This is a genomic window from Caballeronia sp. LZ043 (assembly GCF_031451075.1).
In the GTDB taxonomy this organism is placed as follows: Bacteria; Pseudomonadota; Gammaproteobacteria; order Burkholderiales; family Burkholderiaceae; genus Caballeronia.
This window is the reverse complement of the sequence record NZ_JARUXT010000002.1, coordinates 1,227,586-1,283,484: the sequence shown is the minus strand read 5'-3', so window position 1 is coordinate 1,283,484 and position 55,899 is coordinate 1,227,586. Positions and strand designations below refer to the sequence as shown.

Genomic DNA, 55,899 nt, shown 5'->3' with positions numbered 1-55,899 from the left:
ATCTTCGTCTTCCTGCTGGGCCCGATCCTCATCATCGTGCCGATGTCGATGACGAGCGGCGAGATCCTCATGTTTCCGCCGGACGGATGGTCCGGGCATGCGTTCACGGATCTGCTGCGCGATTCGCAATGGGTCGCTTCGGCACTGACCTCGTTCAAGGTGGCGCTGCTCGCCACCGTGATCGCCGTGACGGCCGGCACCGGCGGGGCGCTGGCATTGCATCGCAACGATGTGCCCGCAAGAAGCTTCTTCTCCACGCTGATCATGCTGCCCTTGCTCGTGCCGGTGGTCGTGCTCGCGCTCGCGGATTATCTGTTCTCTTCGACGCTGAATCTCGGTTCGAACTGGGTGTCGATTGCGTTCGCGCACAGTGTGGTTGTCACGCCGTATGTGTTCGTCTCGGTGCAGACCTCGCTGGCGGGACTCGACCCCGCGCTGCATCGGGCGGCGCGCAGTCTCGGCGGCACGACAACCGCGCTGCTGGTGGATGTCTACTGGCCCGTCATTCGCACGGGCATGGTCGGCGGTGCGATCTTCGCCTTCATCGGCTCCTTTGACGAAGTGGTCATTGCGCTGTTCCTGTCCGGGCCGAATGCCGTGACCCTGCCGGTGCAGATGTTCACCGCGCTGCAATTCGATCTGACGCCGAAGATCGCGGCCGTGTCCACCGTCTTGCTGGCCATCAGTTTCGTCGCGTTGATCGTCAACGGCTACCAGAGCCTCGCTCGGCCGAAGACAGTGCCGCGCTAACGCCCGATCTCTTCACTCTCGTTTCCGGATTCAGTCATGTCTCGATCAGAAATGCCACAGGTCAAACGCGTCACCCTGGAAAATGTCTCGAAGGCGTACGGCAGTTTCAAGGCGGTGAAGGATGTGTCGCTCGCCATCGAACCGGGTGAGTTCGTCACGTTGCTCGGGCCGAGCGGCTCGGGCAAGACATCGACGTTGATGATGGTCGCCGGTTTCGAGTCGCCCAGTTCGGGCGCAATCAAGGTGGACGGCGTCGATGTCGTGCGACGGGCGCCGAAGGATCGCAACTTCGGCATCGTGTTCCAGGGCTATGCGCTGTTTCCGCATCTCAGTGCGCGGCAGAATGTCGAATTCCCGCTGCGCATGCGGGGCGTCGAGAAGTCGCGGCGGCGCTCGATGGCGCTCGAAATGCTGGAGAAGGTCGGTCTTGCGGGCCTCGAAGAAAGGCGTCCGCGCGAGCTGTCCGGCGGACAGCAACAGCGGGTGGCGCTGGCGCGCGCGCTGGTGTTCCAGCCGGATGCCTTGCTGCTCGACGAGCCGCTCGGCGCACTCGACAAGTCGATGCGCGAGCGCATGCAATACGAGATCAAGAGCCTGCAGCGCAAGCTCGGCATATCGGTCCTGTTCGTGACGCACGACCAGGAAGAAGCGATGACCATGTCCGACCGCATCGCGGTGATGAACCATGGCCAGATCGTGCAGATAGGAACGCCGCGCGAGCTCTATGCGTCGCCGCGCACGCCGTTCGTCGCGAGTTTCTTCGGCGAGACGAACCTGCTGTCGTGCGTCGCGGACACGGCCGGAAGCGGCGCCGTGAAAGTGACGCTCGCGTCGGGGTTCAGTTTCCCGGCGGCGTCCGATGTCGAGCGGGCGCAGCTGAGCCGCCACCCGGAAACCTTCGTTTCGATTCGCCCTGAAAAGATCAGCGTGCTCGCCGCTGATGAACGCGCCGAGATCATGGTGGATGCCGTCGTGCGCGAAGTCGCGTTCCTCGGCAAGTTCGTGCGTGTCTGCACGGTGGCATCAGGTGTCGAGATCACGTCGATCATCGGCAACGCGCCCGAGCGCATCAGCAGGCTTGCGGAGGGCGCGGCGATCCGGCTTGGCTGGTCGAGGGAAGACGCGAAAGTGCTCGGCGTGGATGTCGAACCGGGCGACATGCAAGTGGCGGGAAGCGGTCGCGAGACGCACGACATGAGCGTGCAGTTGCGCGAAGCGGTCTAGAACACAATCGGGGCGAGGAAATCATGAGAGGGCGTCGATCGAACATGGTGTTGAGCGGGTTTCTCGCGCCGGGCGGCTACGACGCGCGGGCCTGGCGCTTGCCGACGAGCCGGTCGGGAGAGATTGGTACGGTGGGCATCGTGAAGGCCATTGCGCAGCGCTACGAAGCGGCGAAGCTCGATTCCGTGTTCGTCGCGGATATTCCGGGCGCCGACTTCCTGCTGGACGGCGATCTCGCGCTGGGCAGCCCGTATGAATCCATCTCGACGATGGGCGCGCTCGCCGCGGTGACGGAGCGGATCGGGATCATCGGCACGCTTTCGACGACCTTCAATCAGCCGTTCACGATCGCGCGCCAGCTCGCCGCGCTCGACCTGCTGAGCGGAGGACGGGTGGGCTGGAACATCGTGACTTCCACGTTCGGCGCGGACGCGCATGGCATCGCGCTGCCGGCGAAGTCGGACCGCTACCGGCGCGCGGCCGAGTTCGTCGGCCTCGTGCGCGAGCTCTGGTCTGCCTGGAGCGATGACGCCGTCATCAACGACAAGCAGCGCGGGCATTGGCTGCAGCGGGACAAGGTGAAGCCGCTCGACTACGCGGGTGAGTTCTTCAGGGCAAAAGGCGCGCTGAACATACCGCGCTCACCGCAAGGCCATCCGGTACTGGTCCAGGCGGGTCAATCCGCCGAAGGTCTGAACTTCGGCGCCGAATTCGCCGACATCATCTATACGACTCAGCCGGACAAGGACCAGGCCATCCAGTACTACCGCGAGCAAAAGGAACGCGTGGTGCGGTTCGGCCGGGACCCGGATCACGTGAAGGTCCTGCCGGGTCTCATTCCCTACGTTGGCCGCACGGATGCCGAAGCACGCGATCTGTTCGAATCGATCATTGCGTTCATGGATTTCCAGGACTTGCGCGAGCGTTTCCGCGCGATGTTCTCGGTGTCTCTCGATGGCCTCGCGCTCGATCAGCCGGTGCCCGCGGAACGCTTCGACGTGTGGCGGACGCATCCGTCGGGGCCGCGCATTCTCGCCTACAGGACGGTTGCCAGCCAGCCCGGCAGTACGCTGCGCGATCTGCTGATCAACTTCAGCAGCGCCATGGGGCATCTGCTGATCTGCGGGTCGGCGGAAGCGGTCGCGGAGCAGATGATCGCGTGGTTCGAGGCCCGCGCTTGCGATGGCTTCAGCCTCAATGCGCCGACCTTCCCGGATTCCGTCGATGCCATCTGCGCGCACCTTGTCCCCGCGCTGCAGGAGAAGGGCTATGCGAGGCGCGCTTATGAAGCGGACACCTTGCGAGGCCATCTGCATCTGCCCCGCCCCAAGGCATGGGACGGGGACGCCTGAGCCGGCTGGCGAAACCTACTTCGCCAGCACCCACTTGCCGTTCTGCACCGTCAGCATGGACGGTGCGTCGGGGCCATAGCCGTTATGGTCGGATGCCGACATCGTGACGAGACCGTTGGTCGTCGCCACGTTTCGAAGGCCTTCCAGCGCGTCGCGCAATGCGCTCCGGAATTCCGGCGTACCCGGCCGCGCAGTCTTGCCCGCGAGCGGAATCGCGGCGTTGAGTTCGAGATACGCGTCCCAGGCATAACCAGCGAATGCGTTCACCTTGTCCGTACCGAACTTGCCTTTCCACAGGGCGGTCAGCGCCATGGCCGGCTGCTTGGCCGGATGCGAGTCCGGCAGATCGGCCGCCACCGTCACCGGCGCGCCGGCGACCAGCGTGCCGTTGACGGCCTTGCCGCCCACGCGGATGAAATCCTCGTTGAGCACGCCGGTGGTCTGATAGACCGGGCCCTTGTAGCCCTTGTCGCGAAGCTCGATCTGCGGTGTCGCGGAGGGCGTGCCGGATGCGGCGATCAGGACCGCATCGGGCTTCGCTGCAATCACCTTGAGCACCTGTGCGACCACCGATGGATCGCGCGAAGAAAAGCGCTCCTGCGCCACGAGCGTGATGCCGGCCGGGCCCGTCGCGGCCTTCAGTTCCTTCAGCCAGCTTTCGCCATAACCGTCGTCGGCGCCAATGAAGGCAACCGTCCTGATGTGCTTGCGCTGCATGTCACGCACGGTGGCGTTCGCGGTCGTCTTGTCGTTGTACGGGGTCTTGAAGACCCAGCGCCGGTTGGGGTCCATCGGCTCGATGATGCTGGAGCCGGCGCCCAGGCTGATCATCGGCGTCTTCGATGCGCCGGCAACTTCGATGTTGGCGAGCGTCGCGGGCGTGGTCGACGAGCCGATGATCACATCGACGTGATCCTGCGTGGTGAAGCGCAGGACGTTCCTGCGAGCCGTGGTCGCGTCCGAGGCGTCATCGAGCACGATGTATTCGACGTCGTAAGCGCCGATCTTCGCCGGCATCAGCAAGAGAGTCTGCTTTTCCGGAATGCCCAGAGAGGCCGCGGGGCCGGTGGAGCTCACCGTGACGCCGACCTTGACCTGAGCCAGGCAAGCCTGCGTGACAATCAGGAAGGACGCGCTTACGCAGGTCTTGAGGTTCATCGTGTGCCTCTTGGAGTCAGGGAAGCCTCGACGCGTTGCAGCGTGTCCAGGGTCTGGTGACAGGCGTGTGCGGCTTCACGTCCCTTGACCTTGAAGTGTTCGAGGAAGAAGGCATGGTGCACATCGCTTTCATGAAAGCGCTGCGGCGTGAGCACGGCGGAAATGACCGGCGTGCCGGTCTGCAACTGAAGCTGCATGAGGCTGTCGATCACGGCGGTCGACACGAATTCATGCCGGTAGATTCCACCATCGACGATCAACCCCGCCGCGACGACGGCATCGAATTCCTCGCTCGCTATGAGTCGCTTGAGACAGAGCGGTATCTCGAACACGCCGGGGACTTCGAAGCAGTGCAGGTCATCGGCCTGATAGCCCAGTTCCAGCATGGTCGAGAGGAAGGCGGCCTTGCTGTTGTCGACGATGTCGCGATGCCAGCAAGCCTGAACGAAAGCGATACGGCGCCGTCGTGAAGTGATCGATGAGATGTGCGTCATGCCTGTCAGACCGTGTGATTGAGACTTGAGTGGGAACGGGAAACGCTTTTCCGTCAGATGAGCTGCCACTGCTTGAATGCCGCCGCGACCTGGGGCAGGTTATCCACCCACCATTTCGTGTCCTTGAAATGCACCTTGGCGCGGACCATCGGGTCGTCGAGCAGGACTGCCTTGACGTCGGCTGCGTTCGGCGGCAACAGCGACGCAAGGCCTTTGATCGGCACCGGATAAGACGTAATGGCCGTGAATTCGGCCGCGCGCTCCGGATGCGTCGCGATGTAATTGAGCAGCGCGAAGGCTTCGGGCTTGTTGCGTGCATTGCGGATCACGCCGAGATAGTCCATGCCGACATTCGATTGCGTCAATGAAAACCCGATCTGCGCGCCGGCGCGGTTGGCCATGATGGCCCGCCCGACGTACATGCCCGCCAGCGCGCATTCGCCGGAGGTCAGCCGTTGAACCGGCTCCTGATTGCCGGTGGCCCACACGATATTCTCGCGTCCGAGTTTGTCGAAACTGCGAAAGGCGCGCTGCACGTCGAGCGGATAGAGCTTCGATTCCGCTACGCCGTCCGCCAGCAGCGCAGCCTCCATGGACGCGCCGTCGTTGTTCACGGCCAGCAGGGAGCGCTTGCCGGGGTAGCGCTTCGTGTCCCAGAACTCCATCCATGACCTGGGCGCGCTTGCGTCCGGGATCTTGCGACGGTCCCACGCCATGCCCCAGATATAGAGCGCATAGCAGAATCCGTGGCTGGCGACATAGTCCGGCAGCATCCTGCTCGTGTCGACGAGTTTCGGATCGAGCGGAGCAAGGACGTTCTGCGCCTGTGCAATGCTGTATTCGGTTGCCGTGAGATCGACGATGTCCCATTCCGCGCCGTTCGGATTCATGGTCTGCAACTTCGCGAGCGACAGACTTGCGTTGACGCCGAGATTGACCTTGACGCCGGTCTCGCGCTCGAACGGATCGAGCCATGCCTTTCTCAGCGCATCGTTGTAGCTGCCGCCGTAGGACGCGATATTGAGCGTCTTCTGTTGTGCCGACGCAAGCGGCGCCAGACTCGACAAACCGGACAGCAGCGTGCCGGCGCTGGTGGCTTTCAAAATCTTGCGCCGCATCGACGACGCCGCTTCAGACAGTGGAACCCGTCTGGACCTTGCGTTCATGAGACATCCTCCTGTGCGACGAAAGCGCGGTCCGGTTCGTATCCGCCGCCTCGCCGGTTGTTGACAGTGTTTTTGTCCGTGTTAATCTTGTTATACGTTCAACAAAAAAATTACGCAAGCGATGGAGTGCGTGTCGATCACCGAGGCTAACCCGGAGGCGAATTGATGAAGACAGAGATGAAGATAGGCGTGTTGATCCAGCCCTACGGCAATCATCCGGCGGCGTGGCTGGTGGCCGATGCTCCGGATGGAGCCGAGAACGATATCGGTCATTACATCGACGTGGCCCGGACGGCGGAATCCGGTGCGCTGGACTTCGTTTTCTTCGCGGACGTGCCGGCGATCCGCAATGGCAACCTCCATGCGATCAGCAAGTGGCCGCTGTACGCCAACCAGTTCGAGCCGGTCACGTTGCTGGCCGCGCTCTCGGCGGCCACGAGCCGCATTGGTCTGGCGGCCACGGTGTCGACCAGCTTTTACGAGCCCTACAATCTGGCGCGCCAGTTCGCCTCGATCGATCATCTGAGCCGCGGCCGCGCGGCATGGAATGTCGTGACGACCTCGCAGGCGGCCGCGGCGCTGAACTTCGGCGCCGACGCGCGCGCCGGTCACGCGGCACGCTATGAACGGGCGAAGGAGTTCATCGAAGTGGTGAAGGGTCTGTGGGATAGCTGGGATGACGATGCGTTCGTCCACGACCGCGCGACCTCGACGTTCTTCGATCCGGCCAGGCTGCGTCGCCTCGATCACACCGGCAAGCATTTCTCGGTACGCGGTCCGCTGAACATCGCGAGGCCGCCGCAAGGTTATCCGGTCATCGTCCAGGCGGGTGGGTCGGAGGCCGGCAAGGCGCTGGCCGCCGAGACGGCCGAACTGGTCTTCTCGTCCGAAGCCGAGCTCGAACGCGCGCAACGCTTCTATGCCGACCTGAAAGGGCGCCTCGAGGCCTTCGGGCGTTCGCGTGACGACCTGAAGATCGTGAGCGCGCTGAATCCCATCGTAGGCCGCACGCGAAGCGAGGCGGAGGACAAGCTCGCGCGCTTGCAGGAAAAGCTGCATCCCGATGTCGGACGGGAGATTCTTGCGATCGACCTGGACAACATCGATCTGTCGGACCTGTCCGTCGATGCCCCTTTGCCGCTCGACCGCATTCCTGCATCGACGGAAGGCGGCAAGAGTTATCTCGAGTACATTCGCGCGATGTCCGAAGAGGGCACGCTCACGCTGCGCACACTCTACGAAAAATATGCGGTGGCGCGCGGCGGCAAGTTCATCGTGGGCACGGCGGAGGAGATTGCCGACGAGATGCAGGAATGGTTCGGGCAGGGCGCGTGCGACGGCTTCATGCTGGGCATGTCGTCGCTGCCGGATGGTCTTCAGGACTTCGTCACGCTGGTCATTCCGGAGTTGCGCCGGCGCGGTCTTTTCAGGGCCGGCTACAGCGGCTCGACGCTGCGCGAACATCTGGGTCTGCCACGTCCGCGCGTCCAGCAGCGGCGCGGTGCGGCCTGAGGCATCTGCTAATATCTGACGCTGCCTGGAACATGGGCCGCGCAGCCTGTGCGCCGCCCAGTAGTGGGAGAAATCGAATGAGTGTCAAACCCGCGGAAGGTACGCGCTCGCGCGACCCCGAGGCGCGCAAGCGCAAGTTGATTGACGCGGCCATCGTGTCGATCGGCGAGATCGGCTACAACGACGTCACCGTCGATACCATCAGCGAGACTGCGGGCATCTCGCGTGGCTTGATTGGCCACTACTTCAAGGGCAAGGATCAGTTGCTCCTGGAAGCGGTGAAGACGGTCGCCGCGGAGATTGGCGCGAGTACTCGCAAGGCGGTATCGGCGGCGGGTGAAGACGCCGTCGCGCGCCTGTATGCCACGGCGCGTGCGAGCTTCGGCAAGCCGGCCTTTACCGAGGCCCATGCCTGCGTGTGGGCTGCACTGGCCGGCAACGCGGGCTGGTCGCCCGAACTGACACAGCTCTATCACGAGCTATGGACGGGGTATCGCGAGGCGCTCGCACGCTTGTTCGAGCGCGCCGCGCAGACACGCGGCATCGAACTCGACGCGAGGCTGGCCGCACTCACGTTCACGCATTTGATCGAAGGTCTATGGGTGGGCTGGGTTGCCGATTCCACTGAAATCAGCCGGCAGCGCGCCGAGTCGGCCTGCCTGACTTACCTCGACGCCATCTTCAAGCAGCCGTAACGCCGGACGGGGTGAAGCCGCCTGCCGCCGGTCTTCAGGCCAGCGCGCGGCGTTTGCGCGGGGCCGGTGCTGCGCTTGCGGGCGATTGCGTCTTCGCATCGAGGATCAGATCGACGTAGTGATGACAGCAATGCTCGGCATCGTTCGCGTTGATGCTGCTGCGATTGGCGGCCAGTCCGATCCACAGTCCTTCCACCAGCTGCGAAAAGGCGAGCGCGACATGCGACGCATTGATGGCGACGCCGCGCGCCTCCGCTGCGCGCGCGAAAAGACGGCCCACGCCGGAGCGGTAGTCCACCCAGATTTCCCGATAGATCTTCGCCAGTTGCTCGGACCAGCGTGCCGAACTCGCGAGCGACACCCAGACGGCGATCTTTTCGTCCGTGAGGCCAGGCGGTGTGAAGCTGGCGTGGATCAGCGCATGCAGCATCTGGGCGGGGTCCGGCTTGGCGGCGTTGGCAGCGTCGCGGATGGCGCTTCCCAGCTCGGTGGCGACGGTCTTGACAGCCTCGAGCAGCAACTCTTCCTTGTTGGTGAAGTAATGGCCGATCAGGCCTCGCGAGAAGCCGGCCTCCGCGCAGATCGACGCCACGGTGACGGTGGCGTAGCCATTTCGCGCAATGTCGCGTATCGCCGCTTCGATCAGGTCGCGCCGCCGTTCGATAGCGATCCGCGAAGGTCCGCGCTTCTTGCGGGCAGACGAAAGAGGTGTCGCCATGGGTGCTGGTCTCCCGTTCAGATCATTTCACGACTCGACGATCACGTATTGTAAGTCAGCCTCGAACGGCTCACGACACGCGATGCCGCGCCGGCTCCGCGAGACCCAGCTGGTCGCGTAGCGTCGGACCGGAATACTCGGTGCGGAACAGCTTGCGCTCCTGCAGCACGGGCAACACATGACGGGCGAAGTCCTCCAGGCCTCCAGGCAGATGTGAAACGCGGACCATGAAGCCGTCCGCCGCGCCCTCGTTGAACCATTGCTCCATGCGGTTGGCAACGGTTTCGCCCGAGCCGGCTATCGCATTCATGCCGCCTCGCGAGGCGGCGCAGGCCAGATACAGCTGCCTCACGGTCAGCCCCTGTTCGCGGATGGCCCAGACCATGTTGTCGAAGTAGGACTTGGTGGCATTGCTCGAAGGCGGCAGCACCGATTCGGGAATGGGTTCGTCGAGCGGCAGATCGCGCAGGTCGATGCCGCCCAGATCCACGGACAGAATCTCGCGGCCGACGGCCGGATGAATCATCGACTGAAGCAAGTCCAGCTTTTCCTGGCCTTCGGCGTCGCTGGCCCCGACGAAAGGATTGAGCGCGCAGAGAATCTTCAGCTCTTCCGGACGGCGGCCGTACTTGCCCATGCGGCCCTTGAGATCGGCATAGAACGCCTTCGCCTTGTCGATATTGCGGTCCACGCTGAAGACGACGTCGGCGGTGCGGGCGGCCATTTCCATGCCGGCCTCCGAGCCGCCGGCATTGATCACGATGGGCCGGCCCTGCGGACTGCGCGGTACGTCGAGCGGGCCGCGCACCTGATAGAACTCGCCCTTGTGATCCAGCACGCGACGCTTCGACGGATCGAAGAAGCGGCCATTTGCCCGGTCGCGGATGAATGCGTCCTGGTCCCAGCTATCCCACAGGCCCAGGACCACATCGACGAATTCGTTCGCGCGCGCATACCGGCGCGCGTGGTCTTCATGATCCTTGCGACTGAAGTTGAGCGCGGCAAGCGGCGCCGACGACGTGACCACGTTCCAGCCCGCGCGTCCGCCGCTCAGATGATCGAGCGTGGCAAACAGGCGGGCGACGTTATAGGGCTCGTAGAAGCTCGTCGAGGCCGTGCTGGCAAGGCCGATGTGCTTCGTGACCGCCGCGAGCGCGGACATCAGCGTGACGGGTTCGAGATCCGCGATATGGCCCGGATAGCGCGTGATGGCTTCGATGTCGCCGTCGCGGCTGGCGGGTGAATCGGCGCGAAAGATGAAGTCGAGCCTGGCCTGTTCGGCGATCCGGGCGAGATTGATCCAGAACGAAAGGTCCACTTCGCCACCGAGCGGCGTGCCTGGATGCAGCCACGCAGCCGGATGAATGCCGACGTGGGACAGCAAGGCGCCAATATGCATGACTCGGGGCTTCATTTCGACTCCGGGAAAAGGGTTGGACCGCGGGGTTGACCGCGCCACGGCGACGCGGCGATGAGGAAGAAAGGTAGCCCAATAAATGTTGGATGTCCAACAAAATTTTCAGGCGAAAAAGGGGGCGCGGAATGCGGCCTTGATCGGGATCCGATGCTTACGGATATTGCAGGATGTTGATGATGGTGCCGTCGGGATCGCGGATCATCGTCGCGCGCAAGCCATCTTCGGACAGGTCTTGCAACTTCCATTCGAAGATCGCGCCTTCCCTCTCGAGGTGCGATGTCACGGCTTCGAGGTCGGACGTGCGGAATACGACCGCCTTTGCACCGGTCTTGTCGATATGCGGGCCAGGGACAATAGCGGCATCGGGGTTGCGAACGGTCGTTGCGCGCGAAAGCAGTTCGATCCGCATGTCGCTCCGTTCGAGTATCTGGAAGTGCGCATGCAAGGATTCGATGTAGGTCGAGTACCCGCGACGGAATCCGAACAGGCGGCCATACCACTCCGCGGAACGATCGATGTCAGTCACGGAAATGGCGACGTTGTCGAATTCGACGAGTCGTTGTGCCTGGGCATCCGCTCCGATGTCATCCACCATGCGACCTTGCTCCTTTTGTGTCGGATCCTGGCTCAGTGCTCGACTATGCCGACGCGTTGCGAGCGCGTGGGGTCTTCGTCGCCTTCGCCTTGCTGCCTGAGGTCCTGCCTGAGGTCTTGCCTGAGGTCCCACCGGTGTCCATCGTTTCCGCGCCATTGCGTACCAGTTCGCGGATGCCGGCGGCCGCAAAGCGCACGAGATCGGAGTAATGAGCCGTCGACTTCTTCGCGCGGTCCCGCGCACCCAGGCGCTTCGCGCGGCCATTGAGCGCGTGCGCCTGTTGCCGTGCCCCGACCGAGAACAGATAGGCCCATACTGCCTGTTCGCGTGCAATGCCGGGCAACACCGTATGCAGTGCATCGATGAACCGTTCCGCGATCGGGTCGTAATAAGTCTCGCGAATGCGTCGTGAACGCTCATCGCTGCCGAGGCTGACGGAAGCGACCAGTTGCACATAGAGCGCAAGGTTCGCAGCTTCTTCACCGTCGAAAATGTCCGACAGCGGCGTGAAGGCGATAGTCAGTACGTCTTCGACCGTCACGGTCTGCTCGCTCGCGAACAGCGCGTCGAGGAGCTTGCCGCGATGCAGATTGATGGCCGACGAGCGGCGCTCGAAGACGGCCTCGTAGAGCTTGTCCTTGCTCGCGTAGTGATAATGCACGAGCGCCTGGGCGACTCCGGCTTCATCGGCGATGTTGCGCATGCTCGCACCGGCATAGCCGTGCTCGCCGAACACCCGCTCGGCCGCATTCAGGATCGCCGACAGGCGCGAGCCCGATCCGCGGTCGGACTCCTGAGCCGGACTGGCGGCTTTCGCAGACTTGTCTCGTTGTGCACTCATTCCGGGGCGACCTCTCCAGGCTATTTGATCGATCAGTCAGTATACCGTGAAGCTTGGGTGGCCCGACAGGGCAGAGTCGGGCCACCGTGTGACATCAGCCGAGAAACTCCGGCTCCCGCAGTCCCTTCACACCGGGCCGCACCGCCAGCACATTGCCCGCGAGCGGCTGCTGCGCCAGTTCCTTCTCGCTCATCCGGCGACGCGCCGTGGTGATGAACAAGGTATCCAGATCCGGTCCGCCGAAGCACAGGCTGCTCACGCGCCGCACCGGCAGATTGACGACCGTGTCGATCCGTCCGCGCGGGTCGTAGCGCGTCACGCACCAGCCGTCCATGTTCGCGCTCCAGAAGCAGCCATCGGCATCGACGGTCGAGCCGTCGCAGATGCCGCGCCCGAGCGGCACGTCTGCGAATTTCCGGCGGTTGTAGATGGCGCCGTCGACTGAATCGTAGTCAAACACATCGATCTGGCAACTGAAGGAGTCGGTCATGTACATCAGCCGGTTGTCCGGGCTGAAGCTGATGCCGTTGATGCAGGTGATGCCCTCCATGATCAGCTTCGGCTGCAGGTCCGGGTCGAGCCGGAACAGGCGGCCGCGCGGCGTATAGGCGGCGGCCTCCACCGTTCCGGACCAGTAGCGGCCGTGCCTATCGCACTTGCCGTCGTTGAAGCGGTTCTTCGGCCGTTCGGCGTCGGGGCGCGCGATCTCGGTCAGCTCGCCGGTTTCGGGCGAGAAGAAATAGAACCCGGACCGCATGCCCACCAGCAGGCCGCCTTTGGCGCGCAGCCCGATGCTGCCGATCTCTTCCTGCATCGGCCAGCTTTTCTTGACGCCGCTGGAAATGTCGAGGCGATGGATGGCCTGGCCGATGCCGTCGACCCACCAGAGCAATTGCGTTTTCTCGTCCCAGATGATCGATTCGCCGAGAACGTCGGGCGTGGAATCGACTACGTCGATAACCGAGCCCACCATGTCGATGGGCCTCGTGATACTGCTGACAGTCATGTTGCCTCCTTGATATGCGGTGTGAATGGCGATGCAGTTGCGTAGCGCCGCCTCAGGCAGCTGGTTCCTTCATGCGGGCGAGGCCTTCGAGCGCGAGTCCGTAGCCCAGTACGTCATGCAGGCGCGCCTTCAGTTCCTGGTTCAGGCAGGTGCGCGTATAGCGTCTCACGAGACGCGGCTGTTTGAGCATCAGCTGCGCGAGTTCGCGGGCGCGCGGGAGCAGGTCTGCGGCCGGCATGACCTCGTTCACGAGACCCATCTCCCGCGCCTCGCTGGCGCTGATGTTCTGACCCGTGAGCAGGAAGTAATGACCGCGCGCGCGGCCCATCAGCAGCGGCATGATCAGGTGCATGCCGTCGCCGGGCACCATGCCGCCCTGGAAGTGCGCGGTGTCCTGGATGGTCGCGGTATCGGATGCCAGCACGATATCGCCCAGCAACGGGATCTCCGCATGCCGTACGGCCGGCCCGTTCAGGATGCTGATCACCGGCGCTTCGATATTGAGCAAATTGATGAGCAGATGCTTCGCTTCCCAGTAGATCGGGTCGTAGATCGTCGGCGTCATCGAATTGCGGTTCTGATGCATGCCAGGGGCGATCGGGGGGCCGCTGAAGGCGTCGCCGGTGCCGGTCATGATCACCACGTCGTTTTCACGATCGCGGCCCACGTCGAGGAACGCCTGCTCGAACTCGCGATGCGCGGTCAGGTTCCACACAAGCGGGCCGCCGTGCGTGTTGAAGTGCATCTCCAGCACGCCGTCGGTGCGCGTCATGCGGATGGTCTCGAACTTGTCTGCGTAATCGTTGAATTGGGTCACGGCTGGGTCCTCTGAACGTTGGGATGTGGCGTCGGTGCGTGCCGGCGTTGTCGCCGGCGCTATCCGAACAGGCTCTTCAGACGCCGATCCTATTACTGACTGATCGATCAGTCAACAAGGGAAATGCCGGGCGAGATCGTCGTTGACCGGGCGTTGACTCGTCCGCTACTGTGCTGACTGTTCGATCGATCAGTTTTTCGGATTTCGATCAGGACGATCCGGCGCCTTCGGGCGCGCCCCGACAAGAGCACACGCCGCCGACATCGAGCGCCGGCAGGACCAGGAGACAGTTGATGAATCGCTATCCGTCGTTTGCATCCCGTTTGGTCCATCTTTACTGAGAGGGCCATCATGTCGAGAAAAGCCGCTTTACATGCAGACATGCCTGCAGAAACGAGGGTCCCGGGCGACGCGGATCACGCGCTCTATCTCAAGGTGGCGTTACGGCTCGTGCCGCTGCTGATCGTGTGTTACGTGGTTGCCTATCTCGACCGGATCAATGTCGGCTTTGCCAAACTGCAGATGCAGGATGCGCTGGGCTTCAGTGATGCGGTGTACGGACTGGGCGCCGGGATCTTCTTCATCGGCTACTTCCTGTTCGAGGTGCCGAGCAACCTCCTGCTGCAACGCATTGGCGCGCGCAAGACCATCACGCGCATCATGGTCCTGTGGGGCATCACCGGCTGCGCGATGGCGACCGTCTCGAGTCCGACCGCGTTCTATCTTCTGCGCTTCCTGCTCGGCGTGTTCGAGGCGGGTTTCTTTCCGGGCGTGGTCTACTACCTGAGCCAGTGGTTTCCGCGTCACCGTCGCGGGCAGATTCTCGGGCTCTTCATGACAGGCTTTCCGATTGCCGGAATGATCGGCGGGCCGGTGTCGGGTTGGGCGATGTCGCATCTCGGCGGCGTCGCGGGGCTCGCGGGCTGGCAGTGGCTGTACATTGTCGAAGCGGCGCCGGCCGTGCTGCTCGGCGCCGTTACATGGTTCACGCTCTCGGATGACATCGGGCGCGCCAGATGGCTGACCGAACCCGAGCGCGACACCTTGCGCCGCGCGTTGCGCGTCGACGGCCAGGAAACGGGCGCTGAACATGCCGGGAAGTTGCGGCAGGTGATCGGCGACCCCAAGGTGTATCTCATGAGCTTCGCCTACTTCACCTTCATTTGCGGCACCTATGCGTTGAGCTTCTGGCTGCCGACAGTGCTGAAGAGCGCAGGCGTGACGAGCGTGGAGCGCATTGGCTGGCTATCGGCGATTCCGTATGGCATCGCAGCCGTCGGCATGGTGCTGATCTGCCGTCATTCGGACCGGAAACTGGAGCGTCGCTGGCATGGTGCGCTCGCGGCGTTCGCCGGTGCAATCGCGCTTTCGCTGCTGCCGCTTCTGGCGCATGATCTGACTACGACCATCGTGTTGCTGACGATTGCATCGACGACCGTGTTCGTGACCATTCCCTTGCTCTGGTCGCTGGCGTCGGATTACTTTGCGGGATCGGCCGCTGCTGCGGCGGCGATCGCGTTCGTCAACAGTCTCGGCCTGCTCGGCGGATTTGCGAGCCCCTTCGCAATGGGCTGGCTCAAGACGCTGAGTGGCTCGTTGAACAGCGGCCTCTATTTGATGACGACCTTGCTTGCGCTCGGAGCATGCGGGATGCTTGCGATGCGCGGTACGCGCCGCATCCACGAATGACAGATCAATCTGCGGCAGGGCATGTGACAGACATGGAACATCACTTCAAGGATGCATCGCCGGGAAGCTTGCTCGGGGAAAGCGTGGCGCGTCTCGACGGCATGCGTTTCGTATCGGGACGCGTGGACTACAGCGCCGATCTCATTCCGGCAGGGGCGCTGCATCTCGCCATACTGCGCAGCGCTCATGCGTGCGCCACGATCGTTTCCATCGACCTGTCCGAAGCCCTCGCCATGCCAGGCGTCGTGGCAGGATTGACCGGCGAGGAGGCGGCCCGCATGAGCGATGCGATGCCACCCGCGATGGACCTCCCCGCGAAAGGCGCGCGCGGTCCCTTGCAGAGTCGCTGTCTTGCGCTTGGCCATGCGACTTATTTTGGCCAGCCGGTGGCGGCGCTCGTCGCGACCACGGTGCATGATGCACAGGCGGCGCTCGCGAAGATCCGCATCGAGTATGAAGTGCGCGTGCCGACCACGAACGCGCTCGATGCGTTGCGTGATGATGCGCCGATTGTCCAGCCCGGCTGGGACACCAATCTGCTGGTGCGCGATCGCATCCGCTCCGGTGACGCCGATGCCGCGTTTGCGCGGGCAGCGCATATAGCGCGTGGCGAAATGACGATCGGATCATCGACCAGCGCGCCGATGGAAACCTTGTGCTACATCGCCCAATGGGATGCCCGCGCCGAGCGCTATGCGTTGACGGGCACGTTCCAGAATCCCCATACGAGCCGATGGCTGCTGGCCAGCGCGTTGCGCGTGAAGGAGTCTCAGGTACGCGTGATTGCGCCGCGCATCGGCGGCACGTTCGGCCTGAAGATGGCGGGGCATCCCGAAGAAGTACTGGTCGCGCTGTTCAGCCGTCTTACGCGGCGGCCGGTAGCGTGGGTCGAGGAGCGGCGTGAAACGCTGCTTGCCGGCTCGCGTTCGCAGCATCACAGCTTCGAGATTGCCGCCGATGAAGAGGGCAGGCTGACAGGCTGGCGCGACCGGATTCTGGTGGACGTGGGGATCATGGGCGCCGGTCATAGCTGGGCGATGGCGCTCGTGACGCCGGCTGTGTTTCCGACGGTCTATACGATCGAGCATTGCGACATCGAGTGCTCGCTCGCGATCACCAATCAGCCGCCCTGGCAAGCCATTCGCGGTTACGGCAAGGAGATCGGCAATCTCGTGCTGGAGCGGGCCATTGATCTGCTGGCGCGTCAGACCGGCATCGATCCGCTCGAGTTGCGGCGACGCAATCTGGTTGCGCGCGAAGCCTTGCCGCGTCTGCTGCCGTCCGGGCTGAACGTGGACAGCGGCGATTATCCAGGCGGTCTCGCGCAGTTGCAGACGATGTTCGATTTCCCCGGATGGAGACAGCGCGCGGAGGCTGCGCGTGCTTCGGAATGGCGTATTGGCGTCGGCATTGCGTTTGAGCTCACGCCGGAAGGCGGCGCCCGTCCCGGCAACTTCCCCAACGGTTACGAGACCTCGACGGTGCGCATCATGCCCTCGGGCGATGTCCAGGTATTGACGGGCGTGACTTCGCCCGGAAGCGGCAGTGACACGGGCATCGCGCAGATGGTCGCGGGCGAACTGGGGTTGCGAGCCGAACAGGTGAGCGTCATCGAGGGCGACACCGACGTCACGCCGCTGGGCACCGGCAACGCAAGCAGCCGTGCGCTCATGTACGGCGGCACGGCAGCCTATCTCGCTGCGCAGGAACTGCGCGGCCGGCTTGCGCAATGCGCGGCCAACATGCTGGGCGGAGCGGCGCAGGAGATCGTGCTGCGCGACGGCCATGCGTGGCGCGAGGCGGAGGGCAAGAGGATCTCTGTCGCCGAACTGGCGCTGGGCGCTCATCTGCGACCGTTCACGGTGGCGGCCGGTGTGACACTGCCACTCGAAGTGACGTGCAGTTTCGCGCCGAAGAACGTGCGTGTGGAACCCGATGCACAGGGCCGTATCGCTACTTATCCGACCTTCTCGTACTCGGTCCATGCCGTGGCGCTGGAACTCGACATGGCGACCGGCAACAGCAAGCTGCTGGATTACGCCGTGGTGCACGATTGCGGTGCAATGATCAATCCGGCGCTGGTCGAGGGGCAGTTGAGAGGGGCGATCGTGATGGGCATCGGGGTTGCGTTGTGGGAACAGATCAAGTTCGACAGCCAGCATCGCATGATCACGGATCGGTTCAAAAGCTATCTGTTGCCGCGAGCGAACGATCTGCCGCCGATTCGCGTCGGACATCGGGTCACGCTGAATCCTTTTCATCCGCTGGGCATGAAGGGCGCGGGCGAATCGGGGCTGGGCGGCGCGCTTGCGGCCGTCAGCAATGCCGTCGCGGATGCCTTGGGCGATGACGCGTGCTTGCAGCACGTGCCGGCGACGCCCGCCCGCGTGACGGCGGCATTGCGGGAGTCGCGGGCGTGATTGGTCATCGGTTCGAATTTCACCGGCCTCGCGATCTCGACGAAGCCGCAGCTTTGATGAACGCGTATCGTGAGCAAGCGGCTGTGCTCGGTGGTGGCACGATGCTGGTGCCGTCGATGTCGGCGAATCTCGTGCGACCCGCGCATCTGATCAGTCTGGCTTCGCTTGGCCTGGATGAAGTGGTGCTGGATGATGGTTATCTGCGTATTGGCGCCATGGCGACCTATGCACGGTTGCTTGCTTCGCCGTTGATCAGTCGGCATGCGCCGCTTCTTGCCGCGATGGCCGCGCAGATAACCGGCGGCGCTTCAATCCTCAATCAGGGCACATTAGGTGGAGCGGCAAGCTTTGCCAATCCTTCGTCTGACGCGCCGGGCTGTCTTGCTGCGATGGAGGCACTGTTTGAATTGCGGTCTTCGACAGGCATGCGTCGCGTTAGCGCACGGGACTTTTTTGTCGACGCCTTTCGCACCGGGCGACGTGAAGACGAATTTCTGATGAACATTCTCCTGCCGCGAGATACGACGAGGGTGGCGTGCCGCTACCAGAAGTACAAGGCAAGTGCGAGTTCCTGGCCTATCGTCACGGTCGCTTGCTCGCTGCATCGCGGTGAAGAAGTCAGCGTGCGGCTCGCGGTCGGTGGTGCGGGTTGTCGGCCGGCTTTTGTGAGCTTCGTGATCGATTTGGAGGCGTTTGTGCCTGAGGTGTTTATCGAACAGGCGGCAGCGAGCGTGTTGAATCTTATTGGCGAAGGCTGGAGCGATGAACTCGCTGATGCGGAGTATCGCCGCACTATCGTGCCGGGCGTCGTTAAACGGCATCTGCGCGATCTGCTCACGGAAACGAAGATATGGAAAAGATGATCGAGGTACGGTTGACGCTCAATGGCGAGCCGCGCTCGGTGTGCGCGGATTCACGAATGCTGCTTGTTGAACTGATACGTGACGTCTTGGATGCGAAGGGCACGCGTGTCGGATGCCTTACGGGTGATTGCGGCGCATGCACCGTTTTGCTCGATGGCGAAGTGAGGAAGTCCTGTCTTGTCCTTGCGGCGGCGATATCGGATCACGATGTACGGACGATTGAAGGTCTGGACCGAATCGAACGGCTGCAGGAGGCTTTTATTGCAGAGAATGGGTTTCAGTGTGGGTTCTGTACGAGCGGCATGCTCGTCGCGGCGGCGGAGTTGCTTAGGCGGAATCCTTTGCCTAGCCACGAGGAAATACGACGTGGGATTAGTGGGAATTTGTGTCGGTGTACGGGGTATGAAAGTATTGTCGATGCGGTTTATAGGGCGGCGTGGGGGAAGGGTTCGCGGGGGGGATTGGCGGGGGCTGGGTGAGAAATGCCGGCTAGGTTCTGCCGCTTGTCTGAGCCATGCGGTTATTGTTCGGACGACCAGACTTCTTCATATGTCGCCGATATTCAATGGGTGCTTGTCGGCCTTTGGCGACCTTCCCGTTCATCCTTCGTGCGGCTGCAGTTCGCCACGTAGCTGTCGTTCGCGATGCGGCGCAATCAAACGTCGGCTTCCGGGAACGGCGAACGAGGCTTGACGGCCTGGAGCGGAAGTTCTAGCTGTGAAATTCGCGCACCGAAAGCACATTCAACTGTCGATGTGACGCGCATCAGCGAAGACAAGCCCGCATGAGGATGATCATGCGGTAAGGCGGCTAAACGGCCGCTTGTCGGAAAGTTGCAGGAGATGACCACGCGAACGCCGCCGGCCCGAACTTACTGCGCATAGAAGCCCGACCCCACCAAGCCTGGAACTCCGTCAATCTTGACTGCCTTCACGTAGGTCCATTTATGCGATGACTCAGTCTGCCCCGGTCTCAGGAACATATAGTCGACCCAGCCCGATCCCGTTGTTTCAGCCGTCTGGATCATCGCGTCATGAAAGAGCTTGCCGTTGGTATCTGTTTGGCCGCGAACGTTGGTCCCTTCCCGTGCAGGGAAAGCCGGATTCAGCAGTACATTTGCGTTCAAATCGTAAGCAAACAGATAGGTGTCGCCATGGAACCACTCACTGCCTTTGATCCTGAACTCGGAAAACGCGGCCTTGCCTCTGCTGTCTATCAACGCGGCGGCCTTCTCGACCAGCGCTTTGGTTTGAGCTGCTGTGTCGGACGTCGGAGGAGACGACTGAGAAAATGCAGGTGACACGGGGCAGAAGGATCCAGCCAGTAACAAGATGCCGGTGAAGATGGATTTGCCGTTCATTGCACGATCTCCAACCATTGATTTCAGCGCTGCACCAAAGGAGCGTGTGGAACAGAAGCACCTGCTCGCATGCAAAAGACTAGTCCATGAAGCGTAGCTCGCCCAGGATAGTTTTGCCGCATGGTATAGGCGACTCGATAACGGACGTTCGCGAATGTCGGTAGCCGGCCGTTTATTCGCGTTCCGACTCGCCATCGAAATTCTGACACGGGCAGCCCAAACGACAGCTCTGTAGAAGGTTCATCGAGCTTACGCTCTCGGCCAGGGAAGGGACGGTCGGAGGCGTGGCACCGAACGACCGCTTTCGATGAAGTCCTCAGTAAGCCACCTTTGCGACATCAATGAGACTCCGGCGGCCGGCCAACGCCAGATTGAATCCATATGCCGACCGCGTCGATGCCTGACGATGAGTACGTTTAGTGACCGTGCCGCTCGCCAACCGGTGCGTATGTTTGCTGTGCTCGCCGACGCAGCATCAACGTCACGATGGCAGATACCGCCAACGTCGCAGCCACAACATGCAGCCCGTCCGACTAACCTCCGGTCACTTTCTTCAGCCAACCGATCACAAAGGGCCGACGAAGCCGCCGAGATTGCCAACCGAGTTGATCATTGCAATGCCCGCAGCCGCTCCGGCATCCGAAACAAACACACCCGAAACGTGGCGATACTTCCTTTTCAGCGGAACCTGCCGGGCGACCCGGTGCGTTCGGCGCCACTGTTGCGCCGGCGGATCGGCAGACGTCGTCGCGGACCGTCGCCTTAAACCGTTGATGCTGTGACTATCGAAAACTTTGACCGTACACGCTGCCCGCGTAGTCGACCCTCGCCCGGATGTTCAATGTCGCCGGGAGCTCGTTGCCGTCGCATGTCCGATCAGCTCGGACTGCGACGACAACGGATTGAGCTTAAGGGCCTGCATTTGGAAATTCAATGCACCGCCGCACTACCAGGCGTGACTGGCGACTTCTGCGAGCGAGCTAGCAGCAGCGTCATCACAGCGGACAACACGAGGAGACCGGCAACGAAATAGAGCCCGCCGGCATAGCTACCCGTTTGGTCCTTGACCCACCCAATTATCACAGGGCCGGCAAATCCGCCGAGATTGCCGATTGAATTGATCGTGGCGATACCCGTGGCGGCCGCAGCACCGGACAGAAACATGGTCGGCATGGTCCACAAAGGAGGCTTGGCGCAACTGATTCCGATATTGACCAACGTCAGGGAGGCAATCAGACCGACAACACTGCTGGAAACCGCCGCAACCGAAAGCCCGATTGCCGCCGCCACACATGCAATCACCACGTGCCAAGTGCGTTCGTTGGTACGGTCAGAATGGCGCGACCATAAGACCATTGCTACCACGGATACAGTGGGAGGAATCGCATTGAGCAAACCGACCGTCATCGACGAAACCCCCAGTTGCTTGATGATCTGTGGCGCCCAGATCCCAAGCGTGTACAAGCCCGCGGAGGTACCGAAGTAGATCAGGGACAATGCGAGTACACGAGGATTGGCCAGGCCACTGATAATTCCGTGCTTTGCGCCGCTTGAGCTTCTCCTTGCATTTTCGTCGTTCATTACACCGACCAGCCAGGCGCGCTCATCGTCCTTAAGCCATTTCGCCTTTTCGGGCCTGTCCGTCATGTAGAAGAAGACGAAGATACCCAAAATCACCGCCGGTATTGCTTCCAGAATGAACATCCACTGCCAGCCGTGCAAACCCATGACACCGTGCATTTCGAGCAATGCGGCAGAGAGTGGTGACCCGAGGGCGGTAGAGATCGGAGCCGCGGCCATGAAAAAAGCGACCACCCCTGCGCGATGACGTGCCGGGAACCAATAGCTGAGGTACAGGATGATGCCCGGAAAGAAGCCTGCCTCGGCTGCGCCCAAAAGGAAACGAACAATGTAAAAGCTTGTGGGCCCTTTCACGAAGGCCATGCACGCGGAAATGATGCCCCACGTGAGCATGACCCGAGCAATCCACAAACGGGCGCCCACTTTGTGCAGAGCAATGTTCGAAGGCACTTCAAACAAGAAGTAGCCCCAGAAAAAGATCCCAGCACCCAAACCGAGGATCGAGGCAGTGAACCCCAAATCCGTCCTCATCGTTAGGGACGCAAAGCCGATGTTGACCCGGTCGATATAGGCGATAAAGTACAACAGCATAATGAAAGGCACGATACGCCAAGTGACTTTGCGCAAGGTACGCTTTTCGAGATCCTGATCCATGATATGTCTCCGACTTCAGATATCTGATTGATAAACAGCCGTCTTATGCGGCCTCAAGTTTGGATTCGCTCTGCAACCTGGTCTTTTAGACCGCTCTTGCGTGGTACGCCTTTCGAACTGACGCAAGCGCCTGAGACCCGGAATAAAAAGCCTCAGCACCGACTTCCGCCTCGATCAATAACAAACGGTTGTACTTCGCCACGCGGTCGGAGCGACAGAGCGAGCCGGTCTTAATCTGGGTTGCAGCGGTGCAGATGCTGAGGTCGGCGATCGTCGTGTCCTCGGTCTCACCCGAGCGGTGTGAGATCACCGACGAGTAACCCGCGCGATCCGCCATCGCGATGGCAGCGAGCGTCTCGGTCAGCGTGCCGATCTGATTGGGCTTGATCAGGATCGAGTTCGCCACCTTCCTTTCGATCCCCTCTTTCAGGATCTCCGTGTTGGTCACGAACAAATCGTCGCCGACGAGTTGCACGCGGCCGCCGAGACGATCGGTCAGGAGCTTCCAGCCTTCCCAGTCGCCTTCCGACATGCCGTCCTCGATCGACACGATCGGGTAGCCATCGGCGATCTTCGCGAGGTAGTCCACGAAGGCTTGCGAATCGAAGCTGCGGTTCTCCGACGTCAGCACGTACTTGCCGTCATGGAAGAACTCTGAACTCGCGGTATCCAGTCCGAGGCCAATGTCCTTGCCGGGAGCGAACCCGGCGGTCTCGATCGCGAGCATGATCGTGTCGAGCGCGGCCTCATTCGACGACAGATCGGGCGCGAACCCGCCTTCGTCGCCGACCGATGTGGAGAGCTCCCGGCCTTTCAGCACGCCCTTCAATGCATGAAACACCTCGACGCCCCAGCGCAACGCTTCCGAGAAGCTCGGCGCGCCGAGCGGCAGGATCATGAATTCCTGCAGGTCGACGTTGTTGTCTGCGTGCGCGCCGCCGTTGATGATGTTCATCATCGGCAAGGGCAGGCGGGCGCTCGGCATCGTCGCGACGTGGCGGTACAGCGGCAGGCCCGCCGATGCCGCAGCCGCCTTCGCCGATGCCAGCGAGACCGCGAGGATCGCGTTGGCGCCGAGACGAGCCTTTGTCGGCGTTCCGTCGAGATCGATCATGCGGCGGTCGATGCCCGGCTGATCGGCGGCATCCAGCCCGAGCAACGCTTGGCGCAGCTCGCCATCGACGTGGCTTACCGCACGCCGCACACCCTTGCCGCCGTATCGCGACTTGTCGCCATCGCGTAGTTCCAGCGCTTCGCGCGCGCCGGTCGATGCGCCGGACGGCGCCACCGCAAACCCTTTCGATCCATCGTCGAGTGTCACCCGCGCCGCGACGGTCGGATTGCCTCGGGAATCGAGCAGCTCGAAGCCCTTGACGTCTTGAATGCGTGTCATATCGTCCTCACTGGATTTGCGCGATACGCAGAAGATTGGTTGTGCCGGGTGTCCCAAAAGGCACTCCCGCAGAAATCACGACGGTCTGTCCTGTTTCTCCAAACCCTTCTTCGCGGACGGTGTCGCACGCTAGGTCGCTGACTTCGAGTACGTCGATGACTTCGTCACAAAGGACGGGGTGGACACCCCACCCAAGAGCCAGGCGACGGGCCGTAGCTTGTCGTGGGGTCATGCCGATAATTGGCCTACACGGTCGTTCACGCGCCATCCTCAGCGCCGAATATCCGGAACTCGTGTAGGCGACCGTCGCGACCGCGTGAAGCAGACCTGTGACATGGCGCATCGCATACCCGATTGCATCCGCGGTATTTGCATGAGGTGCCGCATGCGAGGCCGCGATCACCTCGCGGTAGTACGGATCGGCTTCTGTCTGGGCGATGATGAGATCCATCATCCGTACGGCTTCGACGGGATATTTGCCGCTGGCCGATTCGGCAGATAGCATCACTGCGTCGGCGCCGTCGTAGATGGCCGTCGCGACGTCAGAGGCCTCCGCTCGCGTAGGAACAGGGGCTGTAACCATCGACTCGAGCATCTGCGTCGCCACGATGACTGGCTTGCCGGCTTTGCGACAGGCACGCACGATGCGCTTCTGGATTGCCGGCACCTGCTCGGCCGGCATTTCTACACCCAGGTCGCCGCGGGCGACCATCACGGCGTCTGTTTCCGCGACGATCGCATCAAGGCTTCCGATCGCCGCAGGCTTTTCCAGCTTCGCGACGATGCCTATGCGGTCACCGACAATTTTTCGGACCTCGATGATGTCTTCGACGCGTTGAACAAAGGAAAGCGCCAACCAGTCGATGCCCAGCGTGAGGCCGAACTCCAGATCGCGACGGTCCTTGTCCGTCATCGCGGAGAGCGGAAGCACCACGTCAGGAACATTGACACCTTTGCGCTCGGAGAGCGCGCCCCCGACGACAACCGAGGTTTCGGCGAAGTCCGGACCGCAACGCTCGACCCGGAGTTGCACGCGTCCGTCGTCAAGTAAAAGATTCGTTTGCGCCTTGAGCGCCGCGAAGATTTCCGGATGCGGTAAGGCGACGCGATTGATGTCACCGGGAGTCTTTGCGTCGAGATCAAGTCGAAACGTTGCGCCTTTCTCAAGCTTGATGGGGCCGTCGACGAACGTGCCGATCCGCAGCTTCGGACCTTGAAGGTCAAGAAGCGCGCCGATGGGCCGACCTGCGTCTTGCTCGACAGACCGGATGACTTCGAGACGACGTTGATGATCCTCGTGAGTTCCGTGGCTGAAGTTCAGCCGGAAGACATCCGCTCCCGCTTTGAACAACGCTTCAATGGTTTCGCGGCTAGTGCTGGCCGGACCCAGTGTGGCAACAATTTTTGCATTTCGATTGCGGCGCATCTTATCTACTCCCTGAAAGATCACCGTGCTGAGCGGCAATGAAAATGGCACGAAAATCGTTGACGTTGGTCAGCGTCGGCCCGGTGATGACCGAGTCGCCAAGCGCCTGAAAAAAGCCGTGAGCGTCGTTGTCTTCGAGCCGCTCGGTTGGCCGGATGCCGCGATCCCGGGCGCGCGCCAGGGTGTCGGGCCTGAGCAATGCACCAGCGATTTCCTCCTGGCCGTCAACGCCGTCCGTATCACCCGCAATAGCAAAAACACCAGGTTCACCATTCAGCGCGACCGCAAGCGAGAGCAGGAATTCAACGTTGCGACCGCCGCGGCCGGTGCCGCGGATGGTGACCGTGGTTTCACCGCCGGACAGCAGGATGCAGGGCGTTACGAAGGGCTGGCCGCGTCGGCTAACCTGCTTCGCGATGCCGGCCATCACAGCTCCTACGTCACGGGCTTCGCCCTCGATTGCGTCACCGAGGATGTACGCTTGAATTCCTGCCGCGCGTGACCGCGTTGCTGCCGCTTCGAGAGCGAGTTGAGGCGTAGCAATCAAATGAGTTTCGACGGTGAGCAAGCGCGGGTCATCCGGCTTCAGTGTTTCTGTGCGATTGCTTTCCAGTAGATCGATGACGGCGGGCGACGCACAAATTTCGTAGCGTCGCAGCACTGCTAACGCATCCGCGCAAGTCGTCGTATCCGGCACGGTGGGCCCCGATGCGATATCGCTTGCGGTGTCGGCGGGCACGTCGGAGATGATCAGGTTGACGACGCGGGCCGGGTAGCAGGCCGCAGCAAGCCGACCACCCTTGATTGCCGAGAGGTGTCTGCGGACGCAGTTCATTTCGGAGATGGTCGCGCCGCTGGATAGCAAGGCCTGATTGATTTCCTGCTTATCCTGCAGCGTCAGGCCTTCAGCCGGTAGCGGCAACAGCGAAGATCCACCTCCTGAGATGAGACAGAGAACGAGGTCGTCGGCTGTCAGTCCCGAGACAAGCTGCAACATTCGCCCCGCAGCTTTCAGCCCATTCTCATCGGGAACCGGATGAGCCGCTTCGACAATTTCGATTCGCTCGCACGCAACGGCATATCCGTAACGTGTGACGACAAGGCCCTCGATTTGACCTGTCCAGTGATCTTCGACAGCTTTTGCCATGGCTGCGGACGCTTTGCCTGCGCCAATGACAATGGTTCGCCCGCGAGGCGGTGTCGGAAGGAAGTCGGGCACGCGTAGTGCCGGTTGTGCAGTGGAGATAGCGGCCCCGAACATGTCTTGCAGCAGACGATCGATATCCAGTTCGTTGCGCGTGTCGATGTCCGCCGACGACTTTAAGTGGGCGGCCGTTTTCATGTCTGTTCTCGTCTCGTCGCACAAGCCAGAACAGAGATGAATGGTGCGAGATTGAGGGGGGTGAACATCTTGTCTCCTGCGTTGTATTTGTCGCGTAAGGACGAGTTCAGCCGACCGCGCAGCGCTGCGGCGATGTCTTTATGTCAGGTGTTTAGTCCCCGCTTTTCGACCGAGCCCACCGGCGGGTGGGCTCGCGGCGCGGGGTTCGCCAGTACGCGGATGTGTTCGTGCTTACGCGGCGTTGGCGCCAGGGACGGCAGCTTTCTCGATCAGCGAACAAACAGCGGCCGTCACTTGCGCCGTCGTGGCTGTGCCGCCGAGATCACGCGTATGCAAGGACGTGTCGGCGGTGACCGCCTCGACTGCCTGCATCACGCGCTTGGCAGCGTCGCCTTCGCCAAGGTGCTCGAGCAACATGACGACGGACCAGAAGGTGCCGACCGGATTTGCCAGCCCCTTACCCATGATGTCAAACGCCGAGCCATGGATCGGCTCAAACATGGACGGATAGCGTCGCTCCGGATCGATATTGCCAGTCGGCGCGATGCCGAGGCTGCCGGCGAGTGCAGCGGCGAGGTCACTGAGAATGTCGGCATGCAGGTTGGTAGCGACGATCGTGTCGAGTGTCGCGGGGCGGTTGATCATGCGGGCCGTCGATGCGTCCACCAGTTCCTTGTCCCATGTGACGTCCGGAAATTCCTTCGAGATTTCGAGTGCGATCTCGTCCCACATCACCATTGCGTGCCGTTGCGCGTTGCTCTTCGTGATGACGGTCAACAGTTTTCGTGGTCGCGATTGCGCGAGACGGAATGCGAAACGCATGATGCGCTCGACGCCAGCGCGGGTCAGGATCGACACATCGGTTGCCGCTTCAATTGGATGTCCCTGATGGACGCGGCCGCCTACGCCGGAATATTCGCCTTCCGAATTTTCGCGGACGATGACCCAGTTCAGGTCTTCCGGTTTGCAGCGCTTGAGCGGCCCGTCGATGCCCGGCAGGATGCGGGTCGGACGGACGTTGGCATATTGATCGAGGCCCTGGCAGATCTTGAGACGCAGACCCCACAACGTAATGTGGTCCGGAATGTCCGGGTCACCGGCCGAGCCGAACAGGATCGCGTCCTTGTCGCGGATCGAGTCGAGGCCGTCGTCGGGCATCATGACGCCATGCTGGCGGTAGTAGTCGCCGCCCCAGTCGAAGTTTTCGAACTCAAATGCGAACGACTTCGTCGTCTTTGCGAGTGCCTGGAGCACCTGTGCGCCTGCGGGCACGACTTCCTTGCCGATGCCGTCGCCGGGGATGGTTGCGATGCGATAGGTCTTCATGTCTCCGTCCTTCAGGTGTTGTGGGTGTGAATGAACTTTACCCATCTCCAGACACGAAAACCGGTGCTAGACTCAAAGTATCTTTAACTTGGATTCATAAGTGGAGGCCATGCTCGACACCGTCCAGCCATCCGATTTGAGTTTCTTCTCGACCCTCGCCGCGTCAGGCAGTCTGAGCGCGGCGGCACGGGAACTTGGCCTGACGCCAGCGGCCGTCAGCAAGCATTTAACCCAGATGGAGAGTCGTGCGGGCGTTGCCCTCATCAACCGCACGACACGCCGGATGATGCTCACGCCAGAGGGCGAGTTGTACCTTGAGCACGCACGTCGAATCCTCGACGAGATTGACGAACTGGCCGAACTGCTGGGTACCGCGAAGAAAAGTCCAAAGGGACTTCTGCGGGTGAACGCGACGCTCGGTTTTGGGCGCAGTCATGTAGCGCCCGCGATTTCGCGCTTCGTCGCGACATATCCGCAGGTGTCGGTGCAACTTCAACTGTCCGTCACGCCTCCGCCGCTGACAGACGATGCATTTGACGTCTGCATCCGCTTCGGCGAGCCGCCCGATACGCGCGTGGTCGCGCGCCGTCTTGCGGCGAACCGGCGCTTGCTGTGTGCCGCACCTTCGTACATCGCATCACGGGGGATGCCGGTGACCGCGCACGACCTGACGCGACACAACTGCATTGGCATCCGTCAGGGCGACGAAGCCTATGGCGTGTGGCGTCTGATTTCGGGAAGGGGGTCGTCGCGCAAAACCGAGGCTGTGCGTATCAATGGCACGCTGACAACGAACGATGGAGAGATCGCCGTAAAGTGGGCTCTTGAAGGACACGGCATCCTGATGCGGGCCGAGTGGGACATCAAACATTATCTGGCTGACGGTTCTTTGGTCGTCGTGCTACCCGATCACGATACGCCGAACGCCGATATATTCGCCGTGTATTCGCAACGACATCAGATGTCAAATCGAATCCGCGCGTTTGTCGATTTTATTGCGCAGGATCTTCGTGACGAAGCGCACGAACCCGGGTAACGGCATCGGCAGCACGGTATTGAAAGCGGACCTTCTCGGCGAGCCTATGACCGTCTGCAACGGGTCGAAAGTGTAGGCTCGCGGATCCTGCACGTGACCATGCCGCTGCGGCGCCGCCGCCGTCGGCAAGCCGCAATGTTGCGGACGTTCAGAGCCGCCTCGTCGAGCGTCCGCAATGGCCGAATAACGCCCCGACGGGCTGCGAGCTAATAACCGTCGCACGCGGTCAAAAGGCACCAACGCACCGACCGTCGAACGGCCGAGAGGACTCAAAAGCCAACCCTCTCGCGACCTCCACCTGGCAAATCCAGGCGAAGCGCTGTGAATCGTGCAAAAAGTCGAGATGATTCAGTGAGAGTTGATCCGGCGATTCAGAGCTGACCGCCGGGGCAAAACTCGAAACCCAAAGCACGACCATCACATAATCCTGGGCTCCGCCCCAACCGCAACCAACCAGCGCCCGAACCCCCAGGCGCTTCCCCAACAAATCAACCAGGGCTCAATGACAGCGCCGCTCCCAATGATGATGCACGCGTACCTTATGGCACACGACATGATGATGGGGCGGGGCTGCGAAGGCGGGGGCGACGGACAGGAATGCGAAGCCGGAGGCGAGTACGGCGATGACTGCTTTCTTCATGGGTTAAGGGTTTATTGAGTGGAAGAGGCGCCATGCTAGCAACTGGAGATTACGTCCAGCTTTGGGTAATTAATGCCGCACATCCAGGGCAAAACAACCCGCGCGAGCCACCGCCTTCAGCCAGCCAAATTCGCCCCAGGCGCCATCACAATCGGCGCTGCCCCATGCGAGAAAAACCTTGCATCATGCGGACCGCGCAAGGTGATAGCAGCAGACGTCACCTCGAGCCAATCCCCTTCCGGCAACCCAAGCACTTTCGCTTCCCGATTAGCCACAAGAAACTCTTCTATACGTTGATCGCGCGTCTCTCCCTGATGTCCTTGCGGCAACGCGTTGGTGTAATGCGGGTTGATCTGAAAACCAATCAGCCCGAGCGCATCGAGGCCACGAGGATCGACAATAGGCATGTCATTGGTCGTGCAGATAGTGGGACATGCGAGGTTCGCGCCGGCGCTCCAGCCGAGATAGCGCGTGCCGCCTTGCACCGCCTCACGGATCGCCCGAAGCAACCCACGCGCGCGGCATTGCGCGAGCAGCTGGAACGTATTCCCACCGCCCACCACAATCATTTCCGCCTGAGCGACAGCCGCCTGCGCGTCAGCATCGCTTGCAAAACCATGCACCGAACGCAACGCAATGTTGGCCGGCGCCAGCGCGGCGGCGACGGTGTCCGTGTACTCGTCCCAACTCATCGTCACCCCGGCGAACGGCACAAACAGAGCCTGCGTCGTGGTCTGCGCCTGGCTCGGCGTAAGTGCGCGAATCGCGTCCAGCGCATGAACGAGATAAGCGCCATCGGGACTTCTGGAATTACTCAGCAAAAGCGCGTTCATCAAAAGTCTCCGGATCCGGAACAAGTCGCGCAATCAGCGCATGAAAGAGCCATCACCCGCGCCGCCCCGTGAGATGCACGAGCGACCCATAAAGTTCAAGCAGACGCGCATAGTCCACTTCATCGTAGAACGAACACGTGCCTTTCCCGAACTCCTTGGCAACCTCGACCGCGAACTTCACCGCCAGCGCAATATCCGTTTCGTGGCTCGCTCCCGTACCACAGCCGGGCACGGCAACTTGCGTCGTGAGCGCGACGCCGACAACCGGCGCACTTGTCGCAGTCGATGGCTGCATGATGCTGTTTATATGATGCACGCCGTTATCGTAGGGCGTGATGTCCTGCGTCGTCACGGGAAAGGTAACGGCGGGTTTCCCGGTCGTCGTCTCCATGATGCGCAGCAGGTCTTCCGAGACACGCAGGATATAGCCTTCCTTCACCGTCGGCGAGAGGGCATAGCCGCTGTGATTGATGACGCGGTTGCCCTTGGTCGTATCGAGCGACAGCACGGCGTCCATTTCGCCCCGGACTTCATGCGCCAGAAGGCGATCGGTTTCCACGGGAGTGTCCATGAATTCGACCGGATCGTGCGGCCGTGTGGGCGCGGTCGGGCAGACATGCGTCGTCAGCACGACGTCGCCCGGTAGCGGGTCGCCGTTGCGGCGCATCTGCGCGAGCTTGAGCGCGGTAGCGACAGTCGCGATGGCGCCATCAGCGTCCGACACCATGCCGATGCGCGACGGCCGCGCCCCAATCCCGCCCAGTCGCCCGACGACGCCAAGCGTCTTCGCCAGGCCGCCGCTATGCTTGCCGCGCTCGCCGGGAATGCCGATCCGCACGAAGGCGGTCGTGCCTTTCGGGCTGCTCAGTTCGAGCACCTCCACACTCACGCCGACATCTGCGAACGGCGCGAGCATGTCAATCACGGTCTGGCCGCTAGCGTAACGGCTGTCGAAGGCTTCAAAAACTTGCAGGGTCTGCGCGAGGCTCATAGAGGATTTCTCCGTGTCGGCAATGCAACCAAAAAGCTGAATGAATCAGCGCGACTTGATGAGCGAGCCGCAGAAACCGGTCAGCGCGTCCGCCGCGATCACGCCCGCCGCGAACACTTCCATGCGGCTCTTCGCGCCGGGTCTGAGGCGTCCGATCACGAGGCGCATGCCGATCCCCACCATCAACGCCCAGCCCGCGAATGGACTCGCGATCAGCAGGCCTGTCGCGAACAGCACGCCAAGCTGGCGCTTCGGTCCGCCGGCCCACTGGAGCGCCGCACCGGCCACCGCCCACACGAGCAGCGCATGGAGGATGCCGGGCGCGACGCCCGCCTGAATGGTCGAGACATACACGCGCGCCACAGGCGGAATCAGCCCTTTCGCAAAGAGTCCGCGATACGCGAGCAGCACGACCGGGATCGCGATGACGAACGCGAGCATCGCGGCGATCAATTGCTGGCGTCGCCCGGCGAGTTCGAACGCCGGATCCTGGCCGTGGCCGCGCAGGATGAAGCCTGCCTTCAGGTCGTAGCCCATATCGGCGAAGGCCGGCCCGGTCGCGGCGGAAAACCCGCACAACATCACCAGCGACACCGCCGGAAAACCGATCAGCATGCCGATCAACAGCGTGATGAGCGCCACGGCGAAGGCCGGGAACCAGCCCGAGTGCATGGCCGCGATGCCGACGATCAGTTCATGCGCAAACGCGGCCGCTGCCGCATACAGCACGAACGCCGCCAGCATGCCCGGCGACATCTCGCCCCACAGTCCGCTCAATAGCGCGACGAGCGCCGCGAGCACGAGGTAGGCGATCCCGCCGAAGCGCAGCGAACTCGCAATCGCCGGTGTGCGCGTCGCGCGGGCCGGAGGATTTCGGTCGCGCAGCACGAGCACGCCGACCTGGATCAGCGCGACGAGCCCCGCGCCGATCATCATGCCGTGCGGAATGAGGGCCTTGCTGATGTCGAAGTGAAACAGCGGCGTCGCATAGCCGCGAAGCAGGAGACCGATGCCCAGCATGCCGAGCGCCCACACATTGCCGATGAACGCCGTGCCGAACGCGGACATCGGAATGCCGAGCCAAGAGCCGGTCAGCCCCATCACGATGCCGGCGCCGAGCAGACGCGCCTGCCTGCCGCCCTGGTCGCCGGCCTTGATGGCTTCCGCCGCCGCGACGCCATGCGGCCACGCGCCGGACGCGGGAAACACGCTGGTGTTGAAGAGCCGGTACAGCATGTACCCGTCGAGCAGCATGCCGAGGGCGACACCCGCGAACATCGGCACGATGAGATCTTCCCGGCCGAACAGGAACGGAATGGCAATGGGCAGCAGCAGGCTGTTGGCCGCCCCGAACGTGGCGGCGGAGATGGCGCTCTGCGCGAGATTCTGCACATGCACCGAGCGATACGCGCGAAACCAGCGCAGGGGCACGCGCGCGCAGATCATCGCGGCCAGCGCGCCGACGATGGACGTATTCGGCGTCACGCCCACCCGCACCAGCAACTCGATCCCGATGATCGCGCCGATCACGCCCAGCACCGCGAGCAACAGCAGCGTGGACGGGTTTAGCGCCGAGGGATGCCTTTGCGACGCGCAGGGCGCGGTCTGGATGAAGGATGCCGTTGTGCCGGGCGGACGGTGTTCGGGTAATTGGGATCCATGCATGACGTGTTCGTGTTTGCGGTGCGCGTGGAGGTGCGTTTATCTTTCGGCGTCGACCCAGAACGGATCGCCGAGCGATCGGCCGATGGTGCGCGCCTGTTCGAGCAGCGCCTGGCCGAGTTCAGCGAGCGCGGCGTAGTCCCGTGTTCCCGCCGGAAAGCTCAGGCAGAACGCGAGGCATTCGCCGCTCGATGGATCCGCGACCGCGCAGCCCAGGGAGCACACGCCGTACAGCGCTTCGTTCTCCGCGAGCGCATAGCCACGCGTGCGGGTCACGGCGATCTCCTCGAGTAACGCGTCGAGCGTGGCGGGGCCGTGCGCCGGGGCGTACGCGTCGTCCACCGCGGCGCGGATGTTGGCAAGGCCGGCAGCGGGCGGCGTGTTGCCGGGCCGCAGTCCGGCCGCAAAACGCGCGCGGATGGCGTGGTCGGATTCCCGGGCCAGCAGCGCGCGGCCCGTGGACGTCGCCCACGATGCCGAACGATGACCCGGATGCGTCGTTGCGCGGAAGGCCAGCGAGCCGGGCTGCACGCGCAATACCACGACGTCATTGCCTTCCAGCACCGAGATGTAGCCGGTGTGGCCATAGCGTGCGCTGAGCGTTTCGAGTGCCTGCGCGCACATGACGATGAGCGGACTCGCCGAGCGCACGAGATGGCTCAGTTCGAGCAGCAGCATGGACGGCCGGTAGGCCAGCGAATGCTTGTCGCGTTCGAGCAGACCGCAGTCGGTCATCTGCTTGAGCACGCGCGATGCCGAACTCTTCGGCATGTCGAGGTGATCGACGAGGTCGATCATCCAGACTTCCCGCTGATGCCGCGCCATGAAGCGCATGACGGTCGTGGCTGTGTCCAGGATGCTCATGTGGCTCGCTCTCCTTATTATGGTTCCGTATTTTGGAACCGGGTTCCAGCGCTTGATTTATCGTAGCGAAGGACACGCGCGGCGAGAAGCGGCACAAGAGTGTTTTGTGTGAATTGGTCCTGCTTTTCAGAAACTGCGACGTTCGTTCTTTCAGACCCGGAAACGGGCCGTCAGAGTCGCTTTACGGAAACGGAGAGGAGAGCGTCCGGTGTTCAATACACCGGCGTCTGTTTGGCGAGAAACGCGTCAACGCCGATGCGCGCGTCGGCGCTCGACCGCATGTCGGCAACCCGACGGCGTTCCGCTGCTTCGAGCGTCTGCCAGTCGGAGGCGCGCCGCAGCTGCGCGGATTCCTTGGTGAAGCGCACGGCCATCGGGCTGTTGCCCGCGATCCGCCGGGCCAGCGCGAGCGCGGTCTCCAGCACGGCATTAGCGGGCACCACGCGATTGACGATGCCGTATTCCCGCGCCTGCTCCGCGGAGATGAGTTCGGCGGTCAGCAGCAGTTCCATCGCGCGCGCATGGCCGATCTGTTCGATCAGCTTCATCGCGCCGCCCCCCGAAGGCACGATGCCCCAGTGCACTTCCGGCAGGCCGAGCCGGGCGTCTTCGCTGGCGATGCGGATATCGCTCGCCATCATCAGTTCGAAGCCGCCCGCCACACAATGACCGTTGACGGCCGCCACCAGCGGCTTCGGGAAGAACACGGTCTTCAGCAGCGCGCGGCACACCATGTCGTCCACCTCGGCGATGCCCGAGAAGTCCGCGCCCAGCTGCGCGCCGGAACAGAACGCCTGCGTGCCGCGGCCGGTGACGACCGCGCAGCGCACTTCGGGGTCATCGGCCAGGCGCGGCCAGGTCTCGCCCAGCGCGATGAAGTCGTCCGGCGCGAGCGCATTGCGGCGCGCTTCGTTGCCGATGGTGACGAGTGCAATGCCGGCTTCTGGACGCGTGACCTCGATGCTCATCGTGCAGGCGGCTCCGGTTGCGCGCCCGCGATGCGCAGGGCATAGCGGGCCATGTGATCGGTCAGTTCCTCGACGCTCAGTCGTCCCGTCGGCCGATACCAGCTATAGGTCCAGCTCAGCATGCCGCCGATCGCCAGCGTGGCGGTGCGCGTGTCGTCGAGTTGGAATTCGCCGCTCTTCACGCCGATGTCGAGCAGCGACGCCAGCGCGTCGTCGAACGCGCCCTTGCGCTCGTTCATCACTTGCAGGTGCTCGGGGTCGAGCGAACTCTCTTCGCGGAAGAAGATGGTCACCGACTCCCGATGTTCGATACAGATCAGCGTGAGCTTGCGCGCGACCTGCGCCAGACGTCCGCTCGCGCTGCCTTCGCCATGCAGCGATTCGTTCACGGCGTCCAGCGCGAGCGTGATGTTGCGCAGCACGATGTCGAAGAGGATGTCGGTCTTCTTGTCGTAGATCCCGTAGACGAAGGGCTTGGTGACTTCCATGGCGTCGGCGATGGCTTCGAGGCTCGTGCCCTTGAAGCCGCGCTCGAAAAAGAGCTGCCGCGCCACTTCGAGAATGCGTTCCTTCTTGAAGCTGCGCAATTGCTCGCGCATGTTCTGCGAGCCGGTGGGTGGCGTATCGGACGATGTCAGCATGGAAGGTAATGATGCGGCTAGGACTGAACCTGGGCAGGCGCGCGTGCCTCGCGGGCCAGCAGGAAGCGCTGGATCTTGCCGGTAGGCGTGCGCGGAAATTCATCGACGAAACAGATACGGCGCGGCACCTTGTAGTCAGCCATGTGCGAGCGGCAATACTCGATGAGCGCTTGCTGCGCCTCGTCTTCGTCATGGCCCAGCGCTTCGTGCAACTGCACGAACGCAAAGCCGACTTCGCCGAGCCGCTGATCGGGCACGCCGACCACGACAACCTGCTTGACCTTCGGATGGCTCTGCAACATGCGCTCGATCTCTGCCGGATACGCGTTCGAACCGCCGACGATGAACATTTCCTTGAGCCGGCCCGTGATCTTGAGGTAACCCTGTTCGTCGAACAGGCCGAGGTCGCCGGTGCGGAACCAGCCGTCGGGCGTCATGACTTCGGCGGTTGCCTGGGGATTGCGGTAGTAACCGAGCATGACGATATGGCCGCGCACCCAGAGTTCGCCTTCACGATTCACCGGCATTTCGCGGCCTTGCGGGTCGCGGATGGATAGTTCGAAGTCGCCGATGGGCTTGCCTTTATTGTCGCATAGGACCTCCAGCGGCGCATCCCACTCGCTGAGCGCGGTGCACGCGGTGGTCTCGGTCATGCCATAGGTGCACTGCAATCCTTCGATCGTCAGCGCCTTGCGTGCGGCGAGCGCAATCTCGGGCGTCACCGGCGCGCCGCCGATCCACGCGGACTTCAGCGAGCGCAGGTCGCGAGGCTTCGTGCGCAGCGCATCGAGGCAGTCGATGAAGTGCGTGGGGATGCCGCCGAAGATGGTCACGCGCTCGCGCTCGATGAGGTCGAGCACGTCGTCGGCGACCCAGTGCGGCACCGGCACGATGGCGTTGCCCGTCACCAGCGTCAGCGCCACTTGCGCCACGCAGCCGGCCACGTGATAGAAGGGCATGTGGCCGAGCAGGATATCGTCCTGGCCGATCCGCATGCAGCGCGCCTGATTGTTGGCGTTGCGCAGCAGGATGTGCGAGTGCATCGCGCCTTTCGGATGCCCCGTCGTGCCCGACGTATAGACGATCACGATGGGGTCTTCCGGATGCACTTCGGGCAGCGCCGCGCCCGCTGCCTGAAGCGCTGCGCCGTGCGCCGCGAGCCGGTCGAGCGTGAAGCAGCCGGGCGCCTCGGCATCTTTCCAGACGATCAGCGAGTGCAGCATCGGCAGGTCTTCGTCATGCAGCCGGCCGGGCGTCATGCCGCTCAGACCCGGCACGATCTCGCGCGCCATGCCGAGAAAGTCGATGTTCCAGTAATGGTCCATCAGCACCAGCGCGCGGGCGTCGGACTGCTTCAGGATGTAGCGCACTTCGTCGGTCTTGAAGCGCGTGTTGATCGGCACCACGACCGCGCCGATGCGCGCGCACGCTACCCAGCACGCAATCCATTCCGCGCAGTTCGTGAGCCACACCGCGACATGATCGCCGCGTGCAATGCCGAGGTCGCGCAGGCCGTGCGCAATGGCGTCGGCGCGGCGGTGCAGCTCGGCGTAGCTCAGGCGTTCCGCACCGTCGATGACGGCAAGCGCGTCCGGGCGGTCGCTCGCATGGCGCGCCAGCGCCTCGCCGAGCGTGAACGTGGTCCAGTCCATGGTCTAGTCGTCTCCTGCTGTCGCGTGGATGTCGGGGCGGCCGCCCAGATAGTGCTGCACGAGCGCTTCGTTCTGCATGAGTTCATCGCGGCGGCCGCGCAGCGCGATCTCGCCGTTCACCAGCACGATCGCCGAATCCGCGAACTTCACCGCCATCGATGCGTTCTGTTCCACCAGCAGCACGCTCAAGCCCGTGCGGCGCAGCCGTTCGAGCGTCGCGTAGATCTCGCGGAACACGATGCGCGCCAGCCCGAGAGAAGGCTCGTCGAGCATCAGCAAACGCGGCCGGCCGAGCAGCGCGCGGGCGATCGCCAGCATCTGCTGCTGTCCGCCCGAGAGATTGCCGGCGGCTTCGTCGCGGCGCGTGGCGAGCAGCGGAAACAGGTCGAACACTTCGTCGAAGGCATGCCGTGAATTCGACGGCTCGTTGAGATTGTCGAAGGCCACTTGCAGGTTCTCGAACACCGTCATGCCGCCGAAGATGTCGCGCGTCTCCGGCACGTGCAGCACGCCGAGGCGCGCAATGCGGTCGGGCGAAAGCCCGGTCAGTTCGTCCACGCCGAACCGCACGCGGCCCGAACGCGGCCGCAGGCAGCCGGAAATGGCCTTGAGCAGCGTGGACTTGCCCGCGCCGTTCGGTCCCACGACCGCCAGCACCTCGCCCGGATTCACGCTGCAGCTGAACTGGTCGAGCACGAGCGAGCGGCCATAACCCACGCTCAGGTTCTCCACATGAAGCGCCGGCGCGACGGACGGCGGGGTGCGCTCGACGGCGGTATCCCGTATGTTCATTCATCGTCGCTCCCGAGATAGGACGCGATCACGTCCGGATTGCGCTGCACCTCGGCGGGCGTGCCCTCGGCGATCTTCCGGCCGAAGTTCAGCACGACGACCTTGTCGGACACGCTCATCACCATCGACATGTCGTGCTCGACCAGCAGCACCGTCACGCCTTCGTCGCGGATGCGCCGCACGTCGCGCACGAGCTGCGCCGTTTCCTTTTCGTTCATGCCGGCGGCCGGTTCGTCGAGCAGCGCGAAACGCGGCCGGCCCATCAAGGCGCGCGCCAGCTCCACGCGGCGTTGCGTGCCGTAGGGCAGGTCGGTGGCGATCTCGTCGGCGAGCGCGGTGAGGTCGAACATCGCGAGGACTTCGTCGGCGCGGCGGCGGCCGGCGGCGTCGCCGAGGTTCATCGGCAGAAAGCGGTGCAGCCAGCGCCGCCCCGACAACTGCCGGTAGCCGCCGACCGTCAGGTTCTCGCGCACGGTCAGCTTGTCGAACAGCCGCACAGTCTGGAACGTGCGCCGGATGCCGAGGCTCGCGACCTGATGCGGCCGGCGTCCGGCAATCGGCTGGCCGGCGAACAGCAGCGCGCCGCGTGTCGGCGCGAGCACGCCGGTGATGACGTTGATCATCGTCGTCTTGCCGGCGCCGTTCGGGCCGATCAGCGAGGTGATCGAATTCGGCTCGATGCGGAAGCTCACGTCCTCGATCGCATGGATGCCGCGAAATGCCTTCGATACGGCCTGGACTTCAAGCATCGTCGGCTCCTTGTCCGGTGACGGGCACGGGCAGGCGTTTCGCGGCGCGGCGCGGCGTCACGTTACGGCGCGGCTTGAACCAGCGGCCCAGCCGGTGGCGCGGCAGCAGGCCTTGCGGCATGTAGATGGTCATCAGCATGACGATCACGCCATACAGCGCGGGCGCCCATTTCTCCAGCGAGGTCACGACCTGCGGGATCGCGCTCAGCACGGCCGCGCCGAGCACCGCGCCCGCCGGCGTCAGCCCGCCGACGATCAGGAACATCAGCACGTCGGTGCTGCGCAGGAAGCCGAAGTTGGCCGGCGAGATGAAGCTGTAGAAATGCGCGAAGCAGCCGCCCGCCAGGCCGGCGAGCGCGCCGCCCAGCGCCAGCGCGGTGAATTGCAGCGCGGGCACGTTCAGACCGTGACACGCGGCCACCGTCGGGTCCGAGCCGACCGCGACCAGCGCCTTGCCGAAGCGCGACGCGAACAGCAGCCCCGACACCAGCGCCGCGGCCACGGCCAGCGCGAGGATCGGCACGGCGCCGAGATACGGGATGCCCGCGAGGCCCATCACGCCGCCGGTGGCCTCGTAGTGCGAGAAGAACAACTGGATCAGCTCGGCCGCCGCGAGTGTGGCGATGGCGAGATAGATGCCGCGGATGCGCAGCGTGAGCAGCGCGAAGGGCAGCGTGACGAGCGCGCCGGCGAGCGCGCCCATCGGGAGGGCGGCGGCCACGGGCCACCCGTGCGACACCGTCAGCCACGACGCGGTGTAGGCGCCGACCGCCATGAAGCCCGGCAGGCCGAGCGACCAGACGCCCGCCGCGAACGGGAAAAGCAGGCTGAGCGTGAGGAGCACGTTGATCGAGATCAGCGCCTGCACCGGCTCGGAAAGAAGAACGTCCAATTAGATCTCCCTCGATTCGACGCGCGCCCCGAAGATGCCGGACGGCTTGATCAGGAACACGGCGATCAGGAACAGCCAGATGAACGCCTCCGACCATCCCGGCGAGCCATACGCGGCGAACAGCACTTCGCAGACGCCGAGCAGCAGACCCGCGAGCATCGCGCCGCGCACGTCGCCCAGGCCGCCGATGATGATGATCGCCAGCGCCTTGATCGCGTAGGTATCGCCCATGAAGGGCGTGATCGATTCGAAGCGCATCGCGACCAGCAGGCCCGCGAGACCCGCCAGCCCCGACGACAGCAGGAACACGAGGATCACCGCGCGCTGCACGCCGACGCCGAGCAGCGCCGCCGCCGTGGGATTCAACGCGATCGCGCGGATGTTGCGGCCGAAGCGCGTGCGGCGGATCACGTAGAGCAGCGCGAGCATCAGCACGGCGGCGATGCCGAGACTCGCGAGTTGCATCCCCGACAGGATGACGTTGCCGATGGACCAGTCGGGCAGCGCGAGCTTCGCGGGAAACGGCTTCGAGAGCCCGCCCCAGCGATTCACCGCGATCACCTGCAGCACGATGCCGAACGACAGGCTCGCGACAAAGCCGCCGAGCGCGTGCTCGCGCGGGATCGGCCGGAACACCAGCAGATACAGCACGAGCCCGAGCAGCGCGGCGCCGATCAGCCCCAGCGCGAGCGCGACGAACGGCGGCACGCCCGCCTCGACCGCGCCGAGCACGATGAACGGCGCGGCCATGAATACATAGGCGTGCGCGAGATTGAGCATCCTGAGCACGCCGAACACCAGCGTGTAGCCAATGCCGATCAGCGTGTACACGCTGCCCAGCATCAGCCCGTTGACGATCTGTTGCGCGAGCATCGGGCGGTTCCTCGTGATGACTGCGGCGCGGCGGCCGGGCTTACTGCCGTTCCCACTTGCCGTTGTGCGTGCGATAAACCATCGTGTCCTTCAGCGCATCGCCTTCCGGACCCATGGTGATCGTGTTGCCGAGGCCCTTGTAGTCCTTCACCGCGCTCAGATAGTTGCGCAAGCCCTCGCGCACGTGCTTCGGATCGGAAGCGGGCGTGCCCTTCAGCGAGCGCAGGCCGTCGGCGAGCACATAGATGCTTTCATATGCGCTGGCATCGATATAGGTCGGCGAGGTGTACTGGCCCGGCAACTGTTTCTCGACGCGCGACTTGAACTCGTTCACGAACGCGACCACCTTCGGGTCCTTGATCTCCGGATCGAACGGCTGGCCCGCCCACAGATCGACGCCCGCCGCGGCGGTCGCCGTCGACGTGGTGATGAAGCCCTGGCCCGCGAACATCGGCGCGGCGAGTTTCTGGCGGTTCGCCTCGCGCAGGAAGCCCTGGCTCGGCTCCTGGTTCATCTGGATCAGCACGAGATCCGGATTCAGGCTCTTCACGCGCGTGACGTAGACGCTGAAGTCGCTGGTGTCGGCGGGCACGTCGATATTCGCGCCCTTGTTGATCAGCGTGAGGCCGTTCTTCTCGGCAATCGGCGGAATCACCGTGTTGGCGAGGAACTGCGAATACGCGTCACGCGGATCCACGACGATCGCGACCGTCTTCGCGTTCGGATGCGCCTTGCGCATTTTCTCGACGACGTTGGTCATCGTCACCGAATCGATCGCGGAGATGCGGAAGGTCCACGGGCGGTTCTGCGCGGTGAGTCCGGGCGCGCTCGATCCCGGCGAGATGGTCGGCAGCGCCGCGCGGTTGGCCGCCGGGAACGCGGTGCGGCATTGCGAGGTCTGGATCGGCCCGAGCATGGCGACGACCTTCTCGCGCTCCAAAGTGCGCGTGACGATCACCGCCTGTTCCGGGCTGCTGCGGTTGTCCTCGATCACCAGCTTGAGCGGCGCGCCGTTCACGCCGCCTGCGCGGTTGATTTCATCGATGGCGATCTGCGCCGCAATCAGCATGTGCGTGCCGTAGCCGGTCGCGACGCCGGTGCGCTCGACGTTCACGCCGAGCGGGATGCTCTCCTGCGCCATCGCGGGCGCAGCGCTGTACAGGGCCGTGGCGAGCACCACGGCCAGGAAGTGTCTCCTGCTCCTCATTCTTCAGTCCTTCGATATGGGTTGAAGGTCGTGATCGACTGCGGTTTCCTTGCACAGCGGTGGTGGTGTCGGGTGGTGCTCCTCGTTCGGGTGTTCGGGTGTTTGTGATCAGCGTGCGGCGGGTTCGACGCTGCGCGCATGAACCATCGCCATCGCCATGGCGGCGAGCTTTTCGCCGATCTGTTCGGGCGTGTCGCGGCCCTCTTCGGAATACCATCGATGCGTCCAGCTGACCATTCCGGTTATCGCCAATGCGGTGACGCTGGCATCGTCGATATCGAAGTCGCCGCTGTGCATGCCTTCTTCCAGCAGCGCGCGCAAGCCCTGGTCGAACTGGTTCTTGGCGGCATTGATCTCCGCCAGCTTCGCCGAAGGCAAGTAAGGCTCGTGGTGAAAGAAACTGCGCGTGACGGGCGAGTGCGCGAGGTTCAGCGAGGTGAAGCCTTTCACGAACATGCGCAGTTTGTCCGTGGGCGAGCCCGCGTGGGCGGCCGCCTGATCCACCGTGCGGATGGATTGGGCGACGGTCGCACCATATTGCTCGATGGCCGCGCTGTTGGCCTGGATCAGGCTGGCCCATTCGCCGTCGAGGAACAGCAGCGGATGGTCGCCCGGATTGACCCGCAGCGCGCGCACGTCGCCGATCAGCAGCAGGTGCGTGCCGATCTCCACCGCTGATTCGATCACGCAGTCGAACGAGGCGGCGGCGTCGTGCAGGACCGGTGCACCGGTGTCGAGCACGCCCCAGTCGCCGTGTTCGAAGCGCGCTTCGCCGCGCGTCTTGCTGCTCGCGAAGCGGCTCGCGATGGCGTCCTGGTCGTAGCGCAGCACGTTCACCGCGAACGCTCCTGCGCCGAGGATGAAGGGCAGCGCGCTCGCGCTCTGGTTCACGGCGATGGCAAGACGCGGCGGTTCGGCGCAGACCGACATCGCGGCGGTCGCCGTCAGTCCGTTGCGCGCGCCTTCGTGCGTCGCCGTGATGACCGTGACGGCGGCCGCGAGTTGCCGCATGCCCTGGCGATAATGTGCTTCGCTGACGGCCATGATGTCTCCCTCTACGCTTCGGCCAGCGCCCGTTGCTTCTTCAGGCGCGGCAACACATGCTCCGCGAACGTGCGCATGTTGTTCTTCGCCAGGTCGAAGGGCATGCCGCCGTAGCTGAAGATGCCGAGGACGGCATCGGCGTCGACCATGTCGACATACTCCATCAGCTTGTCGTGCACCTGGTCCGGCGTGCCGCGCACTTGCAGATTGGCGAGGAATTCCACGAACTTGTCGATGCCGTGCTTGTTGATGTTGTTCGCGAGCGCGGCGTAGTACTCGTAGCCCTTGATGTCGGCGAGGCCTTCGTTGTGGAACTCGTAGTGTTCGAGCGCCGAGCGGCTGTAGCGCAACACGTACTTCTGATACATCTCGTTGGCCATCGCCTCGTCTTCATGGCAGGCAATCCAGCACGCGATGATCGGCTTGGGCGGCTCGCAGTTGTTGATTTCGCGATAGATCTCGCGATACATCTCCAGCTCCGCGACGGTCTTCTCCCACGGCTTCTGCGCGATCACGAGCAGCCCGATGCCCAGCTTCGCCATGATGCGCGCCGACTCCGGCGATACCGCCGCCGCATAGGTGCGGCCCCGGAAGCTGCGCAGCGGCGCGGGGCGGATCTGCACGCGCGGTTGCTGGTAGGCGGGCGAGTCGCTTTCCAGATAGCCGGATTCGAGGCTGTTCAGGATGGCGTCCGCATAGGCGACGAAGCGTTCGCGCGATTCGCCCATCGGCACGCGGAAGCCTTCGAACTCGATGCGCCCGAGACCGCGCCCGACGCCCAGGATGGCGCGCCCGTTCGACATGTGCTCCAGCACCGCGACCTCTTCCGCGACGCGGATGGGATCGTGCCACGGCAGCACGTTGACCATCGAGCCGAGCTTCACGCGCTTCGTGCGGCCCGCCATGTAGGTCAGGAACTGCGTGACGTTGGGGCACATCGTGTAGCCGTTGAAGTGATGCTCGGCGGCCCAGATGGAATCGAAACCCAGCGGCTCGGCGAGATCCGCCATCGAGAGCTCGTGCTGGTAGATCTCCTCGTCCGTATGCCCGACGCCGAGATTCTGAAAGATCGTCGTCATTCCCACGTGCATGTGCTGCCTCCCTGTCGTCGGCGCCGCCGGTTGATTTCGTCAGAAATCCGCTTGTGAATTTTTACATTCCGATCAGTATCAAAAATGCTGAGTGGAATGTCAATGATCTTTTCAGAATGGAAAGCTAGGGGTTTCCCGCGTATGGGGAGTCGGTCTGACGAGGAGGGAGAGGTGCGGCGTGTCGCGCGAACGGCGACGAGAGGAAGGCGCCCGGCGGCCAGAAAAGCCGCGCGGGCGGGGGCAGCGTCAGCCCAATGCGATCACGGCGATTTCAACCAGCAAGGTCGGCGACGCGAGTTGCGCCTGCACCGTCGCGCGGGCGGGCGCGCAGCCTTCCGGCACCCATGCGTCCCACACTTCGTTCATGCCGGCGAAGTCGCGCGCGATGTCCGAGAGCCAGATTTGCGCCGACACGAGCCGCGTCTTGTCGATGCCGGCCTTTTCCAGGAAGCCGTCGATCTTCTCGAGCACTTTCGCTGTTTGCAGCTTGATGTCGGGCGTGGGATCGGCGGATGTCTGGCCGCCGACGAACACGAGACCCGCCGCCTTCACGACGCGGCTCATGCGCTGATTGGTGTCGATGCGAACGATATCGCTCATGCGTTGTTCTCCAATGGGGTGAGTGAAACGAAGCCGCCGCCCGCGCAACATCGCGGGCGCGTGGCACAGGAAAGGCCGATCAGTGAACCGAGGCGCCGCGTCCGAAGCGGTCGATGGCGAACGCATCGAGCGACAGCGAAGGCGCGCCGTCGAGCATCAGTTCGGACACGAGCTTGCCGCAGCCGGGCCCGAGCTGGAAGCCGCTGCCGCAGTAGCCGAACGAGTAGTAGAGGTTGGTGGCCGCGCGGCTCGCGGAGATCACGGGCAAGTCGTCCTGGATGAAGGCTTCGACGCCGGCCCACGCGCGATTGACGCCGAGATGCTTCAGATGCGGAAACAGGTCGGTGACGGTGCGGGCGCTCTTCACGAGCCGCACGAAGTCCACTTCGCCATGACGGTTCGGCAGATCCGCAATGCCGATCAGCTTGCCGCCGATCACCACCGTGCCGTTATCGAACTGCTTGAACGACAGCGGCCGGCCGGTGCCGAGCAGCGTCGAACGGCAGAACGGCGCGACGCGCTGCGTCACCATCAGCATCAAGCCTTCGGGCCGCACCGGCACCGTTTCGCCGACTTGCTGCGCGAGTGCTCCGGACCACGCGCCTGCGCTCACGAGCAGCTTCTCCGCGCTGAACACGCCTCGCGGCGTCTGCGCGATCCAGCGGTTGCCACGCTGTTCGATGCGCTTCACCGGCATGCCTTCCAGAAAGCGCGTACCGAGCCGCTGTGCGGCGCGCCGGAAAGCGTTGGTCGTGCGGAAGGGCAGCGCATAGCCGTCGCGCTCGGCCCAGATGCCGCCGGTCACATGCGGCGCGATCGCCGGTTCGAGTTCGAGCACGGTCTTGCGGTCCACGAGTTTCTCGTGCGTGAAGCCCTGCGCTTCGAGCAGCGCGACGCGCTGACGGCAGGCTTCGAGATCGTCCTCGGATTCGGCGATCTTCAACTGGCCCGATGCCACGAAGCCGCCGTTCTCGCCGATCAGATCCGTCATGCCGTGCCATATCTCGCGCGACATCAGCGCGAGCGGAATCTCCGGCAGCGGCCGCCCGAGCGTGCGCACGCCGCCGGCATTGACGCCCGACGAATGGCGCGCGACGTAATCGGCTTCGAGCACGATGACCTTCGCGCCGCGCCGGGCCATGTGGAACGCGCTGCTCGTGCCGTGCAGCCCGCCGCCGATGACCAGCACATCGGCTTCCGTCATCGCGTTGGCGTCATTCACCGGCGAGTTCCCCGAGCGTGAGCGGCTTGATCGGCGGACGGATGCGGTAATAGCCGACTTCGGCGGGCGACACGCGGCGCGCATCCGCGATGACTTCCGTCACGGTCAGCCCGCACATGCGGCCTTGGCACGGCCCCATGCCGCAGCGTCCGAACGACTTCGCCTGATTCGGTCCGACGCAGCCCAGTTCGACGAACTCGCGCAGCTGGCCCGCCGTGACTTCCTCGCAGCGGCACACGACGGTTTCGTCGCGCGGGATGCGGTTGATGTCGCGCGGACGATAGAGGCTGTCGAGGAACGGCCGGATGCGCATCACGCCCGCGAGCGCGCGGCGCAGCGGGGCGGCTTCCGCATCGCGCCGGACGACATCGAGCGCGCCAAGCTGCGCGGCCGCGCCGAGCGCCGCCAGCGTGCCCTGCAAGGCCGCCGCCTGCGCGCCGCCGATGCCCGCGCCATCGCCTGCGATGAAGATGCCGGGCACATCCAGCTCGCCCCACGCATCGGTCTTCGGCGTGAAGCACAGTTGCGCATCGTCCCAGCGATGGGTCGCGCGCAGTGCATGCGTGAACTGCGTGTTCGGCACGACGCCCTGATGCAGCAGGATCACGTCCGCCTCGATGCGATGCGCAACGCCCTGCGTCGTGAAGCGCAGCGCAGCCGCGCGTTCGACCCCGTCCGCACCGACGGCGGATTCGACACGCAAGTCGTCGGCGGCTTCGAAGATCGGCACGCCTGCTTCGCGCAGCGTGCGGATCAGCTGCAATCCCTTCGACAGGAAAGGCCACGCGCGCAGCGCCGACAACATGTGCTTCTTCGCGCGCCAGCGGTCTTCGTGGCGCGTCGTGTCGACCAGCGCGCGGATCGGCACGCCGGCGCGCACGTATTGCCAGCCGAGCAGATACAGGAGCGGCCCGCAGCCCGCCAGCACCGGCGGCGCGGCGGGCACTTCGCCCGCGCTCTTCAGCAGGATCTGCGCGGCGCCCGCGCTCAGCACGCCGGGCAGCGTCCAGCCGGGAATCGGAAACGGACGCTCCAGCGCGCCGCTCGCGAGGACCACGCGCTGCGCCTCGAACGAGCCGATCTTGCCGTCCTTCAGATAATGGACGCCGTGCTCGCGCGTGACCTGCCAGACGCTGGCTTGCGTCACGTGCCGCGCGCCGGACGCGGCGAACGCCTGCGCGATCGCCGTTCCTGCCGCGTAGTCGGGGCCGAGGATCTGCTTGCGGCGCGCATCGGCCTTCCCGATCGCGCGATAGATCTGTCCGCCCACGGCGTCCTGCTCGTCGATCAGCACGGTCGACAAGCCAGCCCGTGCGGCGCGTGTCGCGGCGCTCATGCCGGCAGGACCGGCGCCGATCACGACGACATCGACGGCTTCGGAAGTGAAATCAGCGGCCATGGACGTTCTCCAGCGAAGTATCGAGCGCAACGGCAGGCGGCAGATCGCGCGCGCCTTCCTGCGAGCGCACCCGCATGCCGGCGCGCACTTCCACCATGCAGCTCTGGCGGCTCGGCACGCCGTCGATCTCGACGAGGCATTCGAAGCACGCGCCCATCATGCAGAACGGCGCACGCGGCGCGCCGGAAACCGGCGTGGCCCGGAACCGCGAGACGCCCGCCGCGAGCAGCGCCGCCGCGACCGAACAACCGGCGGGCACGGTGAGCGGCTGATCGTTGAAGGAGATGTCGAGCGTGGCGCCGGCCTCGCCATCGAGAGGCTTGAAGAGTGGGGGATGCGTGTGGACTGTCATGTCGAACTCAATGTGCGGGAGTCAGTTCTTGGGCATGCTCGAAGCGGCGCGCGGAGAAGGTGGGCAGTTCATCCGGGATCGGCGCGCCGGTGATCCACGGCGCGACGCGCATCGCATGCGCGGCGGCCAGCGTCACGCCGCTATGGCAGGTGACGACGAACGCGCCCGGATGCGCCTCCGACTGGTCGTACACCGGAAAGCCGTCGGGGCTGTAGACGCGCAGCGCGGCCCACATGCGCACGAGCCGCACGTGCTGCAGCATCGGGAATGCGCGCACGCCGCGACGGGCGATGTCCGACAGCACGGACGTCGTCGTGAAGTCGTTGAAGCCGACTTCCTCCATCGAATCGCCGAACTGCACGCTGCCTTCGTCGGTCTGGCGCACGTTGAGCGTCGGATAGTCGAGGAACGGCGCGACGCGTTCGCTCACCAGCACCTGGCCGCGATTCGGCGCGACCGGCGCATTCAGCCCGACGAACGGCGCAAGCGTCCGGTTGCCAAGCCCGGCCGCGAGCACCACGCGCGCCGCGCGATGAGTCCCGCGCCGGCCCTGCACGGTGAAGCCGCCGCGCTCCGGCACGATGCGCTCCACGCGCTCGCCGGAAACGAGCTGCACGCCGCGCGCCTGCATCGCTCCGTGCAGGCCGCGCAACAGCTTGAGCGGGTTCACGTGGCCGTCCATCGGCGTATAGCTCGCGCCGATCACCGCCGGGCCGATCTGCGGAATGCGCGCGCGCACCTCGGCGGCGTCGAGCATCTGGTACGGGTAGTCGCCGAGTTCGGCTTGCAGCGTCGAGAGACGCTTCTCGCGTTCGGCGAGTTCGGCGTCGTCGAAACAGAAGTGGAAGCCGCCGGGCTGGCGCAGCGCGACATCCACGCCGGTTTCCGCCCGCAGCGCCGCGGCGAAGTCCGGCCAGCGCAGCGCCGAACTGCGCGACCAGCGCGCGTATGGCGACAGGCCGTAGCCCTTGCCCTGGATCCACACGAGGCCGAAGTTGCCGCGCGACGCCCGCAGGCCGCCGTCGTCTTCGTCGAGCACGGTGACGCGCGCGCCTTCGCGGGCGAGTCCGTAGGCCACGGCTGAGCCGACCAGCCCGCCGCCGAGAACCAGGACGTCGGGGCTGGCGGTGGAAGAAAGAGTCATCGGGCTTCTCCGATCAGGATTCGGTCCAGTCCGACCATGCGGTCGAGCAGGATCATCAGCAGGACCGTGCCGACGATCAGCACCGCCGACACGGAGGCCACCAGCGGATCGATGGTCTGCGCGATCTGGTTGTACATGGCGACGGGCAGCGTCGTGGTGCCGGGCGTCGCGACGAAGATGGTCATGGTCAGCTCGTCGAAACTCTGGATGAACGACAGCACCCAGCCGCCCGCGACGCCGGTGCGGATCATCGGCAGCACGACGCGCCGGAACGCGGTGAAGCGGCTTGCGCCACAGGACAAGGCGGCGCGTTCCGCGTCGCGGTCGAGGCCGACGGCCGCGGACAGCGCGAGCCGCAGCGCATACGGCAGCACGATGATCACGTGCGCCGCGACCAGCGACCAGAACGATCCCGACAGATGCAGCAGCGACAGGAAGCGCAGGAACGCGATGCCGAGCACGACGGCCGGGATCATCATCGGCGAGAGGAAGAAGCTCGTGAGCGCCGCGCGCCCCGGAAAGCGATAACGCGCGATGGCCAGCGCCGCGGGCACCGCCAGCAGCACGCCGATGCTGGCCGCCGCGAACGCGAGCCGCACCGAGAGCCAGAACGCCGAGACGATGTCGCCGTTCTCGATGATCGCGCGGAACCAGCGCAGCGAGGCGCCGTCGAAGGGCATCGAGATGAAGCCCTTGTCGGTGAACGCGACGAGCATCACCACGACGAGCGGGGCGGCGATGAAGGTCAGGAACAGCGCGTTGAAGGTGAGGCCGAGCCAGCCGTTTTCTTTCATGACGGGAGTCCTCCGCTCAGTCGAAGATGTGCTTGAAGCGGCGTTCCGCGAGCCGGCTGCAACCCATCACGATCGCCACGTTGGCGATCAGCAGCAGCACCGCGATGCTCGCGCCGAGCGGCCAGTTGAGCGTGCCGAGGAACTCGTCGTAGGCGGCGGTCGCGACCACTTTCAGACGCCGTCCGCCGATCAGCGCAGGCGTGGCGAACGCCGAGGCCGACAGCGCGAACACGATGATCGACCCGGACAGCACGCCGGGCATGATCTGCGGCAGCACCACGCGGCGGAACACCTTGAACGGCGAGCCGCCGAGCGAGCGGCCGGCCCACTCCACTTGCGGATCGAGCTTCTGCATCGTGGCCCAGACCGACATCACCATGAACGGCACCAGCACATGCGTGAGCGCGATGATGACGCCGGTCATCGTGAAGACGAGGCGAATGGGCTCGTCGGTGATGTGCAGCGCCTGGAGCACGTTGTTCAGCACGCCGTTGTTGCCGAGCAGGATCTGCCAGCCGAGCGTGCGCACGACCACCGAGATCAGCAGCGGCCCGAGCACGATCAGCAGGCAGACGGATTGCCAGGGCCGCTTCATGCGCGCCAGCACGATGGTTTCCGGCACGCCCAGCACGATGGACAACAGCGTCACCGCGAACGCGAGGCCGGCCGTGCGCAGGAAGATGGTGCCGTAGTACGGGTCGCTGACCACTTCCCAGTAGTTGCCGAGCGTGTAGGCGGGCGTGACGCCGGCCGTATCGCTGAAGACGCGGAACGACAGCAGCAACGTGAGCAGCAGCGGCACCAGCAGCAGGCCGGTGAACAGCAGCAGCGCGGGCCCGGACAGCAGCCACGGCGCCGCGCCGGGGCGGGCGTCTTCAAGCGTGGCCATGCGCGTTCTCCCGCAGTTCCTGCGTGAGCACGCGCAGGTCGTCGTCGGTCCAGTCGAGGCCGACTTCGTCGCCTTCCTCGGGCGGCGGCGCGCCATGGTTCGGCTGCGCGACACGCAGCTTGCCGAGCCCGGTCTCCACTTCCAGCAGCCACTGGTTGCCGACGAACACGCGCGTCGCAATGCGGCCGCGCAAGCGTGCTTCGCCGTTGCTGCCGTTGGCGAGATGGACCTTCTCAGGACGGATATAGACGTTCACCGCGCCATCGACGGCGCGGCCTTCGTGCGGCACGTGCAGCGTCGTGCCCGCGACATCGACGATCGCGCAACGCGGATTGCGTTGCAGCACTTCGCCTGCGAATGCGTTGGTGCGGCCGAGGAACGTGGACGCGAACGGCGTGGCGGGCCGCTCGTAGGCGTCGTAAGGCGTGGACAGCTGCGCAATCGTCCCGCGATGCATCACCGCGATGCGGTCGCTCATCGTCATGGCCTCGACCTGATCGTGCGTGACGAGAATGGTCGTGATGCCGAGACGCTTCTGGATCGCCCGCAGTTCGATGTGCATCTCTTCGCGCAGCTTGGCGTCGAGGTTGGACATCGGTTCGTCGAGCAGGAGCAGTTGGGGCTGCATCGCGATGGCGCGCGCAATCGCCACGCGCTGCCGCTGCCCGCCCGAGAGCTCCTTCGGATAGCGATGCCCGAGGCCGTTCAGACGCACCAGCGCGAGCGCTTCGGCCACGCGTTCATCGCGTTCCTTGCGCTTCACCTTGCGCATCTCCAGACCGAAGCCGACATTGCCGGCCACCGTCATGTGCGGGAACAGCGCATAGCTTTGAAACACCACGCCGAGGCCGCGTTTCTCCGGGCGTTCGTGGGTGATGTCGCGGCCATCGAGCAGGATGCGGCCGGTGGTCGGCGTGACGAAGCCGGCCACCATTTGCAACGTCGTGGTCTTGCCGCAGCCCGACGGGCCGAGCAGGGACAGCAGTTCGCCACGCTCGACCGAGAGATCGAGCTGTTCGATCGCCGTGAAATCGCCGTAGCGTTTCGAAATGCCTTGCAGTGTCAGAAAGGCCATGTGCCTCGCTCCTTCGTCACGTCAACGGATCGCGTGTGCGGCTCAGCGCTCGACCGAACGGTTCCAGCGCTCGGTCCATTCGGTGCGATGCTGGTTGATCGTGGTCCAGTCCATCGCGGTCAGCTTCGCGATCTGATCGGGACCGTAGGGCACGCGCGCGGCGACTTCAGGCGTGAGCTTCACCGTCTTGTTGACCGGACCCAGGCCGATGTTCTGCGCCTGGAGCATCTGGACTTCGGGCGTCAGCAGGTATTGCACGAACTGCTGCGACAGCTGCGGCTGGGCGTTCTCCGCAATGGCGCACGCGGCCACCTGCAAGGCCACCGCGCCTTCCTTCGGGTAGATGAACTTGAGCGGGAAGCCGGTGTTCTGCAACGCGACGGCGCGGCCGCTGCCATACGGCGCGAGGATCACGTCGCCGGACTGCATCTGGCCGTCCATCTCGCCGGGCGTCGGCGCCCACGAGAGGACATTCGGCGCGACCTGCTTCGTCATCTCGGTGAAGCCGGGATCGATGTTCTTCTCGCCGCCGCCCGACAGGCGCGCCAGCATCACGAGCGTATGCAGGCCGTAGGTGTTGGTGATCGGCGGGACGCCGAGCTTGCCCTTGATGCGCTTGTCGGTGAGCACCTTCCACGAATCCGGCGGCGGCAGGCCGGCCTTCTTGAAGGCTTCCTCGTTGTAGCCGATGCCCGTCGCCACCATGCCGACGCCCACCGCCGTCGGGCCGAGCTTCGCGAGCGGATACACGTCCTGCATGATCGGCGCGTCATCGAGCTTCGCGCACAGGTTCATCTGCATGGCCTGATACATGGGGCCGTCGTCCATCACGGCGACGTTGATCTGCTGATGACCCTTCTGCGCCTGGAGTTTGGCGAGCGTGTCGCTGGAATTGCCCGCGACGTAGACGATCTTGACGTTGTGTGCCTTCTCGAAGGGCGGAATGATTTTCTGCCGGTAGAGCTGCTCGTTCGAGCCGCCGACATTGGCGACATAGAGCGTGGTTTCGGCGTGGGCAAGGAGCGGCGCAGCCAGCGCGCCGGTGATCGAGACGCCCGCGAAAGCGGTGCGGGACAGGACGGACAGACGGCGATGCAGCGCGCTTCTCATGACGACGATCTCCAGATCCGGTATGTGGGGGAGCGGGCTGTTGCGCCCGTCGCTGAAAATCAGTGTCGCGCCGTCAAACCATATCGTCCAATACGAATAAAATAGCTATCCATGCAGGAATGATATGGACTCGGCTTAACGAGAACAGGGAAAACACGGGGAGAAACCCACGATGAACCTGAAGCACATCGAGGCATTCCGGGCGGTCATGGTGTCCGGTTCGATGACCGCGGCAGCCAAGGCGCTGTTCACGTCGCAACCGAATGTGAGCCGCCTGATCTCGCAACTGGAACGCGAAACCGGCCTGCAATTGTTCCAGCGCAGCGGCGTGCGGCTGATCCCGACCAGCGAGGGCACCGCGTTCTTCCGTGAAGTGGAGCGGGCGTTCGTCGGCTTGCAGGGACTCGCCAACGCGGCCGCGCAAATCCGCAATCTCGGCAGCGGCCGTCTGCGCATCGCGGCGATGCCCTCGGCGGGCATCACGCTCGTGCCGCATGCGATCAAGCGCTTCGTCGAACGCTTTCCGGAAGTGACCGTCTCGCTGCACGTGAACACGTCGGGCACGGTGAACCACTGGACGGCGTCGCAGTTCTGCGATCTCGGCGTGGCCGTGTATGTGAGCGAGGCGTCGGACTGTGAAGTGGAGCAGTTATCGAGCGTTTCGGCCGTGTGCGTGATGCCCGCGCAGCACAGGCTCGCGAGCAAGCGCGTGATCCGGCCGGAGGACCTGGAAGGCGAGTCCTTCATCTCGCTGTGTCACGGCGACGGCACGCGCGCGCTCATGGACGAAGTGTTCCAGCGCGCGGGCGTCAAGCGCGTGCTGGCCATCGAGGCGCAGTACACGGCCATGTGCTGCGAAATGGTGCGGCATGGGATGGGCGTGACGCTCGCGCATCCGATCGTCGCGCGGGACTACCGGGGGCCGGAGATCGCGATTCGTCCGTTCCTGCCGGACACGCGTTTTCCCACGTATTTGCTGTTTCCGCCGCATCGGCCGCGCGAACGGCTTGCGTCGGCGTTCGTGGACGTGCTGCGCGAACTGCACGAGGAACTGCTGGAGGATGTGGTGGAGCCGCCGCCACGGCGGGCGCGGCGCGCGGTGGCGGCCGGCCGCTGACGAGGCGCGCGCGGGCAGGGCGCCCGCGCGTCGGAAAGCTTAGCCGGGCTGGCGCTCGGTTTCGGCCACGCTGTGCGCGTTGTACGAGGCCGCGCCGGCATCGTCCGGAAGGGACGAGCCTTGAGCCGCCGAGAGGAAATGCTCGACCGAAGGACCGATCGCGTCCGTGAAGGTCTTCGGATGCACGCCGATGCCCAGCACCAGCACCGCCATCGCGCCGAACAGCACGAACTCGCGCTTGCCCAGGTCGCGCAGCGAGGCCACGCGCTCGTTGCGGACCGCGCCGAACATCACGCGCTTGACCATCCACAGCGTGTAGGCCGCGCTCAGAATCAAGGTGGTCGCGGCAATCGCCCCGATCCAGAAGTTCAGGCGGATCGCGCCCATCAGCACCAGAAACTCGCCGACGAAACCGGACGTGCCCGGCAGGCCGACATTGGCCATCGAGAACAGCACGGCGTAGGTCGCGAACTTCGGCATGGTGTTGACGACGCCGCCGTAAGCGTCGATGGAGCCGTTGCGGGTGCGGTCGACCAGCACGCCGGTGCACAGCAGCATCGCGCCCGAGACCACGCCGTACGACAGCATCTGCACGACCGCGCCTTCGGTGCCGAGGCGGTCGAAGGTGAAGAGGCCGAGCGTCACGAGACCCATGTGCGCCACCGACGAATACGCGAGCAGCTTGCGCATGTCCGTCTGCGCGAGCGCCACGAGACTGCCGTAGATCACGGCGACCAGCGCCAGCGTGATCATCGCGGGGGCGAAGAAGTGCGACGCGTCGGGCACGATGGGCAGCACGAAGCGCATCAGGCCATAGCCGCCCACCTTCAGCATGCCGAGCAGCACGGCCGCGCCCGTGGGGCCTTCCGCGTTGACGTCGGGCAGCCAGGTATGCACCGGCCACATCGGCACCTTGACCGAGAAGGCCGCGACGAAGCACAGGAAGATCACGACCTGCGGCGTGAAGTCGAGCTTGAGCGCGCGCCAGGCCTCGATGTCGAAGCTGTGCGCCTGCGTCCACAGGTAGACGAGCGCGGCGAGCATCGCGAGCGAGCCGACCAGCGAGATCAGGAAGTAGCGCAGCGCTGCATAGACGCGCCGCTCGCCGCCGCCCCAGGTGCCGATCAGCAGATACAGCGGGATCAGCGAGGCTTCGAAGAAGACGAAGAACAGCATGCCGTCGAGCGAGGCGAACACGCCCTGCATGCAGCCGGACAGCACCAGGAACGCGCCGTAGTACTGCGCCACCTGCTTCGTCACCGATTGCCACGACGCGATGAAGATGATGAGCGTGGTGACGGCGGTGAGCACCGTGAACCAGAGCGAGATGCCGTCCACGCCGAGGTGGTACGAGATGCCGAACTGCGGCAGCCAGTCGATCTGCTCGACGAACTGCATGGCGCTGGAGGAGGCATCGAAGTGGGCGAGCAGCGGGACCAGCGGCAGGATGCCGAGCACCGCGCCGAACAGGGCGACGGCTCGCGAAAGGGTGGCCGACGCGCTGAAGGTCAGCACGAAGATGCCGGACACCACGGGGATCCAGATTAGAAAGCTGAGAACGGACGGCAGATGCATACGGTTGCTTTAGATCGGGTTGCTTTGGATCGGGCAAAAAAACGCGGCGGGCACGCGGTGAGGCGGGCTCGCGACGGACTGCGCGGCGGCTTGATGGACGACGGGCGGGAAAGTTGCGCGTAAGGAAAGGCCTCGCGCGCGTATGAAACGAAAATGAAAGCCTGTTGCCTAGGGTTAACGAGGATAACTCAAAAGAAATAATTTCGTGGAATTTGCCGCGTATCAAGTTCATTGCGCGGCATGGCGTTGACATCGGGTACGAGGTCGGCATGAGGCGGCGCAATCGTTTGCTGCACGGGGCGCATGGCGTCTCCGGGCTTGCCCTGATTTGCCTCTCCAAGTCTGGCCCTTAGCCTAGAGCCAAGGAGACACGCATGAAAAAAGCATTCAACATTGCTGTATTTGCGCTCGTTGCCTATCTGGTCGCCGATCGCACCGCGCTGCACGCGCAGGGCCGTGACGTCGATAGCGCATCTTGTGTCCGCCACGCCTCGCAGGTCGAATTCGACGCGCTCGGCAAGGGCTTGAGCCATGCGGCCGCCAGCAGCCAGGGGGAAGCGTTCAGGGCGCAATGCCTGGTGATGGGGTCGGCGGAGCGCGCTCGCTGACAAGCGGCTTTCGGTTTTTGCTTTCAATCCCTTTCTCTTTGCTGACGTGGCGCGGTGCGGCGCGTCTATTAGCCCGTTTCGCTGACAGGTGTATCCAGGACGGGGCTCTTTTTGCCGGCCGGCGAGCTTCATAAGCTATCGGTCTGAAGCCGTGCCGTAGCGCTCCTGCGTCCCGGCGGGCTCTGTCCACATCCTGCCGCGGCGGGATCCTACCCGGAACACCTCATGTCAACCTCCCAAACTCCTGTCTGGTTCATCACCGGCTGCTCGACCGGCTTTG

Annotated in this window: 52 protein-coding genes and 1 pseudogene (2 of these 53 cut by a window edge); 13 read left to right on the top strand and 40 right to left on the bottom strand. The window is 63.9% G+C overall.

From position 1 onward, the window contains the following. The 3 genes in view from QCE64_RS19445 to QCE64_RS19435 are tightly spaced (at most 36 nt apart) and all read left to right on the top strand, a layout consistent with a single transcriptional unit that may run on beyond the window. Positions 1–750: the 3' portion of an ABC transporter permease gene (locus QCE64_RS19445; RefSeq protein ID WP_310005604.1), read on the top strand. The gene continues 90 nt to the left of window position 1, outside the view; 750 of the gene's 840 nt are visible here — the last part of the coding sequence; its start codon lies off the left edge, out of view; the stop codon is at positions 748–750. A 36-nt stretch (positions 751–786) separates the two neighbouring features. Next, complete coding sequence (locus tag QCE64_RS19440) at positions 787–1,974, top strand: ABC transporter ATP-binding protein (RefSeq protein WP_310005603.1); 1,188 nt, start codon at positions 787–789, stop codon at positions 1,972–1,974. Positions 1,975–1,997: 23 nt separating this feature from the next. Further along, positions 1,998–3,326, top strand: coding sequence for an NtaA/DmoA family FMN-dependent monooxygenase (locus QCE64_RS19435; protein WP_310005600.1), 1,329 nt, complete (start codon positions 1,998–2,000; stop codon positions 3,324–3,326). A 15-nt stretch (positions 3,327–3,341) separates the two neighbouring features. Here the strand turns inward: QCE64_RS19435 and QCE64_RS19430 are convergent, their stop codons facing one another. From QCE64_RS19430 to QCE64_RS19420, 3 genes are read right to left on the bottom strand one after another with little or no spacing between them, the layout of a single operon-like run. Continuing rightward, the gene (locus QCE64_RS19430) at positions 3,342–4,484 is read right to left on the bottom strand and encodes an ABC transporter substrate-binding protein (RefSeq protein WP_309920552.1); all 1,143 of its coding nucleotides are present in this window, start codon (positions 4,482–4,484) and stop codon (positions 3,342–3,344) included. Further along, entirely contained in the window at positions 4,481–4,978 is a 498-nt protein-coding gene (locus QCE64_RS19425; RefSeq protein ID WP_310005598.1) for a 6,7-dimethyl-8-ribityllumazine synthase, read from the bottom strand. Before QCE64_RS19425 ends, QCE64_RS19430 begins: the two co-directional genes overlap by 4 nt. A 53-nt stretch (positions 4,979–5,031) precedes the next feature. Continuing rightward, positions 5,032–6,144: an extracellular solute-binding protein gene (locus QCE64_RS19420; protein ID WP_309932001.1), complete on the bottom strand. Its 1,113-nt coding sequence runs from the start codon at positions 6,142–6,144 to the stop codon at positions 5,032–5,034. 165 nt (positions 6,145–6,309) lie between these two features. On the opposite strand from QCE64_RS19420, the gene QCE64_RS19415 reads away from it, so the two are divergent. Beyond that, positions 6,310–7,656 (top strand): LLM class flavin-dependent oxidoreductase, encoded by a 1,347-nt coding sequence (locus QCE64_RS19415; RefSeq protein ID WP_309920561.1) that lies wholly within the window; start codon positions 6,310–6,312, stop codon positions 7,654–7,656. A 77-nt stretch (positions 7,657–7,733) separates the two neighbouring features. Continuing rightward, positions 7,734–8,351 (top strand): TetR family transcriptional regulator C-terminal domain-containing protein, encoded by a 618-nt coding sequence (locus tag QCE64_RS19410; protein ID WP_309920564.1) that lies wholly within the window; start codon positions 7,734–7,736, stop codon positions 8,349–8,351. Positions 8,352–8,385: 34 nt separating this feature from the next. On the opposite strand, the gene QCE64_RS19405 is transcribed toward QCE64_RS19410, so the two are convergent. The 6 genes from QCE64_RS19405 to QCE64_RS19380 all read right to left on the bottom strand — a co-directional run bounded on the left by QCE64_RS19405 (position 8,386) and on the right by QCE64_RS19380 (position 13,745). Continuing rightward, positions 8,386–9,069, bottom strand: a complete 684-nt coding sequence (locus tag QCE64_RS19405) for a TetR family transcriptional regulator C-terminal domain-containing protein (protein ID WP_309920566.1) — start codon at positions 9,067–9,069, stop codon at positions 8,386–8,388. Between the two features lie 70 nt (positions 9,070–9,139). Then, complete coding sequence (locus tag QCE64_RS19400) at positions 9,140–10,483, bottom strand: LLM class flavin-dependent oxidoreductase (protein WP_309920569.1); 1,344 nt, start codon at positions 10,481–10,483, stop codon at positions 9,140–9,142. Between the two features lie 154 nt (positions 10,484–10,637). After that, positions 10,638–11,081, bottom strand: a complete 444-nt coding sequence (locus QCE64_RS19395) for a VOC family protein (RefSeq protein WP_310005596.1) — start codon at positions 11,079–11,081, stop codon at positions 10,638–10,640. Between the two features lie 43 nt (positions 11,082–11,124). Further along, positions 11,125–11,922, bottom strand: coding sequence for a TetR/AcrR family transcriptional regulator (locus tag QCE64_RS19390; protein WP_310005594.1), 798 nt, complete (start codon positions 11,920–11,922; stop codon positions 11,125–11,127). A gap of 94 nt (positions 11,923–12,016) precedes the next feature. After that, positions 12,017–12,928, bottom strand: a complete 912-nt coding sequence (locus tag QCE64_RS19385) for an SMP-30/gluconolactonase/LRE family protein (protein ID WP_310005592.1) — start codon at positions 12,926–12,928, stop codon at positions 12,017–12,019. 52 nt (positions 12,929–12,980) lie between these two features. After that, positions 12,981–13,745, bottom strand: a complete 765-nt coding sequence (locus tag QCE64_RS19380; RefSeq protein WP_310005589.1) for an enoyl-CoA hydratase/isomerase family protein — start codon at positions 13,743–13,745, stop codon at positions 12,981–12,983. Between the two features lie 351 nt (positions 13,746–14,096). On the opposite strand from QCE64_RS19380, the gene QCE64_RS19375 reads away from it, so the two are divergent. Genes QCE64_RS19375 through QCE64_RS19360 form a run of 4 tightly spaced genes read left to right on the top strand, consistent with a single transcriptional unit; the run spans position 14,097 to position 19,196 of the window. Then, positions 14,097–15,434 carry an MFS transporter gene (locus QCE64_RS19375; RefSeq protein ID WP_404987399.1) on the top strand — a complete coding sequence of 446 codons (1,338 nt, stop codon included), beginning with the start codon at positions 14,097–14,099 and terminating at the stop codon, positions 15,432–15,434. 32 nt (positions 15,435–15,466) lie between these two features. Continuing rightward, positions 15,467–17,854, top strand: a complete 2,388-nt coding sequence (locus QCE64_RS19370) for a xanthine dehydrogenase family protein molybdopterin-binding subunit (protein ID WP_310005586.1) — start codon at positions 15,467–15,469, stop codon at positions 17,852–17,854. Then, complete coding sequence (locus QCE64_RS19365; protein WP_310005583.1) at positions 17,788–18,717, top strand: FAD binding domain-containing protein; 930 nt, start codon at positions 17,788–17,790, stop codon at positions 18,715–18,717. The genes QCE64_RS19370 and QCE64_RS19365 overlap by 67 nt, the downstream gene beginning before the upstream one ends. Further along, a complete protein-coding gene (locus QCE64_RS19360) occupies positions 18,705–19,196 on the top strand; it encodes a 2Fe-2S iron-sulfur cluster-binding protein (protein ID WP_310005580.1) in 492 nt (163 codons plus the stop codon). Before QCE64_RS19365 ends, QCE64_RS19360 begins: the two co-directional genes overlap by 13 nt. A 392-nt stretch (positions 19,197–19,588) precedes the next feature. On the opposite strand, the gene QCE64_RS19355 is transcribed toward QCE64_RS19360, so the two are convergent. The 7 genes and pseudogenes from QCE64_RS19355 to QCE64_RS19325 form a co-directional block, all read right to left on the bottom strand. After that, entirely contained in the window at positions 19,589–20,077 is a 489-nt protein-coding gene (locus tag QCE64_RS19355) for a cache domain-containing protein (RefSeq protein WP_309920596.1), read from the bottom strand. A gap of 416 nt (positions 20,078–20,493) precedes the next feature. After that, positions 20,494–20,729: pseudogene (locus tag QCE64_RS19350) on the bottom strand (MFS transporter); the annotation flags it as partial. Between the two features lie 278 nt (positions 20,730–21,007). Beyond that, positions 21,008–22,312, bottom strand: coding sequence for an MFS transporter (locus QCE64_RS19345; RefSeq protein ID WP_310005578.1), 1,305 nt, complete (start codon positions 22,310–22,312; stop codon positions 21,008–21,010). Positions 22,313–22,397: 85 nt separating this feature from the next. After that, positions 22,398–23,705 carry a phosphopyruvate hydratase gene (gene eno, locus QCE64_RS19340; protein WP_309932015.1) on the bottom strand — a complete coding sequence of 436 codons (1,308 nt, stop codon included), beginning with the start codon at positions 23,703–23,705 and terminating at the stop codon, positions 22,398–22,400. Between the two features lie 7 nt (positions 23,706–23,712). Continuing rightward, positions 23,713–25,131, bottom strand: coding sequence for a pyruvate kinase (pyk, locus tag QCE64_RS19335; RefSeq protein WP_309932017.1), 1,419 nt, complete (start codon positions 25,129–25,131; stop codon positions 23,713–23,715). A gap of 1 nt (position 25,132) precedes the next feature. Further along, entirely contained in the window at positions 25,133–26,392 is a 1,260-nt protein-coding gene (locus QCE64_RS19330) for a glycerate kinase (protein WP_309922849.1), read from the bottom strand. 312 nt (positions 26,393–26,704) lie between these two features. Then, positions 26,705–27,799 carry a tartrate dehydrogenase gene (locus QCE64_RS19325; RefSeq protein WP_250491108.1) on the bottom strand — a complete coding sequence of 365 codons (1,095 nt, stop codon included), beginning with the start codon at positions 27,797–27,799 and terminating at the stop codon, positions 26,705–26,707. 109 nt (positions 27,800–27,908) lie between these two features. Here QCE64_RS19325 and QCE64_RS19320 point away from each other — a divergent pair, with 109 nt between their 5' ends. Continuing rightward, positions 27,909–28,835 carry a LysR substrate-binding domain-containing protein gene (locus tag QCE64_RS19320; protein ID WP_250491089.1) on the top strand — a complete coding sequence of 309 codons (927 nt, stop codon included), beginning with the start codon at positions 27,909–27,911 and terminating at the stop codon, positions 28,833–28,835. A 756-nt stretch (positions 28,836–29,591) separates the two neighbouring features. Here the strand turns inward: QCE64_RS19320 and pepE are convergent. From pepE to QCE64_RS19205, 23 genes are all read right to left on the bottom strand, one after another. Next, positions 29,592–30,308, bottom strand: coding sequence for a dipeptidase PepE (gene pepE / locus QCE64_RS19315; protein ID WP_309932019.1), 717 nt, complete (start codon positions 30,306–30,308; stop codon positions 29,592–29,594). A gap of 52 nt (positions 30,309–30,360) precedes the next feature. Next, positions 30,361–31,299 carry a DUF1177 domain-containing protein gene (locus tag QCE64_RS19310; protein ID WP_310005576.1) on the bottom strand — a complete coding sequence of 313 codons (939 nt, stop codon included), beginning with the start codon at positions 31,297–31,299 and terminating at the stop codon, positions 30,361–30,363. A gap of 45 nt (positions 31,300–31,344) precedes the next feature. Beyond that, on the bottom strand, positions 31,345–32,964 hold the full coding sequence (locus QCE64_RS19305) for an OPT/YSL family transporter (protein WP_310005574.1): 1,620 nt from the start codon (positions 32,962–32,964) through the stop codon (positions 31,345–31,347). Positions 32,965–33,000: 36 nt separating this feature from the next. After that, positions 33,001–33,825 carry an IclR family transcriptional regulator C-terminal domain-containing protein gene (locus QCE64_RS19300; RefSeq protein ID WP_309920618.1) on the bottom strand — a complete coding sequence of 275 codons (825 nt, stop codon included), beginning with the start codon at positions 33,823–33,825 and terminating at the stop codon, positions 33,001–33,003. 212 nt (positions 33,826–34,037) lie between these two features. Beyond that, positions 34,038–34,793 carry an enoyl-CoA hydratase/isomerase family protein gene (locus QCE64_RS19295; protein ID WP_309920621.1) on the bottom strand — a complete coding sequence of 252 codons (756 nt, stop codon included), beginning with the start codon at positions 34,791–34,793 and terminating at the stop codon, positions 34,038–34,040. Then, a complete protein-coding gene (locus QCE64_RS19290; RefSeq protein WP_310005571.1) occupies positions 34,790–35,434 on the bottom strand; it encodes a TetR/AcrR family transcriptional regulator in 645 nt (214 codons plus the stop codon). The genes QCE64_RS19295 and QCE64_RS19290 overlap by 4 nt, the downstream gene beginning before the upstream one ends. Before the next feature lie 17 nt (positions 35,435–35,451). Beyond that, positions 35,452–37,086: an AMP-binding protein gene (locus QCE64_RS19285; protein ID WP_310005569.1), complete on the bottom strand. Its 1,635-nt coding sequence runs from the start codon at positions 37,084–37,086 to the stop codon at positions 35,452–35,454. 3 nt (positions 37,087–37,089) lie between these two features. Then, entirely contained in the window at positions 37,090–37,878 is a 789-nt protein-coding gene (locus tag QCE64_RS19280; protein WP_310005567.1) for an ABC transporter ATP-binding protein, read from the bottom strand. Next, positions 37,875–38,627, bottom strand: coding sequence for an ABC transporter ATP-binding protein (locus QCE64_RS19275; RefSeq protein ID WP_309920631.1), 753 nt, complete (start codon positions 38,625–38,627; stop codon positions 37,875–37,877). The genes QCE64_RS19280 and QCE64_RS19275 overlap by 4 nt, the downstream gene beginning before the upstream one ends. Continuing rightward, a complete protein-coding gene (locus tag QCE64_RS19270; RefSeq protein WP_309920632.1) occupies positions 38,620–39,519 on the bottom strand; it encodes a branched-chain amino acid ABC transporter permease in 900 nt (299 codons plus the stop codon). The genes QCE64_RS19275 and QCE64_RS19270 overlap by 8 nt, the downstream gene beginning before the upstream one ends. Beyond that, positions 39,520–40,392 (bottom strand): branched-chain amino acid ABC transporter permease, encoded by an 873-nt coding sequence (locus QCE64_RS19265; protein ID WP_309904147.1) that lies wholly within the window; start codon positions 40,390–40,392, stop codon positions 39,520–39,522. It lies immediately after the preceding gene. Positions 40,393–40,432: 40 nt separating this feature from the next. After that, entirely contained in the window at positions 40,433–41,599 is a 1,167-nt protein-coding gene (locus tag QCE64_RS19260; RefSeq protein ID WP_310005566.1) for an ABC transporter substrate-binding protein, read from the bottom strand. A 108-nt stretch (positions 41,600–41,707) separates the two neighbouring features. Next, on the bottom strand, positions 41,708–42,643 hold the full coding sequence (locus QCE64_RS19255; protein ID WP_310005564.1) for a flavin reductase: 936 nt from the start codon (positions 42,641–42,643) through the stop codon (positions 41,708–41,710). An 11-nt stretch (positions 42,644–42,654) separates the two neighbouring features. Continuing rightward, complete coding sequence (locus QCE64_RS19250; RefSeq protein WP_310005562.1) at positions 42,655–43,722, bottom strand: LLM class flavin-dependent oxidoreductase; 1,068 nt, start codon at positions 43,720–43,722, stop codon at positions 42,655–42,657. 258 nt (positions 43,723–43,980) lie between these two features. Continuing rightward, positions 43,981–44,334 (bottom strand): RidA family protein, encoded by a 354-nt coding sequence (locus QCE64_RS19245; protein ID WP_309812575.1) that lies wholly within the window; start codon positions 44,332–44,334, stop codon positions 43,981–43,983. A 79-nt stretch (positions 44,335–44,413) separates the two neighbouring features. Further along, positions 44,414–45,538, bottom strand: a complete 1,125-nt coding sequence (locus QCE64_RS19240) for an FAD-binding oxidoreductase (protein WP_310005836.1) — start codon at positions 45,536–45,538, stop codon at positions 44,414–44,416. 10 nt (positions 45,539–45,548) lie between these two features. Beyond that, the gene (locus QCE64_RS19235) at positions 45,549–46,955 is read right to left on the bottom strand and encodes an FAD-dependent oxidoreductase (protein WP_309920644.1); all 1,407 of its coding nucleotides are present in this window, start codon (positions 46,953–46,955) and stop codon (positions 45,549–45,551) included. Next, positions 46,945–47,307: a (2Fe-2S)-binding protein gene (locus tag QCE64_RS19230; protein WP_309920647.1), complete on the bottom strand. Its 363-nt coding sequence runs from the start codon at positions 47,305–47,307 to the stop codon at positions 46,945–46,947. Before QCE64_RS19230 ends, QCE64_RS19235 begins: the two co-directional genes overlap by 11 nt. A 7-nt stretch (positions 47,308–47,314) precedes the next feature. Then, positions 47,315–48,451, bottom strand: a complete 1,137-nt coding sequence (locus tag QCE64_RS19225; protein ID WP_309920650.1) for an FAD-dependent oxidoreductase — start codon at positions 48,449–48,451, stop codon at positions 47,315–47,317. After that, positions 48,448–49,245, bottom strand: coding sequence for an ABC transporter permease (locus QCE64_RS19220; RefSeq protein ID WP_309834186.1), 798 nt, complete (start codon positions 49,243–49,245; stop codon positions 48,448–48,450). The genes QCE64_RS19225 and QCE64_RS19220 overlap by 4 nt, the downstream gene beginning before the upstream one ends. A 16-nt stretch (positions 49,246–49,261) precedes the next feature. After that, positions 49,262–50,134, bottom strand: coding sequence for an ABC transporter permease (locus tag QCE64_RS19215; RefSeq protein ID WP_309812592.1), 873 nt, complete (start codon positions 50,132–50,134; stop codon positions 49,262–49,264). After that, a complete protein-coding gene (locus QCE64_RS19210) occupies positions 50,121–51,209 on the bottom strand; it encodes an ABC transporter ATP-binding protein (RefSeq protein ID WP_309920654.1) in 1,089 nt (362 codons plus the stop codon). The genes QCE64_RS19215 and QCE64_RS19210 overlap by 14 nt, the downstream gene beginning before the upstream one ends. A 42-nt stretch (positions 51,210–51,251) precedes the next feature. After that, positions 51,252–52,319 carry an ABC transporter substrate-binding protein gene (locus tag QCE64_RS19205; RefSeq protein WP_309920657.1) on the bottom strand — a complete coding sequence of 356 codons (1,068 nt, stop codon included), beginning with the start codon at positions 52,317–52,319 and terminating at the stop codon, positions 51,252–51,254. A gap of 172 nt (positions 52,320–52,491) precedes the next feature. Between QCE64_RS19205 and QCE64_RS19200 the strand changes: the two genes are divergently transcribed. After that, complete coding sequence (locus QCE64_RS19200) at positions 52,492–53,436, top strand: LysR substrate-binding domain-containing protein (protein ID WP_309932034.1); 945 nt, start codon at positions 52,492–52,494, stop codon at positions 53,434–53,436. 39 nt (positions 53,437–53,475) lie between these two features. Here QCE64_RS19200 and QCE64_RS19195 read toward each other — a convergent pair whose 3' ends face one another. Then, positions 53,476–55,011: an NADH-quinone oxidoreductase subunit M gene (locus QCE64_RS19195; protein ID WP_309932036.1), complete on the bottom strand. Its 1,536-nt coding sequence runs from the start codon at positions 55,009–55,011 to the stop codon at positions 53,476–53,478. A gap of 374 nt (positions 55,012–55,385) precedes the next feature. Between QCE64_RS19195 and QCE64_RS19190 the strand changes: the two genes are divergently transcribed. Both QCE64_RS19190 and QCE64_RS19185 read left to right on the top strand, forming a co-directional pair. Continuing rightward, the gene (locus QCE64_RS19190) at positions 55,386–55,619 is read left to right on the top strand and encodes an adhesin (RefSeq protein ID WP_309812610.1); all 234 of its coding nucleotides are present in this window, start codon (positions 55,386–55,388) and stop codon (positions 55,617–55,619) included. A gap of 225 nt (positions 55,620–55,844) precedes the next feature. Continuing rightward, on the top strand, positions 55,845–55,899 hold the 5' portion of the coding sequence (locus QCE64_RS19185) for an oxidoreductase (protein WP_309932038.1). 794 nt of this gene lie beyond the right edge of the window; the window shows 55 of its 849 coding nt (coding positions 1–55); the start codon lies at positions 55,845–55,847; the stop codon falls past the right edge of the window.

What these genes read in the sequence shown, in the direction of transcription:
- QCE64_RS19440 (WP_310005603.1), top strand. Translation starts at nt 787, where the DNA reads ATGTCTCGATCAGAAATGCCACAGGTCAAACGCGTCACCCTGGAAAAT.
- QCE64_RS19435 (WP_310005600.1), top strand. Translation starts at nt 1,998, where the DNA reads ATGAGAGGGCGTCGATCGAACATGGTGTTGAGCGGGTTTCTCGCGCCG.
- QCE64_RS19430 (WP_309920552.1), bottom strand. Translation starts at nt 4,484, where the DNA reads ATGAACCTCAAGACCTGCGTAAGCGCGTCCTTCCTGATTGTCACGCAG.
- QCE64_RS19425 (WP_310005598.1), bottom strand. Translation starts at nt 4,978, where the DNA reads ATGACGCACATCTCATCGATCACTTCACGACGGCGCCGTATCGCTTTC.
- QCE64_RS19420 (WP_309932001.1), bottom strand. Translation starts at nt 6,144, where the DNA reads ATGAACGCAAGGTCCAGACGGGTTCCACTGTCTGAAGCGGCGTCGTCG.
- QCE64_RS19415 (WP_309920561.1), top strand. Translation starts at nt 6,310, where the DNA reads ATGAAGACAGAGATGAAGATAGGCGTGTTGATCCAGCCCTACGGCAAT.
- QCE64_RS19410 (WP_309920564.1), top strand. Translation starts at nt 7,734, where the DNA reads ATGAGTGTCAAACCCGCGGAAGGTACGCGCTCGCGCGACCCCGAGGCG.
- QCE64_RS19405 (WP_309920566.1), bottom strand. Translation starts at nt 9,069, where the DNA reads ATGGCGACACCTCTTTCGTCTGCCCGCAAGAAGCGCGGACCTTCGCGG.
- QCE64_RS19400 (WP_309920569.1), bottom strand. Translation starts at nt 10,483, where the DNA reads ATGAAGCCCCGAGTCATGCATATTGGCGCCTTGCTGTCCCACGTCGGC.
- QCE64_RS19395 (WP_310005596.1), bottom strand. Translation starts at nt 11,081, where the DNA reads ATGGTGGATGACATCGGAGCGGATGCCCAGGCACAACGACTCGTCGAA.
- QCE64_RS19390 (WP_310005594.1), bottom strand. Translation starts at nt 11,922, where the DNA reads ATGAGTGCACAACGAGACAAGTCTGCGAAAGCCGCCAGTCCGGCTCAG.
- QCE64_RS19385 (WP_310005592.1), bottom strand. Translation starts at nt 12,928, where the DNA reads ATGACTGTCAGCAGTATCACGAGGCCCATCGACATGGTGGGCTCGGTT.
- QCE64_RS19375 (WP_404987399.1), top strand. Translation starts at nt 14,097, where the DNA reads ATGTCGAGAAAAGCCGCTTTACATGCAGACATGCCTGCAGAAACGAGG.
- QCE64_RS19370 (WP_310005586.1), top strand. Translation starts at nt 15,467, where the DNA reads ATGGAACATCACTTCAAGGATGCATCGCCGGGAAGCTTGCTCGGGGAA.
- QCE64_RS19360 (WP_310005580.1), top strand. Translation starts at nt 18,705, where the DNA reads ATGGAAAAGATGATCGAGGTACGGTTGACGCTCAATGGCGAGCCGCGC.
- QCE64_RS19355 (WP_309920596.1), bottom strand. Translation starts at nt 20,077, where the DNA reads ATGAACGGCAAATCCATCTTCACCGGCATCTTGTTACTGGCTGGATCC.
- QCE64_RS19345 (WP_310005578.1), bottom strand. Translation starts at nt 22,312, where the DNA reads ATGGATCAGGATCTCGAAAAGCGTACCTTGCGCAAAGTCACTTGGCGT.
- eno (WP_309932015.1), bottom strand. Translation starts at nt 23,705, where the DNA reads ATGACACGCATTCAAGACGTCAAGGGCTTCGAGCTGCTCGATTCCCGA.
- pyk (WP_309932017.1), bottom strand. Translation starts at nt 25,131, where the DNA reads ATGCGCCGCAATCGAAATGCAAAAATTGTTGCCACACTGGGTCCGGCC.
- QCE64_RS19330 (WP_309922849.1), bottom strand. Translation starts at nt 26,392, where the DNA reads ATGTTCGGGGCCGCTATCTCCACTGCACAACCGGCACTACGCGTGCCC.
- QCE64_RS19325 (WP_250491108.1), bottom strand. Translation starts at nt 27,799, where the DNA reads ATGAAGACCTATCGCATCGCAACCATCCCCGGCGACGGCATCGGCAAG.
- QCE64_RS19320 (WP_250491089.1), top strand. Translation starts at nt 27,909, where the DNA reads ATGCTCGACACCGTCCAGCCATCCGATTTGAGTTTCTTCTCGACCCTC.
- pepE (WP_309932019.1), bottom strand. Translation starts at nt 30,308, where the DNA reads ATGAACGCGCTTTTGCTGAGTAATTCCAGAAGTCCCGATGGCGCTTAT.
- QCE64_RS19310 (WP_310005576.1), bottom strand. Translation starts at nt 31,299, where the DNA reads ATGAGCCTCGCGCAGACCCTGCAAGTTTTTGAAGCCTTCGACAGCCGT.
- QCE64_RS19305 (WP_310005574.1), bottom strand. Translation starts at nt 32,964, where the DNA reads ATGCATGGATCCCAATTACCCGAACACCGTCCGCCCGGCACAACGGCA.
- QCE64_RS19300 (WP_309920618.1), bottom strand. Translation starts at nt 33,825, where the DNA reads ATGAGCATCCTGGACACAGCCACGACCGTCATGCGCTTCATGGCGCGG.
- QCE64_RS19295 (WP_309920621.1), bottom strand. Translation starts at nt 34,793, where the DNA reads ATGAGCATCGAGGTCACGCGTCCAGAAGCCGGCATTGCACTCGTCACC.
- QCE64_RS19290 (WP_310005571.1), bottom strand. Translation starts at nt 35,434, where the DNA reads ATGCTGACATCGTCCGATACGCCACCCACCGGCTCGCAGAACATGCGC.
- QCE64_RS19285 (WP_310005569.1), bottom strand. Translation starts at nt 37,086, where the DNA reads ATGGACTGGACCACGTTCACGCTCGGCGAGGCGCTGGCGCGCCATGCG.
- QCE64_RS19280 (WP_310005567.1), bottom strand. Translation starts at nt 37,878, where the DNA reads ATGAACATACGGGATACCGCCGTCGAGCGCACCCCGCCGTCCGTCGCG.
- QCE64_RS19275 (WP_309920631.1), bottom strand. Translation starts at nt 38,627, where the DNA reads ATGCTTGAAGTCCAGGCCGTATCGAAGGCATTTCGCGGCATCCATGCG.
- QCE64_RS19265 (WP_309904147.1), bottom strand. Translation starts at nt 40,392, where the DNA reads ATGCTCGCGCAACAGATCGTCAACGGGCTGATGCTGGGCAGCGTGTAC.
- QCE64_RS19260 (WP_310005566.1), bottom strand. Translation starts at nt 41,599, where the DNA reads ATGAGGAGCAGGAGACACTTCCTGGCCGTGGTGCTCGCCACGGCCCTG.
- QCE64_RS19255 (WP_310005564.1), bottom strand. Translation starts at nt 42,643, where the DNA reads ATGGCCGTCAGCGAAGCACATTATCGCCAGGGCATGCGGCAACTCGCG.
- QCE64_RS19250 (WP_310005562.1), bottom strand. Translation starts at nt 43,722, where the DNA reads ATGACGACGATCTTTCAGAATCTCGGCGTCGGGCATACGGACGAGGAG.
- QCE64_RS19245 (WP_309812575.1), bottom strand. Translation starts at nt 44,334, where the DNA reads ATGAGCGATATCGTTCGCATCGACACCAATCAGCGCATGAGCCGCGTC.
- QCE64_RS19240 (WP_310005836.1), bottom strand. Translation starts at nt 45,538, where the DNA reads ATGACGGAAGCCGATGTGCTGGTCATCGGCGGCGGGCTGCACGGCACG.
- QCE64_RS19235 (WP_309920644.1), bottom strand. Translation starts at nt 46,955, where the DNA reads ATGGCCGCTGATTTCACTTCCGAAGCCGTCGATGTCGTCGTGATCGGC.
- QCE64_RS19230 (WP_309920647.1), bottom strand. Translation starts at nt 47,307, where the DNA reads ATGACAGTCCACACGCATCCCCCACTCTTCAAGCCTCTCGATGGCGAG.
- QCE64_RS19225 (WP_309920650.1), bottom strand. Translation starts at nt 48,451, where the DNA reads ATGACTCTTTCTTCCACCGCCAGCCCCGACGTCCTGGTTCTCGGCGGC.
- QCE64_RS19220 (WP_309834186.1), bottom strand. Translation starts at nt 49,245, where the DNA reads ATGAAAGAAAACGGCTGGCTCGGCCTCACCTTCAACGCGCTGTTCCTG.
- QCE64_RS19215 (WP_309812592.1), bottom strand. Translation starts at nt 50,134, where the DNA reads ATGGCCACGCTTGAAGACGCCCGCCCCGGCGCGGCGCCGTGGCTGCTG.
- QCE64_RS19210 (WP_309920654.1), bottom strand. Translation starts at nt 51,209, where the DNA reads ATGGCCTTTCTGACACTGCAAGGCATTTCGAAACGCTACGGCGATTTC.
- QCE64_RS19205 (WP_309920657.1), bottom strand. Translation starts at nt 52,319, where the DNA reads ATGAGAAGCGCGCTGCATCGCCGTCTGTCCGTCCTGTCCCGCACCGCT.
- QCE64_RS19200 (WP_309932034.1), top strand. Translation starts at nt 52,492, where the DNA reads ATGAACCTGAAGCACATCGAGGCATTCCGGGCGGTCATGGTGTCCGGT.
- QCE64_RS19195 (WP_309932036.1), bottom strand. Translation starts at nt 55,011, where the DNA reads ATGCATCTGCCGTCCGTTCTCAGCTTTCTAATCTGGATCCCCGTGGTG.
- QCE64_RS19190 (WP_309812610.1), top strand. Translation starts at nt 55,386, where the DNA reads ATGAAAAAAGCATTCAACATTGCTGTATTTGCGCTCGTTGCCTATCTG.